This is a genomic window from Providencia sp. 2024EL-00732 (assembly GCF_044006275.1).
GTDB classification, from domain to species: domain Bacteria; phylum Pseudomonadota; class Gammaproteobacteria; order Enterobacterales; family Enterobacteriaceae; genus Providencia; species Providencia huashanensis.
Genome location: NZ_JBIPDG010000020.1, coordinates 1 through 49,183, shown reverse-complemented (window position 1 = coordinate 49,183; position 49,183 = coordinate 1). Strand labels below are relative to the sequence as shown.

General features: G+C 39.0%; 42 protein-coding genes, 1 tRNA gene and 1 pseudogene. 18 read left to right on the top strand and 26 right to left on the bottom strand.

Annotation, left to right across the window (positions count from 1 at the left end; all coding sequences use genetic code 11):
* Positions 1–347: 347 nt before the first annotated feature.
* Genes ACHB7C_RS20080 through ACHB7C_RS20050 form a run of 7 tightly spaced genes read right to left on the bottom strand, consistent with a single transcriptional unit; the run spans position 348 to position 10,115 of the window.
* A complete protein-coding gene (locus ACHB7C_RS20080) occupies positions 348–1,547 on the bottom strand; it encodes a hypothetical protein (RefSeq protein WP_166266189.1) in 1,200 nt (399 codons plus the stop codon).
* On the bottom strand, positions 1,540–2,331 hold the full coding sequence (locus ACHB7C_RS20075) for a M48 family metallopeptidase (RefSeq protein WP_144138630.1): 792 nt from the start codon (positions 2,329–2,331) through the stop codon (positions 1,540–1,542). The genes ACHB7C_RS20080 and ACHB7C_RS20075 overlap by 8 nt, the downstream gene beginning before the upstream one ends.
* 2 nt (positions 2,332–2,333) lie before the next feature.
* A complete protein-coding gene (locus tag ACHB7C_RS20070; RefSeq protein ID WP_166266186.1) occupies positions 2,334–5,606 on the bottom strand; it encodes a type I restriction endonuclease subunit R in 3,273 nt (1,090 codons plus the stop codon).
* On the bottom strand, positions 5,603–6,700 hold the full coding sequence (locus ACHB7C_RS20065; RefSeq protein ID WP_166266183.1) for a PD-(D/E)XK nuclease family protein: 1,098 nt from the start codon (positions 6,698–6,700) through the stop codon (positions 5,603–5,605). The genes ACHB7C_RS20070 and ACHB7C_RS20065 overlap by 4 nt, the downstream gene beginning before the upstream one ends.
* A 56-nt stretch (positions 6,701–6,756) precedes the next feature.
* Positions 6,757–8,001 carry a restriction endonuclease subunit S gene (locus tag ACHB7C_RS20060; protein WP_166266180.1) on the bottom strand — a complete coding sequence of 415 codons (1,245 nt, stop codon included), beginning with the start codon at positions 7,999–8,001 and terminating at the stop codon, positions 6,757–6,759.
* Positions 7,991–9,508 carry a type I restriction-modification system subunit M gene (locus tag ACHB7C_RS20055; protein WP_166266175.1) on the bottom strand — a complete coding sequence of 506 codons (1,518 nt, stop codon included), beginning with the start codon at positions 9,506–9,508 and terminating at the stop codon, positions 7,991–7,993. Before ACHB7C_RS20055 ends, ACHB7C_RS20060 begins: the two co-directional genes overlap by 11 nt.
* A 10-nt stretch (positions 9,509–9,518) precedes the next feature.
* Entirely contained in the window at positions 9,519–10,115 is a 597-nt protein-coding gene (locus ACHB7C_RS20050; RefSeq protein WP_226693557.1) for a restriction endonuclease subunit S, read from the bottom strand.
* 123 nt (positions 10,116–10,238) lie between these two features.
* On the opposite strand from ACHB7C_RS20050, the gene ACHB7C_RS20045 reads away from it, so the two are divergent.
* Positions 10,239–11,228: a nucleotidyltransferase gene (locus ACHB7C_RS20045; RefSeq protein ID WP_166266169.1), complete on the top strand. Its 990-nt coding sequence runs from the start codon at positions 10,239–10,241 to the stop codon at positions 11,226–11,228.
* Entirely contained in the window at positions 11,206–12,150 is a 945-nt protein-coding gene (locus tag ACHB7C_RS20040; protein ID WP_144138642.1) for an S-4TM family putative pore-forming effector, read from the top strand. Before ACHB7C_RS20045 ends, ACHB7C_RS20040 begins: the two co-directional genes overlap by 23 nt.
* A gap of 1 nt (position 12,151) precedes the next feature.
* Here ACHB7C_RS20040 and ACHB7C_RS20035 read toward each other — a convergent pair whose 3' ends face one another.
* The 5 genes from ACHB7C_RS20035 to ACHB7C_RS20015 form a co-directional block, all read right to left on the bottom strand.
* Positions 12,152–13,561 (bottom strand): TnsD family Tn7-like transposition protein, encoded by a 1,410-nt coding sequence (locus ACHB7C_RS20035; protein ID WP_166266166.1) that lies wholly within the window; start codon positions 13,559–13,561, stop codon positions 12,152–12,154.
* A 12-nt stretch (positions 13,562–13,573) separates the two neighbouring features.
* On the bottom strand, positions 13,574–15,034 hold the full coding sequence (locus ACHB7C_RS20030) for an ATP-binding protein (protein WP_166266163.1): 1,461 nt from the start codon (positions 15,032–15,034) through the stop codon (positions 13,574–13,576).
* On the bottom strand, positions 15,031–17,178 hold the full coding sequence (locus tag ACHB7C_RS20025; protein WP_395348388.1) for a transposase: 2,148 nt from the start codon (positions 17,176–17,178) through the stop codon (positions 15,031–15,033). Before ACHB7C_RS20025 ends, ACHB7C_RS20030 begins: the two co-directional genes overlap by 4 nt.
* Positions 17,168–17,923 (bottom strand): TnsA endonuclease N-terminal domain-containing protein, encoded by a 756-nt coding sequence (locus ACHB7C_RS20020; RefSeq protein WP_226616996.1) that lies wholly within the window; start codon positions 17,921–17,923, stop codon positions 17,168–17,170. The genes ACHB7C_RS20025 and ACHB7C_RS20020 overlap by 11 nt, the downstream gene beginning before the upstream one ends.
* Positions 17,924–18,118: 195 nt before the next feature.
* On the bottom strand, positions 18,119–19,306 hold the full coding sequence (locus ACHB7C_RS20015) for an NAD(P)/FAD-dependent oxidoreductase (protein ID WP_042848658.1): 1,188 nt from the start codon (positions 19,304–19,306) through the stop codon (positions 18,119–18,121).
* Positions 19,307–19,679: 373 nt separating this feature from the next.
* On the opposite strand from ACHB7C_RS20015, the gene pitA reads away from it, so the two are divergent.
* On the top strand, positions 19,680–21,170 hold the full coding sequence (pitA, locus tag ACHB7C_RS20010; protein ID WP_042848657.1) for an inorganic phosphate transporter PitA: 1,491 nt from the start codon (positions 19,680–19,682) through the stop codon (positions 21,168–21,170).
* Positions 21,171–21,303: 133 nt separating this feature from the next.
* Here pitA and uspB read toward each other — a convergent pair whose 3' ends face one another.
* Positions 21,304–21,639 (bottom strand): universal stress protein UspB, encoded by a 336-nt coding sequence (gene uspB, locus ACHB7C_RS20005; RefSeq protein ID WP_042848591.1) that lies wholly within the window; start codon positions 21,637–21,639, stop codon positions 21,304–21,306.
* Positions 21,640–22,202: 563 nt separating this feature from the next.
* Here uspB and uspA point away from each other — a divergent pair.
* Together uspA and gdhA are read left to right on the top strand one after the other, a co-directional pair.
* Positions 22,203–22,637: a universal stress protein UspA gene (uspA, locus tag ACHB7C_RS20000; RefSeq protein ID WP_042848590.1), complete on the top strand. Its 435-nt coding sequence runs from the start codon at positions 22,203–22,205 to the stop codon at positions 22,635–22,637.
* Between the two features lie 266 nt (positions 22,638–22,903).
* Entirely contained in the window at positions 22,904–24,238 is a 1,335-nt protein-coding gene (gene gdhA, locus ACHB7C_RS19995; RefSeq protein ID WP_042848589.1) for an NADP-specific glutamate dehydrogenase, read from the top strand.
* Positions 24,239–24,322: 84 nt separating this feature from the next.
* Here gdhA and rsmJ read toward each other — a convergent pair whose 3' ends face one another.
* Both rsmJ and prlC read right to left on the bottom strand, forming a co-directional pair.
* On the bottom strand, positions 24,323–25,093 hold the full coding sequence (rsmJ, locus tag ACHB7C_RS19990) for a 16S rRNA (guanine(1516)-N(2))-methyltransferase RsmJ (protein WP_048605560.1): 771 nt from the start codon (positions 25,091–25,093) through the stop codon (positions 24,323–24,325).
* Complete coding sequence (prlC, locus tag ACHB7C_RS19985) at positions 25,086–27,128, bottom strand: oligopeptidase A (protein WP_395348384.1); 2,043 nt, start codon at positions 27,126–27,128, stop codon at positions 25,086–25,088. Before prlC ends, rsmJ begins: the two co-directional genes overlap by 8 nt.
* A gap of 315 nt (positions 27,129–27,443) precedes the next feature.
* Here prlC and ACHB7C_RS19980 point away from each other — a divergent pair.
* Positions 27,444–27,538: transfer RNA gene (locus ACHB7C_RS19980), tRNA-Sec, on the top strand.
* 209 nt (positions 27,539–27,747) lie between these two features.
* Positions 27,748–27,996, top strand: a pseudogene (locus ACHB7C_RS19975) (Arm DNA-binding domain-containing protein); the annotation flags it as partial.
* A gap of 412 nt (positions 27,997–28,408) precedes the next feature.
* On the opposite strand, the gene ACHB7C_RS19970 reads toward ACHB7C_RS19975, so the two are convergent.
* From ACHB7C_RS19970 to ACHB7C_RS19925, 10 genes are all read right to left on the bottom strand, one after another.
* Entirely contained in the window at positions 28,409–29,434 is a 1,026-nt protein-coding gene (locus tag ACHB7C_RS19970; RefSeq protein ID WP_048605551.1) for a hypothetical protein, read from the bottom strand.
* A 15-nt stretch (positions 29,435–29,449) separates the two neighbouring features.
* The gene (locus ACHB7C_RS19965; RefSeq protein ID WP_208292060.1) at positions 29,450–29,980 is read right to left on the bottom strand and encodes a fimbrial protein; all 531 of its coding nucleotides are present in this window, start codon (positions 29,978–29,980) and stop codon (positions 29,450–29,452) included.
* Positions 29,981–29,997: 17 nt separating this feature from the next.
* Positions 29,998–30,498, bottom strand: coding sequence for a fimbrial protein (locus ACHB7C_RS19960; protein ID WP_042848575.1), 501 nt, complete (start codon positions 30,496–30,498; stop codon positions 29,998–30,000).
* The gene (locus ACHB7C_RS19955; RefSeq protein WP_166685559.1) at positions 30,491–30,901 is read right to left on the bottom strand and encodes a hypothetical protein; all 411 of its coding nucleotides are present in this window, start codon (positions 30,899–30,901) and stop codon (positions 30,491–30,493) included. The genes ACHB7C_RS19960 and ACHB7C_RS19955 overlap by 8 nt, the downstream gene beginning before the upstream one ends.
* Positions 30,902–30,923: 22 nt before the next feature.
* Positions 30,924–31,634 carry a molecular chaperone gene (locus ACHB7C_RS19950; RefSeq protein WP_166685558.1) on the bottom strand — a complete coding sequence of 237 codons (711 nt, stop codon included), beginning with the start codon at positions 31,632–31,634 and terminating at the stop codon, positions 30,924–30,926.
* Positions 31,635–31,642: 8 nt separating this feature from the next.
* Positions 31,643–34,114 (bottom strand): fimbria/pilus outer membrane usher protein, encoded by a 2,472-nt coding sequence (locus ACHB7C_RS19945; protein ID WP_233102480.1) that lies wholly within the window; start codon positions 34,112–34,114, stop codon positions 31,643–31,645.
* A 17-nt stretch (positions 34,115–34,131) separates the two neighbouring features.
* On the bottom strand, positions 34,132–34,674 hold the full coding sequence (locus tag ACHB7C_RS19940; RefSeq protein WP_048605548.1) for a fimbrial protein: 543 nt from the start codon (positions 34,672–34,674) through the stop codon (positions 34,132–34,134).
* A 60-nt stretch (positions 34,675–34,734) separates the two neighbouring features.
* A complete protein-coding gene (locus ACHB7C_RS19935; protein WP_042848569.1) occupies positions 34,735–35,277 on the bottom strand; it encodes a fimbrial protein in 543 nt (180 codons plus the stop codon).
* A gap of 203 nt (positions 35,278–35,480) precedes the next feature.
* The gene (locus tag ACHB7C_RS19930; protein WP_042848568.1) at positions 35,481–35,732 is read right to left on the bottom strand and encodes a helix-turn-helix transcriptional regulator; all 252 of its coding nucleotides are present in this window, start codon (positions 35,730–35,732) and stop codon (positions 35,481–35,483) included.
* Positions 35,733–36,661: 929 nt separating this feature from the next.
* Positions 36,662–37,024, bottom strand: coding sequence for a YibL family ribosome-associated protein (locus tag ACHB7C_RS19925; protein ID WP_042848564.1), 363 nt, complete (start codon positions 37,022–37,024; stop codon positions 36,662–36,664).
* A 339-nt stretch (positions 37,025–37,363) separates the two neighbouring features.
* On the opposite strand from ACHB7C_RS19925, the gene ACHB7C_RS19920 reads away from it, so the two are divergent.
* The 10 genes from ACHB7C_RS19920 to ACHB7C_RS19875 all read left to right on the top strand — a co-directional run bounded on the left by ACHB7C_RS19920 (position 37,364) and on the right by ACHB7C_RS19875 (position 46,900).
* Positions 37,364–37,921: a tyrosine-type DNA invertase gene (locus ACHB7C_RS19920; protein ID WP_042848563.1), complete on the top strand. Its 558-nt coding sequence runs from the start codon at positions 37,364–37,366 to the stop codon at positions 37,919–37,921.
* A 939-nt stretch (positions 37,922–38,860) separates the two neighbouring features.
* On the top strand, positions 38,861–39,250 hold the full coding sequence (locus ACHB7C_RS19915; protein WP_042848562.1) for a helix-turn-helix domain-containing protein: 390 nt from the start codon (positions 38,861–38,863) through the stop codon (positions 39,248–39,250).
* Positions 39,251–39,332: 82 nt separating this feature from the next.
* A complete protein-coding gene (locus ACHB7C_RS19910) occupies positions 39,333–39,896 on the top strand; it encodes a fimbrial protein (RefSeq protein ID WP_042848561.1) in 564 nt (187 codons plus the stop codon).
* Positions 39,897–39,962: 66 nt separating this feature from the next.
* On the top strand, positions 39,963–40,508 hold the full coding sequence (locus tag ACHB7C_RS19905) for a fimbrial protein (RefSeq protein WP_225833133.1): 546 nt from the start codon (positions 39,963–39,965) through the stop codon (positions 40,506–40,508).
* Positions 40,509–40,537: 29 nt separating this feature from the next.
* Complete coding sequence (locus ACHB7C_RS19900; protein ID WP_042848560.1) at positions 40,538–43,069, top strand: outer membrane usher protein; 2,532 nt, start codon at positions 40,538–40,540, stop codon at positions 43,067–43,069.
* A 13-nt stretch (positions 43,070–43,082) separates the two neighbouring features.
* Positions 43,083–43,832, top strand: a complete 750-nt coding sequence (locus ACHB7C_RS19895) for a fimbria/pilus periplasmic chaperone (protein ID WP_048605543.1) — start codon at positions 43,083–43,085, stop codon at positions 43,830–43,832.
* A gap of 8 nt (positions 43,833–43,840) precedes the next feature.
* Positions 43,841–44,458, top strand: coding sequence for a fimbrial protein (locus ACHB7C_RS19890; protein WP_048605542.1), 618 nt, complete (start codon positions 43,841–43,843; stop codon positions 44,456–44,458).
* A gap of 39 nt (positions 44,459–44,497) precedes the next feature.
* Entirely contained in the window at positions 44,498–45,064 is a 567-nt protein-coding gene (locus tag ACHB7C_RS19885; protein WP_129467243.1) for a fimbrial protein, read from the top strand.
* 13 nt (positions 45,065–45,077) lie between these two features.
* Positions 45,078–46,079 carry a fimbrial protein gene (locus ACHB7C_RS19880; protein ID WP_225833140.1) on the top strand — a complete coding sequence of 334 codons (1,002 nt, stop codon included), beginning with the start codon at positions 45,078–45,080 and terminating at the stop codon, positions 46,077–46,079.
* A gap of 281 nt (positions 46,080–46,360) precedes the next feature.
* Complete coding sequence (locus tag ACHB7C_RS19875; RefSeq protein WP_042848556.1) at positions 46,361–46,900, top strand: DUF2058 domain-containing protein; 540 nt, start codon at positions 46,361–46,363, stop codon at positions 46,898–46,900.
* Between the two features lie 48 nt (positions 46,901–46,948).
* Here the strand turns inward: ACHB7C_RS19875 and ACHB7C_RS19870 are convergent, their stop codons facing one another.
* Positions 46,949–47,647, bottom strand: a complete 699-nt coding sequence (locus ACHB7C_RS19870) for an RluA family pseudouridine synthase (RefSeq protein WP_166685557.1) — start codon at positions 47,645–47,647, stop codon at positions 46,949–46,951.
* A 183-nt stretch (positions 47,648–47,830) separates the two neighbouring features.
* Between ACHB7C_RS19870 and ACHB7C_RS19865 the strand changes: the two genes are divergently transcribed.
* On the top strand, positions 47,831–48,313 hold the full coding sequence (locus ACHB7C_RS19865; RefSeq protein WP_042848554.1) for a cold-shock protein: 483 nt from the start codon (positions 47,831–47,833) through the stop codon (positions 48,311–48,313).
* The last annotated feature ends 870 nt before the right edge of the window (positions 48,314–49,183 follow it).

Genomic DNA, 49,183 nt, shown 5'->3' with positions numbered 1-49,183 from the left:
GGTTTTAATTCCTTTTGCGAACTCAGCCGCAAGTGCTTTAAGTTTTTTCTCGTCCATAATCTGCCTACTTTTTAGTTGGAGTTAACATATCAAAAGTAGGCAAATACACAATTTAAATTACAGTCTCGATGGCTAAGATCTATTCTTACTACTGGCAACGTGGAGCATATTCGAGTTACTTTTCTTCTTGATAGCCAAGACCAATACAATCTTATATTCCAAGATTATTCAGCACCTCTTTACAAGTCCACTACTAAACTTATGACCAATTGACGCTATATATTTGGGTTGTTTACAACTTGTAATTACATAAAAAACATCGCTTACATTATCAAAAGAGGAAATATTCAAAACTTTAAATCTCTCAAAACCTTTGATACGTATTCATTATATGCTTTCTCTCCTCCATAAGAAGAGTGTAATTCATATTTTTCAATATTTTTCCTTACTAGAATCTCACCATCTCTAACACCTATATTCTCTTGATGTGAATAAACTTTATCAATCATCTCAGATAGTTTATCTTCACAAATATTTCTTGGTGGTATATGTACATCTAAAATAGAAACTGCTTTTTTGAAGTAAACTTGAGACTGCTCAGCCACTGGACACATTTCACCAAAGTTTATATTAATTTTACAGAGTGAGCAGTTAGATTTTCGATCTTTCCAAACTTTATATATTCTCTTATGAAGATTAGCTTTAGCTAAGGAGAATGACTGTAATTTTAATTGCTCTTTCAGAAACTCAATAATTGATTCATAATCAAATTCTAAATAGAAATCCAAGTACTCTTCCAATGAAAATTTTATTTCTTCAGATCGCTTATGTTTGATAGTAGCCTGACGCTCTTTATTCGTTAGATAACCATAATCCACCAATTCTGTATAACCATTATGATAGCAAGTGCTTTTTGACTTAAAGTGATTGATAAGTAATGGTTTAACGCATGGCGCAAACTTTATTTCGGATTTGCTCAGAGGCCAACTTGTATATGCATAAAAACCATCCAATGTTTTGCAAAGAAACCTATCGACGCAGTTTCCAGACAATATATATTGTACGACCTCAAATATTTCCTTCCTGCTTACTCTTGAGTCAATAGCATGAAGAATACTTTGATGGACTTTGCAAAAATCTTCATATAGCCACTCATATTTAAAGTATGAGAACCCAGATTCTTTTATTTGCACATCAATACACTTTCGGCAGAATTTAATTTGAATAGTATTCCCACAAGATTTCACATATTTTGTTGGAGAAAATGTCTTATTAAGATTATTCACATGACTGATTGGATTAGAAAAGATCGAAACTTGGTTCTTTTCCTGCCTAAACGTCCTCTCATATAGATCGAGTTTAAGATATCGGTCAAGGAACTTAAATTCATGCTTTGCTGATAAGGGTACACTTGGCTTATCCCCCCATCCTCCAGCCATTAGAATTGAGTGAAAACACCTATGGCCACTTCTCCGTAGAACTCTATAAATAAAACTATTTAACGATTCATCAGGCATAGGACCAAAACCATGATGAAAATCACTCATTCAAATACAACTCCGCCATTCCATCGAGCTTACTTTTCACTTCTTTCCAGTTCGGCATCACGCTGGTTAACAATCGCCAGAAGCGTTCACTATGGTTGTATTCCGCAATATGGCAGAGCTCATGCAATATTACGTAATCAATGCACTCTTTGGGTGCTTTGATCAGGTGAGGGTTGAGCATCAACGTACCTTTGGCTGAGCAGCTTCCCCATTGTTTTTGCATCGGCATAATGCGAAATGATGGGATGCCCTCTACCCACGTTGCTTGTGGCAGAAGCTCAGCTAAACGTTCATGGAATATGCGCTCTGCACGAACGCCATACCAACCAGATAGCAGCGCTTTAACTAGCTTTGGCTTATCTTCGTTAAAGCGGTTGAGTGTAACTAACAACTTGCCTCGTTCCATCTTCACGTTGGAAATGGCATCTCTGTCTTCTACCACCTTTAACACATAGCGACGGCCTAGATAGAACTGCATCTCACCACTCACATAGTGTTTGGTTTGCACATATTCTAAGTGAGATCGAAACTCGACCAGTGCATTCCAAATCCATTGAGCGCGTTGCATGACCGCCTCATGGATTGCTGATTTTTCAGCATCTTGAGGCGCAGTAACAGCCACTCGGCAATCTGGATGCACTCGAATGGTGATTTTCTTTTTCTTAGCTTCACCGTTTTTATCTAAAGCAAATACCTTGCGGATCACTTCATAGGTAACAGCTTCATCACCATAGATGAAGCTGTATTCCTCGACATTGCCTTCATTATGGTTAACAGAAGTCATACTTAGTGACCTGATAAGCCAAGGCGAGTGATTTGAATAACATCCGTAATAATGGCTTGCGCTTTGTCGATACCAACATCATTAAACAGCAGTGGCAGCAGTCCTAAACGAATTTGGTTTTCAATCTCCGATGGGTTAATTGAAAACTCAGCAACGGCTTTACGCACAATACCATCAATGTCTAACGCATACTGAAAGCATTGCTCTTCACTCAGAGGCAACGTCTCTCCCAACACTTTTAAGAACAGTCCATAGTAAGCTTGAACATGGCGTTTTATTTTAGGGTCAAGCTCTGCAAAGCGATCCGTTGGTAAACCTGCCACATCACGGTCTTTAACCTGCTGCTCAAAGTCCGCGAATAGAAGATACTGTTTAACTGGGCTATCAAACATCTCCTTGGTTTTCTCGATAGCTTGCTTTAACAAGTTTGAGAAATACTCTTGGGCATACGGATCATCTGCCAAATCTTGCTCAATCATCTTGGTTACACGACCTGTGATGACATCCTTTTTGTTTTTAGCCTCATCATCGGTCATTTGCTCTGGTTTGGCATCTTTACCCATGTTACCAACCAGATAAGCGCCTTCGGGTTCTTCAATCGAGACCCCCGCAATGTGCTTGTCTAACATGGCGCGAATATTTTCCGAATACTCGTCGTAGTCCACGGTTTCTTCTGCATCTGCGCGTACTTGTTGGCGCAGTTGACTCATGGATTTCAGCGTACTCTTATATAGTTCTCGCTTATTGTCGAAGCTCTTATCTTCAAAGTACGTCGCCGATTGCAGGGCAACCTTTAGGCAGTTAGCAAACGTGGTCAGCGCACCATAAAAATCATTACGCAGCTTTAAGTTGGTATCGGTTAATTGACCATCAATGGTATCAATTTTTGGTGCCAAAGCCTGACGAAGTGCTTGTCCGTCTTGCTTGTTCTTCACATCAGAAAAAATGGCCCAAAGGTCATCATACAAACCTGGCAACTTCTTGTACTCGGTATCCATGCGGTTATACAAGCCTTTGAGATCGTCGATATCAAAGCCGCCTTGGGTACGTTCAGCCAAGTCTTGGTACTTCTCAATGGTGATGTCCAGCTCTTTGAGGATGCCACGATAATCAATCAAATAACCGAACTGCTTTTTGCTGTGCAGGCGGTTAACCCGTGCAATAGCTTGAATCAGGTTGTGCTGCTTTAACGGCTTGTCGATATAGAGCACGGTGTTTTTAGGCTCATCAAAGCCCGTTAACAGCTTATCGACCACGATCATAATGTCGGGGCCTTCATCTTTTTCAAACTCTTGAATGATGTGTTTAGTGTAAGCTTTCTCGTCTGCCCAACCTTTTTGTGCGACGTTCTCTTTCCACCAGTTTTGCACCAGATCGGTACTTTCATTATCGACGTTATCGTGTCCCTCGCGGGTATCGGGTGGCGACATCGCAACCACTGAAGTGACTTTGCCGATTTGATCGAGTAGCTTCTTATAACGGATTGCAGAGGCTTTAGAATCACACGCCAGTTGACCTTTCAAACCTTGCTGCTTGAAGTTTTGGAAGTGATCCGAAATATCGTGCGCAATTAACTCTAAACGCCCTTCGGTTTGGTAAATCTGACCTTTTTGAGCGAATTTGCGTTTTAAGTCTGCGCGTTGCTTTTCTGATAGGATATCGGTAATGCGGTCAAACCATGCATCAATGGCTTTGTCGTTGGTGCTCAGATCGGGAATACGTTCTTCATAAAGCAAAGGGGTAACGGTGCCATCTTCGACGGCTTGCTGCATGGTGTAAGAGTGAATGATTTTACCGAACTTGTTCTCGGTTTTATCGTCTTGCAGCAGTGGTGTACCTGTGAAACCGATGTAAGCGGCTTTCGGCAAGGCTTGCTGCATTCGAATGTTGTTCTCACCGTTTTGGCTACGGTGCCCCTCGTCCACTAATACGATAATGTCTGGGCTATCGTTGTAGCATTCCGGTAGGTTAATCGCTGTACCAAACTTGTTGATGATCGAGAAGATGATACGCTCATTGCCTTTACCGATTTGCTCTGCAAGGCGTTTACCTGTGGTTGCCATTGCCTCTTTTTTGTCTTTATCTGACAGTGCGCCACCAGAAGCAAAGGTACGAGCAAGCTGATCTTCTAGATCCACACGGTCGGTCACAACCACAACGCGGCATTTCGCTAACGCTTTAAGCCAAATCAGGGCTTTTGACAAAAACACCATCGTGAAAGACTTACCCGAACCTGTGGTATGCCAGATCACACCGCCGTTACGTGCGCCTTTGTCATCAAAAGAGGTGATGCGTTCCACTAAAGCTTTAATGCCAAATACTTGCTGATAACGCGCAACGATCTTGCCTGCTTTTTTATCAAACAGAGTAAATAGACGGGTTAACTCTAGTAGGCGGTCATGGCGCAACAAGGATACCAATAAGCGGTCTTGGTCTGTCACCACCAAATCACCGCCTGCAATCAGTGATAGATATTCGTCTTTGATTGATAGCGTGCGATGGCTGAAAATCGCATTCAGTTGCGCGTCATTCAGTAAGGTGTTCTTAAGGCGCTCAAAGGTGTTTTCAGTAATTTCTTCTTCTTTCCATTTCGCCCAGAACTTTTCAGGTGTGCCGCACGTACCGTACAAGCCATCATGCCCATTGATGGACAACAACAGTTGGCTGTAAGCAAACAGATGAGGAATTTCATCCACTTTTTGGTTGCGAATGTTTTGCGAAATACCTTCTGTGATGGTGGGTTTGCCATTGATGCTACTATCAGGGCGTTTTGCTTCTATTACCACCCACGGCAAGCCATTGACGAAGCAGACCACATCAGGAATGCGTTTACCTGTACCACGGGCGTTATCAACTTCCATCTCTTCGGTGAAATGAAATTGGTTGTTTTCAGGCGTGTCCCAATCAATGATTTGAATGGTTGGGTTGGCTTTTTTACCATCGACAAACTCAGTCACACTGATGCCATAGGTTAGGGCGTTGTAGAGCTTTTCATTCGCGGCTCTTAAGCCTGCATTCATCGCTGGGGTCGCCAGCTCTTGAATGATTTTATCGATAGCCGAATCTGAAAGCGGATAGGCTTTACCCATAAAGGTATGGGTTTTGTGTTTCAGCACGCTGCGCAGCACATTGGGTAGAATCACTGATGATAAGCGGCCACGCATCGCCAAGCATTCAGCAGGCGGAATAAATTGGTAGCCAAGGTTGGTGAGCAGCGTTAGTGCGGGTATTTTGGCACTGTGCTCTTCGCGAAAATTAGGCAAAGGTGAACTCATGACTCATCTCCCCAATACTCACGTTCAAACGTATCCAGTTCTTGAAGGCGTTCACCAATAAATTGAATAATGTCATCTTCAGGCATGGTGGCAAGTTTGATTCTATACCCGCGATAAGTACCATTCCCTTCAATCCAACGTTCAACATTACAAGCAGTGAGAATCAACGAGTCTGCTTTACTTTCATCAGAATCTCCCTCTAGGTGGGCGTAAACATTAATTGAAGATTCACCTTTTTCACCAGAAAGAAATAGCACAACATCCGAATTGGTATCTTTCCAGCTCGCTAAAGCAAATCGCAAAGCAGGATATCCGCTCCAATGATGTAACCGAGTCGCAATCTCTTTTCCTAGTTTGGACTGAAGTGCCGTTTTCAGCCTTTGATGATAGTCGTTTATCGCTTGCTGTTTAGTTTCCTGAAGCTCTTTAATAGTAGAGAGGTTATCTAAGACAAAATCGAGGGTTTGTTGATTAACCGATGGCTGAGACATAAGGCTCTCCAAATGTAAGATGAATTCACGCAGCAATAGCGTCCATTTATGGATAGGTTGGGAAAGAAAGTGTTCCGCTAGCTGAGTTTTTAAAGCAGAAATTAACGAGGGATAGCTGATGCCATGCCAGCCACTTGGTAACGCTTCACCTGTTGGAGAAAGCACTACAAAAATAACCTGTTTACCTGCAAAGCGAGTTTGATTTTGCTCTTCTCGAACAAAACGTTCATAGTCATCAAACGGATTATTTTGCTGATGGTAGATTTTATTCTCTAACACCATCACCCAATCAGCACTTTCTAGCAGTAAATCAATACGTTTGCCTGCTTGAGTTTTGACTTCTCGCTCGGGCACTTCGGTTAATGCGCAATCTAGAGAACGATAGTCTTCAGGTAAACAAGTCAGTAGTGCCCTTAGTGCAGTATCACCGAGTTGATGTTGACCGTTGCTGTCACAAAAGAATGCCAAAATATCGGTAGTGGGATTTTCGTAATACCCCTTACTCCCAATACTAAAAATGGTGGGCTCTGCAACTTCAACTGGCTCTAGTTTTTTAAACTCCGCTAACAGTTGCTGCATTCGTTCCAATGCGTTTGTATCCATGCCTAGCCTTTATTTATTATTTGACCGCCCGTTATTCGGGCGGTATTTGCTAATTATTATGCGGCGACGTTTTCATCCACTTTGACTCTGCGCTTACCCGTCAACAACTGCTGCATTAACGCCTTTTTCTCATCTTTAAGGTGAGCGAGTTTGGCTTGTAAAAGCTCGATTTCTTTATCGGCAGCGGTAAGGACTGAGGCGATTTTTTGTTGCTCGTAATGAGTAGGAACTTTTATAGTGAAGTTACTTAATACTTGTTTCGTGATTGTCTTAATTGTACCGCCAGGTGCTTTCTCTTTCTCAATTTCAAAAAGCTCTTGAATTGCGTAAGCGAAATAAATGGTATCCATCTTTCGCTTAAATGATTGGAACAATAAAACTGTTCTATCAACGTAAGCATCATATTGTGTAATAGCGACACGCCCAATCGAGCCTTGCAAGGAAACGATCACTGTACCTGCTTCAATGAAAACACTTTTATCTATTGCAGCATCACTAATTTTGGTTTTAGTAGCCTTTTTCAGTTTCATATTTTTATCAATATCGAATACTTGAATAAAAGGATAACCATTAACCTCATCAACCCATTCAGGGTTGCCATATGGCTGCGGAAAGCTTCCTCGACGATATAAAGCAAGGTCGTCCAACTTAACCTCTTCCCATTTCCCCTCAAACACCTTCCCAGTATCAGGATCAACCAAACGTTTTTTACCCGTCAACAGCTGCTGCATCAGAGCTTTTTTCTGCTGCTGGCTGGTTGCAATGAGCTTTTCGGTGGTTGCAATCGCGTTATCCCAAGTGGAGAGGATTTTGGCGATTTTGCGTTGTTCTGGGAGGGGGGGGAGTAACACCTCAAAATTGCACACATCTTCGCGTGTGATATTGGGGTCTTTTCGGCTACTAGCTGCAAACTTCTTCCATTGTCGAACATTACCGTTAAGGTAATTCAAAATGTACTTAGAATCCGCTTTAGTACCATCCAGCATTAACCCCGAGAGTGCTTGGTTTATCGCAGATGGAACTGTTAACAATCCTGTTCGGCCAATTTGATTAAAACCACCGTACATAGCAACGAGAACGGTATTAACAGGAAAGATAGAACACGAAGTTTCCTTCAGTGCTAGCTCCGTTATGCGCTCATCGGTCTCAAAAATTTCAGCATTGTTTAAGTCTAAGGTTTTGACCCAAGGTGTACCATCTTGTGAATAATACAAATCCTGCTTAGCTCTAAGAGGTGTTGAACCTGACTTAATTCGAGCAATGTGTTTAAGGCGAGTTTCCTCCCAACCATTAGGCACCATAACCCAACTCCTCCAGATAACCCGCCATTTCCGCTTCCAGATCAGCCAGTTCATTTTGCAACGCCAAACGTTCACTGCGAACTGCCATCAAGTCGATCTCTTCTTCTTCCTCAAAGGTATCAACATAACGCGGAATATTAAGGTTAAAGTCGTTTTCAGCAATTTCTTCTAACGTCGCTAGGTAAGCATATTTATCCACGCTTTCACGCGCTTTGTAGGTATCGACAATCTTCTGGATATTTTCTTCAGTCAATACGTTCTGGTTTTTGCCCGATTTAAATTCACGAGACGCATCGATAAACAATACGTTTTTGTCGGTCTTGTGTTTTTTGAATATCAAGATAGCTGCTGGAATACCTGTGCCAAAGAACAATTTTTCTGGCAGGCCAATCACGGTATCTAGCAAGTTTTCTTCAATCAGTTGTTGGCGGATTTTCCCCTCGCTTGATGCACGGAATAGCACACCGTGAGGCACAACTACACCCATACGACCAGTTTCTGGTTTTAGGGTTTCAATCATGTGCGAGATGAACGCGTAATCACCTTTGGTTTTTGGTGGCACGCCACGGCGGAAACGACCAAAGTGATCGCTTTCTGCATCTTCATGCCCCCATTTATCTAGCGAGAATGGCGGGTTTGCGGTTACTACGTCAAAGTGCAGTAAGCCACCGTTGGTATCTTGCAGTTTAGGGTTACGAATAGTGTCGCCCCATTCAATGCGGTGGTTGTCTTCACCGTGTAGGAACATGTTCATTTTTGCCAATGACCATGTAGAGCCAATCGCTTCTTGGCCAAATAGCGCGTATTGCTTAGAGCCGCCAAAGTTCTTTTGAACTTGCTTACCACATTTCATCAATAGCGAGCCTGAACCACACGCTGGGTCGCAAATGCTGTCACCTTGTTGTGGCTCAAGGATGATAGAAAGCAGATCCGATACCTCTGGCGGGGTATAGAATTCACCTGCCGATTTTCCACTACCAGCCGCAAAGTGTTTGATCAGGTATTCGTAGGCGTTACCAATCACATCCAGCGAACCAACACGACTAGGTCGTAGGTTTAGGGTTGGCTTGCCAAAGTCTTCCAATAGGTGGCGTAGAATGTCGTTCTTTTGCTTTTCATCACCCAGTTTATCGGTGTTGAAGCTAATGTCTTGGAACACGCCTTTTAGCTTTGTGCCGTTGGCTTCTTCAATCGCGTGCAGCGCTTGGTCAATACGAGTACCGTTACCTGCGGTATTACGTACATCATACAAATCCCAAAAGGTTGAACCTGCTGGAATTTTGAATGATTGGCTGGCAAGCATGGCTTCAACCATATCTTTGTTGTCACCGAACTGAGTGGTGAGTTCTTCTACTTTGTCTTGGCGTACATCTGAGATGTATTTTAAGAACAGCATGGTCAAGATGAAGTCTTTGTAGATGGATGGATCTACGGTGCCACGGAAGGTATCGCACGCCGACCAGACGGCTTTGTTGATTTCATCTTGGTTGATTGGGGTATTTGGCATTGTTTATCTCTTATTTTATTTTTCCGGTTAAAACTTGATTCGCGATAGCCTGCATTTCTGCACGCCTTAGCTCGATTAATTGCTGATATATCTGCTCTTCTCTGGTCGCGCTTTGGCTAAGCGCAAGCACTCTGCGTTGCGTCTCAGGCGAGGGAATCATCACAGGTGTTTGCTCTAGAACAGTTCGTCGAATACTCACTTGTGCTGAACCTTCCGCAGACTGCTGAAAATGACGCTGTGCAGGCAACTGATTGAGTTGCCAAGCCAGAAACTCTGGCAGTAGTTTCACGTTCTGAGCGAGACGGATCTGAAAATAGTGTGGCGAACAAACGGCTGGTAGCTCAAGCTGGTCTAGCATTTCTCCAGATATCGCTGATGCAAGATTCTTGATACCTCGGGCAGCAAAAATTACGTCACCCGCTTTCAACCATTCCGGCTCTTTTCGTCCAGAGACGTTGGTCTGAACCAACTTTTCCCAGGCAATTTGGCCGTCATCAGCGAGATCACGTGTCTGGATAACATAGCCATTTCCGTTATCAACTTCCTGGATCGCTCCCCTAAAAGGATGACCCGCTCTGATTGTGGCGATTTCTTCTAACTTAACCATCATGGCAAATTGCATCACAGTGAATGATGCAACAAATAATGATTGACACCTTTCGAAAAGTCAACGTAATCTAGAAAAAAGAACGCATCATTATATTTGATGCATTAAAAATATGGAGGGAATATGCCAACAACTGTAAATTCTGCGTTTAACCAGTTTATGGCCGACAGCGTCAATCTTGATAGTAAGAAAACGATCACTGCGCGGTCTAGTCGAGATTATTTGAAAAGACAAGTAAAAGGATTAACTGATTTCTTTCCGCTATACAGCGACAAAGACGTCAATTTTGGTTCTTTTGCGAGAAGAACCAAAATTCGTCCCTTGGATGATATTGATATGATTTTCACTCTGTCAGCGAATGGATGTACTTGGGAAGAGAGCTTGGACGGCACTGTGTATATCAATACGCCGACTGAATCCCCTGAGTATAAGAACTTTCGCCATGACAGTTCATATCGACTCAATTCGCGTAAGATCATCAATCACTTTGTTAGCAAATTGGCTGATCTGAGCCAGTACGACAAGGCAGAGACACATCGCAACCAGAATGCAGCGACTCTCAAGCTCTCTAGCTATGACTGGAACTTTGATATTGTTCCGGCGTTTTTCACTTCCGAGGATGCCCAAGGAAAGACCTTCTATATCATTCCTGATGGGGCGGGAAACTGGATAAAAACAGACCCTAGACTAGATCGCCAACGCGTCTCCGACATCAATCAGCAATGTGGTGGCCATGTCCTTAACGCGATCCGAGCAATAAAGTATTGGCAACGCAGAGCTACGATGCCGTCAATGTCATCTTATCTTCTAGAGAATTTAGTGCTTAATTACTTTGAGGAAAAAGGTGAAGCAAGCCCGTTCGTCGATCTCAATGTCATTGACATTCTTCAGTACATAAAAAGCAACATTTGGTGGGACGTCAATGACCCTAAAGAAATCCAGGGAAACCTGAATACACTCTCTTGGGACGAAAAGACGAAAATTTCGCAAAAAGCGGAATCAGATTTCAATACAGCACTAGCAGCTCGAGAGTTTGAGGTCACAGGCGATCACAAAAAAGCAATTGGAGAGTGGCGTAAGGTATTTGGTAATGACTTCCCACAATATGGATAACCCTATGAGTTGTGTTGTAGCAAATCAAAAAACAATCCCTGCTGTTGAGGCAGGATTGGCATTCCGATACGCCTACGATCGTGCAAAGTTCTGGAAGGCTTGTATTTGGGCTTTAGCACTGCTACTGGCAGTTGTTCAGACTGGCGTTTCTATCTATGTTTTTTCTGGTCACAAAACACCATTTGACCCCTCATATTTGACGGCTGCGCCTCTACTGGCATTCGTTCTGATAAGCACCTTTGGCAAGTACATTGTCTCAAAATGGCAATCTCTTGGATGCACTATCCAACGTTTGCATGATCATCTAACCATGGAGGTAGGTACAAAGCCATCACTCTTAGAGCTTCCGAAAAGTCGAGTTGCTGAATTAAGTACGAATCGAGAGAGACAAGCCCCTCAAGATCGAGGGCAACTGGAGACTTGGTGGTCATCAAACTTGAGCAGTGTGCCATATCCTGTGGCTAAGTTAGTAGCGACCTACTCAACCTTTGCTTGGGAAAGTGAGCTTCGAAAACGCTACCAGTATTTGCTATGGGTTTGTTTATTCACTTGTGTCCTAGCTCCTTTTAGCGTTTCGATCTTTCTAGAACAAACCATACCGGAGTCCGTTGTCTTTGTAATTGGGCCTTTCACACCCATCATTGCGGTTGTTATCGACGAATTGCTTATGAACAAACAGAGTATGAAAATTGCCGAGCAGTTAACAAATGACAGTCATAACACATGGTTAAACCTTCTATCTGACAAGCTAAACTTCACAGAGGTGGAGCTATTCACCGAGCAGCACATGAGGTACTGGCAAAATTTCAGACAGTCAGCAACGCCAATCTTTGAATGGCTTTACAAGGCATCCAGAGAGCGCATGGAAGGGAATATGCTGGTCGATACGGATGCGCTTATAGCCGAATTCAAAAAGCAGTAGTCTATACCAACCTACTGGGCCCACAAGGTCTGGTAGGTCTGGGAAGCGAATTCTCTAACCATTCCCTGTCATTTGCATAAAGCCAGAAAAACGCCGCATTACAGTCAGCCTTAATATCACTACGTAGAGCATCAGGATATCTTTGCCTGTATCGTTGAATCTGAACTCGACAGCAACGCCTTTTCGACTCCCAATGACATTGTTTTCGCCATTCAACTAACCCAGAAACACTGGCGATCACTTGTTCAATTGAACCAATTCCGATCCGGCAAACTTGAGAGATTTTCCGTCGGTGCACACCTAATCGAGCGAGCCTGATGATTCTCTGTTTGAGCTTCTCATTTAACTGTTTTGGTCTCAAATTTAGTTTGATTCCATGCATTGTTGCCAAACGCTTTAAATAGCATCGGCTTTTACCTGTCTTTCTGTAAACCGCAGCAAGAGAGTCACCTTCTCTGAGTAGACTCAAGCAACGCTGCTCAACCGCTCCCTTCGTTGAACCTTTTGGTTGATGTAGGCTAACCTCTTCAATCGGTGCAGTGTGTTGAAACATCTTATTCGCAGAGTTAAACAACCATGCTCCGAGTAAGAGATGCCTAAACGGGTGGCAGTTTTTTCCTGCTGCTAGCAATTCTGAAATGTAGTGATAATCAGTTTGGTGACGAGGAAACAGAGACCCCTTCATGGGGTACATAGCCAAATCAGATGAAAACACCTTCATTAGTGCCTTCCTTCGAACGCTCCCATTGGGAGTGATAAACCCAAGCTCATTGAGTCGTGAGCGGTATCTCTCCTCCAAATCAAAGCCAGGTTTCGTTCTCTCTAGTTGGGCTAGAAGGCCGAAACCGAATATCGCAACCTCGATCTCCATCGCAGACGCTGCTTGAGCATCACAATGCACCACTGTCGGCAACCCTTCATTTAACCGCTGCCTTGCTTTTAACTCAGTAGACATAAGTCGTATTTGGTGCAACCAACATGCTGTTACACCGGGAACTTGATGTGCTCGATGCCAATAGGCAACACCTCGTTCATGGATGTCTAGCTCAACGCAACGTGGGCACCATTTTAAGTGTAAAGATCCGCCACAGCCAAAAGAAGGTAACTGACTATGGCGAAGGGCTTTGGCGCCATCTCCTCGGAGCAAGTTCTCTTTGAGTGCGTTCGCATGTTTAGGTAAGTAAAAGAAGAACAGAGGTGCAAGGGTTTGTCTGACCAACAGGTTATCCGCATTTTCACCGGACATTTCAGCGATTCGCGATATGCCTGCTGTCAGGAAAGGATGCATAGACAAACGACTGGAGCCGAATACCCGTGAACTAAACGAACACGCCGGCTCGCCTGTCAATATGATGTGGCGCATCAAGCGCCCTAGAAGGAGCTCATCTGGAAAAGCCGATGGCAGTTTCATATTCCACGAAACTTACTTGAATATCTCCAGAGGGTCATCACATAGAACGCCTGCTTTTTTCAGTATTTCAAGCGGGTTCTTCGCATCCGATGCTCTCTGGAAAAGGTCAAAGTCTTTAATCTCCTCATAAAGGTTATCCAGATTCTTTAGCTCAATTACTCGCTCAGAAAATTCAGGGTGATGTGCTTTGGTTAAATCGCCTGGAATGGTGACTAGTTTTCCTTTTGAGGTTGTCAACTGAGGCTTAGGTTTACCTGCACTTTCGTTAGCTGACGTTACAGGAGCCTTTGGTTTTGAAGACTCACTGCGCCGTTTGAGCACCGAAATTTTGCTGTCTCGTTTGATTTTATCTACTGCTGGTTTCGATAAGCGGATAACAATACTTGCGCCATATCTCAAAGCACTTGGAGTCAACACCTCATCATCACTGCCTATTAGCGCCCGTTGCGTCGCCTGATATATCCTTACCGCTAAATCCATATTGCCGACTGACAAATCAAACAATGTATCGCTTAGCTCATCAGTCAAAGGTGTGGGAACATTTGTCCATTGCAACTGCCAAAGCTCCTCGATAAACAGCTCCCATTCTTCATCATTTTTCATCAACTCGACATCAAAGTATCCACTGCTTTCTGCACGACGCGCTGCTTTGAGTGTTTTGCTTAGCAGGTTGTTGAACGGAGGGTTGGCACAGAACAGAAGGGGAATACCGAGGTTATTGACGAGATTGTGCAAAAAACCAATTAATCTATCTGCGCCTCCCGCTTTTGCTAGATTGAGGTTTTGCATCTCATCAATGACGAGAATACCCAAAAAGCTCGATTTCATCTTTGCTTCAATTTGACTGATCAAAGCTGCGATGGTGCTTGCTGGTTTCGTCTGTGGTATGCCCAGTTTTCGGTCAAGTTCTTCAAGTATCCGATAGCAAAGTCCCTTTACACTTGAGTCATCAGGACAGTCGACCTTTATCCATACAACTTGACGCAGGGGAAGCAGTTTGTTTTCGTAATATGAATGCTCCACTGTATCTGGAAAGCACCCCAGAACTTGCTCCAGCATACAGGTTTTTCCCACTCCACTTTCTCCAATCACGGTAATGCCAGAGCCTTTTGGCTTAAAGTATCCCGTGACAGGTTCTATGTCTGGACGTTCCTCTCCCGAATAATGTAGAAAGTTCATCGTGGTTGGCGACAAAGGATTCTTCGCTGAATAACCCTCCTTTATCGCCATTTCAACAGCCCGAAAAACCTCTAAGTAAACAGGCAATGGCTGTCTTAATTCTCTGAGGCGAGATACATATTCAACCCTTTCTAACGGATCCAACTGTGTCTCTTCATAGTGACAAGAGGGGTAGTAGCTCAGTTTTTCTGCCAACTCGCTATCACATAATTTAGGAGGAAGAGCCTCGATTAGAGGGTTACCACAATGCTCAGGCAGAATTGCTCTTTGATAAACGGCAGCTGCTCTATTCATTTAGACTCACCTTTCTTGCGCTTTAACAGAGAGACGACATTCTTTCTTTTTTCGTCATTGCGTTTGTCAAACTCAGGCATATCGGGGGCATGACCCATATCATCCGCCGGTTTTGCCGTTACTCGTGCCTCAAGGACAGACTGCCTGCGGCGCTCTTTCATGCCCTTTATCTTTTCAGCTTTTGATTCTAAAGGGGGCGCTTTAGCTGATTCATTTTGAGCATTTTGAGTGATTTCTTTTCGGCGTTGATGGCGCTCAACAGACTTGGCGGTAGGCTTGGCACGATGCTTTTCCAGTTTTTTCCAGTCCTCAAAAAATAAAATATCTGCGTGATGACGCTCATCAAATGATTTTGATGCTTTACGGAGCCAACATTGGGAGAAACCCTCATCTGGCTTAAATCGAACGAAGATAAAGGAAGAGTTGTCCTGATCTATTCTTGCTTCTAAACGCCAACTACTGCCACTGCGAGCAATGACTTTCCAGTCTTCAAAATCGGGGCGATCAGACTCATAGTACATATCGTCATTTAACCTCACCCCTTTGCTTGTCATCGAAACCCAATCTGCAGGTAGGAGGCGCGCTCTAATGGTTGCCTCGTCCAGTGTACTCAAGGCATGTTGATGCTTTTGAAGATGGATATTCCAATAATTAATAGGAGTGGGTGCTAACTCTTTCTCGATGAGTAGACTGCATTGACCCGCTAAGCTCTCAAAAACTTGACTGTTGTGTTCAAGAACCGCATCAATCAACAACGCATTAACCTCATCAAGAGTTAATACCGCTTCCATTCTTGGATCTTTATCACCGCGAATATAGTGACGGCCTCGGGTTGTCCCCATCAAATCATGGATAAGCTTTTCGTTTAATATGTTAAAACGATGCTCCACTATGCCTTTGAGTTCAGCTCGATAAGGTGGAGCTATGCTCAGGTGTCCAATCAAAGGAACTGCAAGATTTTCTGCATCCTGACAAATAAATTCACCACGATCGCATAGAAGTCTCTGAGGTATGTGATGACATGGCCATTCGCTGTCCTTAATCTCAATACCATATCGAGCACAGTATTCCTTTTTAGATGTGAACGCGTTGACCAACGCCTGACGGCCAGCTCGCCAAGATGCATACTCGAGAGACACATGAATGCCGACAATCATTCGGCTTTCTTTATCAACTACACAGTAAACAGTTGGCCTACCAAGCACATGATTACGACGGAACTCAGAAACCACATGTACATCCAAAACAGTCGCATCTAGTTCAAAACAGCTGCCAGGAACAGCCGTATGATCAGTAGCTGCACCGCGAAGACCACGGCGATTACGATCAAAATCACCAGGTGATGTTTGCTTCCGAATCAACTCCTGCTGAGGAATAAGCCTTTTAATCCAATATAAAAATGCTCGATATTGAGGAACGAGCGCTACCCTACTTTCCAAATCAGCGGCAATTAGTTCCTTTGCATAGAACTCCGTTAACATCTGGTCATAAACCTTCCGGAATGTCACTTTCTTACCCTTCATTCCGAACCGCTTCATAGCCTTTAGGAATATGGTTTTATCTTTCTCGCTAGTGTTAACACTTGGCGGGGCGGCAAGGCTTGGTGTAGATAGTCTTATTGGTGCTCCGCGCTTTACTTTACCCGCGACTCGCGTTTTTCCAGCTCCTCCAGAGTTAGTATAAGCCGGTAGAAGCGCATTGTATTCCTGACCATATTTCCAGTAGAGGTTGAGAGAACGGTATAACGCCTGAACATAAACACCCTGTTTTTTGGCATGTTCAGCTACTATTCTTGAACGTGAGTCCGTAACAAGCTTCAAAAGAAACCAAGGATCCAATATCAAACCTTTGATTTGCTCTAGGCGGTTATCACGTTTTTGCAGATGATCAGACGGTACGTTTCTATCATCAGACAATTGGTAATGCGGCTTCGGGTATTTTTCAGGGCTGATCGCCCCTTCTTCAGCCTGTCTTAGAAAAAATGGCAAATCGACAGCAGCTGGTCTTTGTAGTTTTGAGCCTTCCACAATTTGAAAGAGGACCACCGTGGCATAATCAGGATAGCAAGCCAATACTCGGTAAAGGCCATCATCAAAACCATCTATACCTGCTAATCTCCAAACGCTATTGATCTCAACCTGCATAGTTCTGCTCCGAATCACCCATATCTACCCGTGTGACTTTGATTAAGCCTGTTTCCTCAATCGAATTGTTAAGGTCAACGGTTACTAGTTTTGTGGCTAAAAGGCTCTTCAACAACATCAATGATTCGTCTGAATCGATATCTAGCGCCTCAATAAACCCCTCACAAACGTCCTCTACTAAATATGTGCCTGTACCAACTAACGACTTTGCTTTATGCATCAGTGCTCTTGGATGTATACACCCTTGCCGAATAGGAGAGGTGAACCACTGGATGTTTTTTGACTGAATCTGATTATCTTCAGACATGACATAAACATGAAAGGGGATACCGAGCAATTGCCACCAGACTCTCTCGATATCGAGCTTTTGAGCCGTTCTCTTGTTGACGAGATTAGCAGTTGGTTTAACGCTTACAGCCTCATACCATTGTTTAGCACCATCCGATCGGGTCAATAAGAAGTCTGTTGTCACCACGTTCCACTCATTTTGCTTTGAGTAAGGGATGACAGGATGGTCGACACCCAGTGCCTGAGCAATTTTGGTAGATAGATCTAAAGGAATTAGAGGGAACTGTTCTCGGATATCAATGATGGTGTCGCAAAATTCAGCGAGATAAAAAAACGAAGATTCATGTTCAGAAAGGGTGTGATGAATACGCCCAGTTTTTATGCCTTGAATCTTGGCACTGTGACCATATGAACTTACATCTTGGACGCGAAGCCATGGCTTGTAGGCCTCTCGCACTCCCAATCCATACCTCTGTTTCAATGCTCGCTGGAAATCTGATAGCGAATCTAGTTTTCTGCGCCCAGCCAAAATGACCTCGATCCATCACATGTTTTAAAGGTCATTATAGCTTAGTGTCAAACTTTATTATTCCAAAATCGCCTTTATGTACAAACTCTCCGGCTTGTGTACAAACTTTATTGTTCCTAAACATTAAGGTAAATTTTCAGCGCATGCTGCTGCTGAACTCCATGCCCACTGGAAATTATAGCCGCCTAACCAACCCGTCACATCCATGACTTCACCAATAAAATACAAGCCAGATACTTTAAGCGATTCCATCGTTTTAGATGAAATTTCATGTGTGTCCACTCCACCAAGTGTAACTTCAGCGGTACGATAGCCTTCAGTTCCATTAGGTTGTACCTGCCATTGATGTAAGGTGTTATGTAGTGCTTCAACCTGAGGGTGATTAAGTTGCTTTAGTGGACACTCAGGGATTTGCCCTAGCGCCTGTAATACCTCGATTAACCGTTTTGGTAATAATTTAGCCAGTGTATTTTTAAGTGATTGGTTAGGGTGTTTTTGTTTTTCTACCATAATAAAGTCTGTTAATGAAAGGTTAGGAAGTAAGTTAATACTTACATACTCGCCAGGAAGCCAGTAACTAGAAATTTGCAAAATTGCAGGCCCAGAGAGACCACGGTGGGTAAACAAGATATTTTCTTTAAATACGGTCCCATCCATTGCTGTAACCTCAGCAGGAACGGATATACCTGAAAGTACTTGTAATGCTTCTAACAGTGGCTTGTGTAAAGTAAAAGGCACTAATGCTGCACGTGTAGGAATAATGGTATGCCCAAACTGTTCTGCGAGACGATAACCAAAGGGTGTTGCACCGAGACCGGGCATAGATAACCCTCCGGTTGCAACAACGAGTGAGTGGGCACTCACATTTTCCCCGTTGATAGTAACTAAGAAACCATTATCTGTTTTTTCGACGGCGGTGACTTCACTGCGTAGCTTGATAGCCACATTTGGTAAATCACATTCAGTTTTTAGCATATCGACGATATCTTGTGCGCTATTATCACAAAAAAGCTGCCCTAATGTTTTTTCATGGTAAGCAATATTATATTTTGCGACCAAGGCAATAAAATCCCATTGTGTGTAGCGAGCAAGTGCTGACTTACAAAAGTGAGGGTTACTTGAAAGGTAATTGCTATGTTCTGTGTACATGTTTGTAAAATTGCACCTGCCACCCCCGGACATCAATATTTTTCTGCCGAGTTTTTTTCCGTTATCAAGCACCAGCGTATTTAAGCCTCGTTTGCCAGCGAGTGAGGCACAAAATAAACCTGCTGCACCTGCACCTAAAATAATAACGTCAATATTTTTCACAATAAGGTTCTCTATATATTTGATTTTAAGCATAATTACATTATGAACATAGATATTTTACGTCATCTTGTCATGATTGTAATGTAAAGCTTTGAGGTAGAACTGATGAAAAGTATGTAGGACGTATTATAATTAGAGAAATTCGGCAAAAAATAGCAAATGATGATTATTTTCTGGAAACATCGTTAAAAAGTTGCAAAAATTCAGAATAAATTTGTTTAAGCCAATCTATTGAAATATATGGGGTAATTACTATGAGGTACTTTTTTGATGGGTAGTTAAATCAAAAAAAGGTTAGATTTTGCTTCCACCGCCAGCGTTTGTCACTGATAATGCGCCGCGTTCATGTCCAACATATAATGGCTTAACGTCTATGCTACATCTTTTTACAGGTTTAGAATTTCATACAGGTCTATTATTAGTTCTAGCACTGTTATTTGTGCTGTTCTATGAGGCTATAAATGGCTTCCATGACACCGCTAACGCGGTAGCAACGGTTATTTATACCAGAGCAATGCGGGCTCAGTTCGCAGTTGTCATGGCAGGGGTTTTTAACTTTTTCGGTGTCTTGCTGGGAGGGTTGAGCGTTGCGTATGCAATTGTCCACCTCTTACCAACAGACCTCTTGCTTAATGTGAGCTCAGCTCACGGCCTTGCAATGGTTTTTTCATTGCTTCTGGCTGCAATCATTTGGAACCTTGGAACGTGGTACTTAGGTATCCCTGCTTCAAGTTCACATACGCTGATCGGGGCGATTATCGGGGTGGGTTTAACCAACGCGATTGTAACTGATTCATCTGTAGTTGATGCCTTGAACGTACCGAAAATGATCAGTATTTTCATGTCATTGATTTTATCTCCCGCAATTGGTTTTGTGATAGCTGGTTTGATGATTTTCTTTTTGCGCCGTTATTGGAGTGGCACAAAGAAACGTCGTCGAATTCACTTAACCCCAGCAGAACGTGAGAAAAAAGATGGGAAGCGTAAGCCACCATTTTGGACGCGTACTGCATTGATTTTATCTGCGGTTGGTGTCAGTTTCTCCCATGGTGCGAACGATGGCCAAAAAGGCATCGGTCTTATCATGCTGGTGCTAATTGGTGTTGCGCCAGCGGGCTTCGTGATGAATATGAATTCAAACGGCTATGATATCGCTAAAACGCATGATGCGGTTGTCCACCTGCAACAATACTATGAAACACATAAACCAGCGTTAAACCATGCGATAGAAAATGCCCCTGTGGTGGCTGAAAGCAGCGATGAGCCCGGTGGTGAATTCCACTGTGATAGTTCCCGTACTGGTGCGATTTTAAATCAAGCGCAAACCATGCTGGATGGCATTCAAAGCTATGAAGAGCTAACGCCTGATCAACGTAATCATGCACGTCGTTTATTGATGTGTATCTCTGATACCGCAAATGCTGTTGCTAAGTTACCAGAAACGAGTTCGAAAGATGCGAGTTTACTGAAAAAATTGAGTAATGACTTGCTGTATACCGTTGAGTATGCGCCACTTTGGATCATCATTGCTGTTGCCTTAGCGTTATCGTTAGGTACCATGTTTGGTTGGCAGCGCGTTGCTGTTACCATTGGTGAGAAAATTGGTAAGAAAGGCATGACTTATGCGCAAGGTGTTTCCGCGCAAGTCACGGCGGCGGTTTCCATCGGTGTTGCAAGTTACACTGGGATGCCTGTTTCAACGACGCAAGTTTTATCTTCAGCAGTCGCTGGTACCATGGTTGTCGACGGTGGTGGTGTGCAAACTAAAACCATCAAGAGCATTGCTTTAGCGTGGCTACTGACTCTGCCTGTCTCAATTGTGTTATCTGGCGGTTTGTACTGGCTATCATTGCTGTTTATCTAACAGCGCTTAACTTGGCTTCATATCGTTTGTATGGGGCCTTTAAACGTTACATGAACATAGTAATATAAATATACGAAAGAGTGATGGCCTTACGGCCATCACTCTTTTTTTATCGTTAGGTGGGTGAATATTATTAACCTGTCACTAATAAGTAGATTAGGCTTACAGCAACAAGAATGCTAAGTCTACTTATCATCATAAATTGCTTACGAATTCGCTCACAGCGTAAAATGACTTCTGGGTCGTAGTGGTCAATATATTGTTTATTATTGATGTACCTAACCAATCGCAGCTGTTTGTTCAGTTGACCATGGGTGGTAAAAAACCCATTACCATCAACGGATTGGTAGAGCAGAGGGTCTGAATCCCTTAAAATGGACAATAAAACACGAATTGAAGAAAAATACCGCATCATATTCAAGATACATAAAATACATAATGCCCAAAACAATGCAATCATACTGAACATAATCCCCTCCTTAGAACCTAGGGGCTATTGACCTTTTGATTGGTTCTCTCAGCAGCAAAGCTATCGCTTTACCGTAATGCTATTGATTTTCATGCCTTGTATTAATGAGAAGTGACCAGCAAAGTTCAACTGCGCCTAGCTCACTGCAATTGTCACAAAGGAAATACAGCAAAACGTTGCACTTAAACTAAGTTTTTTTATTGTAGGATATATTCTTGCTTAAAAAAAGTGCAGCGGGCACAAAATTATGATGACTATTTGTTTATATTGAGAAAATTGTCAGTAGTTTCTATGTATGTTCGTCTAAAATATAAAAGAGCATGGGAGAATGTTTTACGCAATTTTAGTGTATCCTTAGCTCAAATTGTTTAGGCAAATATATTAATATTGAATGAATGATGTTATTGTTTTATAAAATGTTATATGAACTGATGATTTAAAGGTTAATCTGCTTAGATGTGATCAAAGCAACACTTAATAATCACAATTTGCAGGTATAGTATTCATAAAGATGTGGTGAAGGCATAACCACTGGATAATCAGCATTTGGAAGGAGTTTACTTATGGCTTACAAACATATTCTTGTGGCGGTAGATTTATCACCTGAAAGTAAAGTATTACTGGATAAGGCTGTCTCTATGGCAAAACCTTACGGGGCCAAAGTATCCATGATCCATGTTGATGTGAACTATTCGGACCTCTACACAGGTCTTATTGATGTCAACCTTGGTGACATGCAACAGCGTATTACGGATGAAACTCGTAACGCTCTGAAGGACTTGTCTGCAGGTGCAGATTATGAAATCCAAGAAACTCTTAGCGGTAGTGGTGATTTAGGCCAAGTACTGGTTGATGCGATTAAAAAATATAATATGGATTTAGTCGTCTGTGGTCATCACCAAGATTTCTGGAGCAAGTTAATGTCATCTGCTCGTCAGCTAATCAATACAGTTCATGTGGATATGTTGATTGTGCCATTAAATGACGATGAAGAATAAGTCACATCGCTAAATTAGAAAAATTATTCACTAAAAACGCTTGCTTATGCAGGCGTTTTTTTTGTTACAAAATATGTACTTCGAGGTGGTTATTGGCAGGTCAAGCGATTTATTTTGCATTACAGTGAAAAAAAACCTTGAATTTAGAATACAAACTAATGATATATTCAATAGGCAAACACAAATCAACCTCACATTTCCTAAAAATAATGACAAGAAAGAGTGAGGCACATCACAACAACTACATGTTAAAAAGGAAGACATAGATGACACAATCACTATCTTCGTTCTTGGAGTCTGTCCAAAAAAGAGATCCTTCACAGCCTGAGTTTTTACAAGCTGTGCGGGAAGTATTCACTTCTCTTTGGCCTTTTTTAGAACAAAATGCAAAGTATCGTGACCAAGCATTACTTGAACGCTTCGTTGAACCTGAGCGCGTTATTCAGTTCCGCGTATGTTGGGTTGATGACCACGGCAAAGTGCAAGTGAACCGTGCTTGGCGTGTTCAATTCAGTTCAGCCATTGGGCCATTCAAAGGTGGAATGCGCTTTCACCCATCCGTTAACTTATCAATTCTGAAGTTCTTAGGCTTTGAGCAAACACTGAAGAATGCGTTAACAACATTACCGATGGGCGGAGGCAAAGGGGGGTCTGACTTCGATCCTAAAGGGAAAAGCCATGGTGAAGTGATGCGTTTTTGCCAAGCCTTGATGACTGAATTATATCGCCATATTGGCTCAAACACTGACGTACCTGCTGGGGACATTGGTGTGGGTGGACGTGAAGTCGGTTTCATGACCGGTATGATGAAAAAACTGTCTAACGACACCTCTTGTGTATTTACGGGTAAAGGTCTGTCTTTCGGTGGGAGTTTGATCCGCCCAGAAGCGACTGGCTATGGTTTAGTTTACTTTACTAATGCGATGTTAAAACGCCATGGCTTAGGTTTTGATGGTATGCGAGTTGCTGTTTCTGGTTCAGGTAACGTAGCACAGTATACGATTGATAAATGCATGGAACTGGGTGCTAAAGTTGTCACAGCTTCTGATTCAGGCGGTACTGTGGTGGATGAAGATGGTTTTACAACAGAAAAACTGGCTCGTTTAGAAGAAATCAAAAATAACTATGGTCGCATTGAAGAGTATGCCAAAGAGTTTGGTTTAACTTACTTAGCGGGTCAGCAACCGTGGAATGTGCCAGTGGATATTGCGTTACCTTGTGCAACACAAAATGAGCTAGATATTGATGCTGCAAAAGTGTTGATTAAAAATGGGGTCAAAGCAGTCGCAGAAGGGGCGAATATGCCAACAACTATTCCGGCAACGGAGTTGTTCCTAGAAGCGGGTGTTTTGTTTGCGCCAGGTAAAGCCGCGAATGCGGGTGGGGTGGCAACGTCAGGTTTAGAAATGGCGCAAAATGCGGCTCGTCTCAGTTGGAAAGCTGAAAAAGTAGATGCTCGCTTACATCACATCATGCTGGATATTCACCAACACTGTGTTGAATTTGGGGGTGAGGAGAAACAAACAAACTATGTTCAAGGCGCTAACATCGCAGGCTTCGTGAAAGTCGCAGATGCAATGCTTGGGCAGGGTGTGTTGTAATTCTCTGACCTGTAAACGTACGCGAAAGGGCGGCTGTATTATATTGATAATTTCACCTGTACATACGCCCTTCGCCGTTACGTTTTAATCACTATTTTTAATGCACGGATATATATCAAATCGATGGCTTTTTGTCGTAATTGCTGAAGGCGCTTTTTGTCCCGCTAGGGGCTCTGCGTAATCAGGGCGTTTAACAACCACTCTTCGTTTTGCTAAGGCGATAGCTGGTGCGAGTAAGGAATCCGCATCATCATCAGCCCCTACCAATGACTGAAACACTCGCATTTCTTTCTTAACTAAAGCGCTTTTTTGCCGATGTGGATACATTGGATCAAGGTAAATAACATCGGGTGCGTGAGTCACTTCTTTTAAAGCGGTAATGCTAGAAGCATGGATCAAAGACATACGCTCTTTTAACCACTCTCCAATTTCAGCGTCTTGATAGCCCCGCTGTAGGCCATCATCTAATAATGCAGCCACAACAGGGTGGCGTTCTAACATACGGACACGGCAGCCTAGAGAGGCTAAAACAAAGGCATCACGGCCAAGGCCAGCCGTCGCATCTATCACGTCAGGAAGATAATCTTTTTTAATTCCAACAGCTTTGGCGACAGCTTCACCACGACCACCACCAAACTTTCGTCGATGAGCCATGGCTCCTGACACAAAATCCACAAAAATCCCCCCGAGTTTGGGTTCATCCAGTTTACGTAGTTGTAAGTTTTCAGGGGTTAGTACCAGAGCCATCACCGCGTTAGGGGTATGAGAAAGCTGCCATTTTTCAGAAAGTTGGGAAAGGGCGCCGCGATCGGCACCCTCTTCACAGATCAATTGGATCGCAGTGCTATTAGCCATGAATACCATAGCTCTTTAACATCGCGTCTAGTTCTGGTTTACGGCCACGGAAGCGCTCAAATAGCGCCATTGGTTCTTCAGAGCCGCCGAGGCTTAAAATATTGTCAAGGAATGACTGACCAGTTTGGCGATTAAAAATACCTTCTTCACTGAAACGCGAATATGCATCTGCGGCTAAAACATCTGCCCATAAATAGCTGTAATAACCCGCAGCATAACCCCCTGCGAAGATATGGCTGAAGGCATGCGGGAAGCGTGCCCATTTAGGTGAAGGCACTACCGCGACTTTATCTTTAATGGCGTATAAGGTTGGCATAACTTGAGCCCCTTTAGCTGGGTCATATTCAGCATGCAAGGTGAAATCAAATAAACCAAACTCTAATTGGCGTAGCACAAACATTGCAGATTGGTAGTTTTTCGCAGCCAGCATGCTACTTAGCATTTCTGCAGGTAATGGTTCGCCTGTTTCATAATGCCCTGAAATAAACTCGAGTGCTTCAGGTTCCCAGCACCAGTTTTCCATAAACTGACTTGGTAGTTCTACCGCATCCCATGGTACCCCATTGATCCCTGCTACATCAGCAACATCAATCTTCGTTAACATATGATGTAAGCCATGACCAAACTCGTGGAATAGTGTGATCACCTCATCATGGGTAAAGAGTGCTGGCTTATCACCTAATGGTTTGTTGAAGTTACAGGTTAGATAAGCAACTGGGTTTTGTAATGAACCATCTTTATGCACCATACGGCCCATGCAGTCGTCCATCCAAGCTCCACCACGTTTGTGTTCACGTGCATAGAGGTCTAGGTAGAAGCTACCGCGTAAAGTATTGGTATCATCGTATAACTCAAAGAAACGCACATCTTTATGCCATGTTTCTACATCATTGCGTTCTTTTGCCGTTAACCCATAAATACGGTGAACGACTTCAAATAAGCCATTAAGGACACGTTGCTCCGGGAAATAAGGGCGTAGTTGCTCATCACTTAATGAGAATTTATGCTGTTTCTGCTTTTCGCTATAATACGCTAAGTCCCAAGACTCTAGGGTATCGACACCATAATGCTGTTTTGCAAAGGCGGTTAATTCAGCAAGTTCATCTTTACCTTGCTGGTGGGCGCGTTGTGCTAAGTCATTTAAGAAGCCTAATACTTGCTCTGGTGATTCTGCCATTTTTGTTGCCAGAGATTTATCAGCGTAGTTTTTAAAACCTAATAATTGTGCAAGTTCATGGCGTAATGCCATTAACTCATCAATGAGTTCGCTGTTATCCCATTTACCGGCATTTGGCCCTTGGTCTGAAGCACGAGTGCTATATGCATGGCTCATTTCACGGCGCAATTCTGCGTTGTCGGCGTAAGTCATGACAGGTAGGTAGCTTGGCATATCGAGGGTTAATAGATAACCTTCTTCACCTTTGGCTTCTGCCATGGCTTTAGCTGCCGCGATGGCGCTTTCTGGCATACCCGCTAATTCTTTTTCATCTTTAATGAGTTTCGTCCACCCCATGGTGGCATCAAGCACATTATTGCTAAATTTAGAGGCAATCTCTGACAAACGCGCAACAATTTCACCATAACGTTGCTGTTTTTCAGGGGGTAAGCCAATTCCAGATAGCTCGAAATCACGTAAAGTATTCTCGATAGATTTCCGCTGTGATTGGCTGAGTGAGTTAAATTCAGCGCCTTCTTTTAATGATTTATAGGCTTGATATAAAGGTTCGTGCTGACCCATCCACGTACTGAATTCAGACAGCAGCGGTAAACATTGTTCATAGGCTTCACGCAATTCAGGGCTATTTTTTACCGAATGCAGGTGGCTCACTGGCGACCAAACTCTGGATAGTTTATCGCTGGCTTCTTCTAACGGTTGGCACAGGTTATCCCAAGTATATTGGTCTGTGGCATCAAGGAGGTTTTCAACTGTTTGACGGTACTCGGTGAGTACGTGCTCGACAGCAGGAAAAACATGTGCAGGCTCTATAGTAGAAAAGCGAGGTAGGGCAGAATCGGTTAATAATGCATTTGTCATAAAACATCCTGTGATTGCAGGCTTGTGCTCGTAGGCCAAGGCTTACTGTGTTGACAATAAAAGTTAAATGGTGAATTTATACCCAAATACGATTGGTGTATGGGACATAAAATTAGCGCACCATTATGAATATAAGAAAGTATATGGGGGCAGAAATGTAAACCTCAATATCAAGATAACGTTTTTTCTTATCAGCGCTTATCAATAAGTGGGGTTTTTATTAGCTTTTATCAATAAAGGTGATAGTTGCAGTTTCAATGCTTTAGAAAATAATGGATTCAGTCTATAATCATGCTCCAATCTATAGGTTATAGAGGAAGATCGTCGTCTCCGGTGAGGCGGCTGGATTTCAAATCCAGTTGGGGCTGCCAGCAGTCCCGGGCAGGTTCGACTCCTGTGATCTTCCGCCACTCAAGTTCAATACATCTCCACTGAAGTCAATTAAACCCTTTAAATTCAACATATAAAAGCAATTCATAGTCAACCCAGTTCAACTGGAGTTACCCCACATCAACCCCCAGTTGGGGGTGTTAATCGGGGGTGCATTTATGTATGGTATATCTTGCACCCCCAAATTCTCATTTTCTTTGTAACAGATAGGGCTTACGGAGGTTTTGTTATGGCTCTGAGTGATATGAAAATTAAAACGGCAAAGCCGCTAGATAAGCCCTACAAACTTTCTGATTCAGGTGGGTTATATCTGATCGTTAATCGCAATGGTTCTAAATATTGGAGAATGAAGTACCGCTTCGCAGGTAAAGAAAAAATGCTTTCTATTGGTGTTTACCCGAAAGTGACATTAGCGGAAGCAAGAAATCAACGTGATGATGCGAAAAAACTGTTGGCTCAAAATAAAGATCCAAGTGAATAAAAAGGTCACTTCCGGTTAAAAAGCAGTCTATCAATCACCGTCGTAGGAATAAGTCCTTGCAGTTTTAGATAAATTTGATAAATAATTTAAATATAAATACCCGCAATAGAGGGGCTTATAACTAACACCGCCCTAATTTAAGAACCCTGTTTTATTAACTTATCGATATACGTAAAGAAATTTATACTACGAACACGATAGAATTATTAAATAGTGTTGTTCGTTACCCGATTAAAAAATCATCGGGTAATTTTTTTTGGGTATTTAACAGGCATGAATTTACCATAAAAGTGAACTATGCTGATATAAAATTATCTACAGGTTCGATTTTTATCTAAAAACACTTGTATTATATACTTCTGCATATTTTTAATTATTTAAAAATTAAAGTATCTTAAATAAGTTAATATTAAATATACTCAAAAATTAAGACCCCACCACCACTGATGTTGCCAAAAGATACATTGGATCTACTTTTTCCTAATGTAATTCCTATATCTAGTGTTTTATTAGTAATACTTTGAAGTGTCGTGATTAATTGCTTTTTACCATCAACTGCCAACTCACCGTACCAACCAGATGACACATTTCCTAAATCTAAACTTGTACGAGTTGGATTTGCACTATCAATAGGTTTTGAGGGCTGGTAAGTTACTTTAATATTTCCAGGATAAGTACAGCTAACGGTTACACTTTTAGTTAGATTTACTCCATCAGCTATTGATTGTGGTAAAGATCCAAAATTAAAATCTAGTTGAGTCTTATCTACACGACAAGTATTAATAACGGTTACATTAAAAGTAAGTACAGCTGAATTTTTAGGTTGGATAAGCGCAACAGAACTTAACCATTTAGCTGGTATATTTGGGTTTCTGACACCAAATAAAGTCGTGTTTACTTTAATAATATGCGGTGTATTTCTAATTGGGAGATTCGTATTACTGATTAATGTAATAGGAGTTTCTCCACTAAATGATTGTGGCGTATAAGGGGTTCGCGAACAGGTTGCACGGCCAACATTACCTGAGCTTTGCCCTATCTGTGCATATTGTGTATTTGGATATCCATTGATTGTACCTAATGATTGGGGTAATAAAATTCTAAAAGTAAATTTTTCATTGGTAATAGGATCTACATAATCCACTGTATTTGGTGCAATCACATATTGCATATTAGTTGAATTAGGTGAATTCCCGTATGGAGGACATGCACGAGATCCCCATGCATACTCAGTCATTTTTCCTCCCATACTACTTAGCTTAGCTCTTAACGTTAAATTGACACCATTAAAGTTAGCGCCCGTCCAAGTTGTATCAGCTGTAAATTGAGTACCACTATACCCCATGACTGTCCAGTCATCTGGATCACCAGCATTGCTAATACTAGAAATAGCCAGTAGTGAAGCAGGTAACAAATAAAAAACGGTTTTCATCATAAAATATAATCCAAATTATAAATAACTCATTAGGATAGCAACAGTACTATCGAAGCTACCTTCCGTTAATAGTAATTTATTGGGGGTAATTAACGAAGCTCGAAGGATAAATGAGCCTTGTAGCTCATTACTACCAAAAGGAATCCATTTATTTAAATCAAGATTAGCATTACTCCTGGTTAAAGAGATTCCCAGCCCATTCTTTGATGTTCGTAATACGTTGTTACCAACTTGTGTATAGACACCATATTTAGTTGGATATAGATACAAGTTCATAACTTTATTAGCTGGAACTGAACTTCCTGTACAGTTATATTTTAACTGAATATCCTTATAGGCTGTTCCATTTTCAACTTCAGAGAAGTCAACATTATCAAAATTTATAAATAATGGTGATTCATTATTTTCACCTAAAATAGTACAAACAGGAGCAACTATAGTTGCTGTAATATTAATTTTTACATCAGCACGGCCATTATTAAAATCAGCAGCAGTTACTACTCTAGAAAAAAGTAATAATAATAAGAGCGACTTTCTTATTTTCATTATATAACTTCCTATTATTAGTTATAATTAACCATAATGCTTGCAGTTCCATGTACGGTTCCTGGTCTAGCAAAGTCACCTTTTTTTAGATATGTATTCAGTACTAACTCTGCTTTATTTTCTGAACTCACTCTAACCTCAAGTGGTTGATTAAACGAAATTAGTTCGCCATCAAGGCTCTCAAGACCAACGATTAGACCTGTTCCTCCTTGTGTTGTTAAATAATCAATTCCATTTTGTTTATATATATTTGTAGAAGATAATGAAATTTTTATTATTTTATCCATCATAGTAGGCGTACAGTTTTCAAATTCAATTTTTAATGGTTTTTTATCTGAAATATTGCCATTAACCTCAATATAACCTAGTGAATAAGGAATGAATTGAATGGTTATCTCTGACTGTTTAATTTCACATTTTTTATCAATGAGATTTCCATTGAAATTAATAAGCAAATCACTCGAAAAAGCAATAGGAGTCATAGTAATAATTAATATGGAAAATATGAATTTAATCATAATTTAACTCCATGATAGCTGAGCTGCCTTTAGTATTTTTATTTTGTATATAAAGTATGTTTTTACCAGAATAAAGTGGATGATAAATATCATATACTGTAGTTGTTATGTTGTTTTTTTCGATCAATTTAGCCTTGGCTTGTAAAGGTATTTTAATATTTTGATTATTTACTAAACATTGTTCTAGTTCAATAAAAAAAATATCGTTATTATATTCATCACCCAAAATAACGCACGGAGAGTACATTAATCCTACTTTAAAATGCAGTTTTCCACTTAAACTATCCATTTTAATAGCCGATGTTACATCATGTGATGGAAAAGAACGATTTTCATCATATTGACTAGCTACACTGCTTAATGAAATAAAAAGTGAGAAAATTACTACAGAAAAATATTTCATTGTACCCTCATTTTATAACTGGCTATTGTTGACTATCAGCTTTGCATACTGATGATTTGCAGTTAAAGGAAACAGTTGGTCTACCACCGTAATCATTTATGTAGGTTAAGTACGGTTTCTGGAAATGTGTACTTTTAACTTGATGACTTCCAAAAGGGTCAATCATAAATGAATCAAATGCGCCATTTTCAGATTTGTTTTTGTCACCCGCTAACCCAATGACCGTTAAATAAAATGGAGAGGTATTTTTAATAATATACCCATCATTTACTGTATTCAGCTCTAGATCTAAGGCCCAATCAGTTTTTGCTTTATCTAAAATAGGCTCTGGACGATAAAATAATTTAATTCTTGATTGTAATGCAACTTGCATTACGTTTGGCTTATCGCTTTTCGGTGGTATCTCTCTTAAATTAAAATAATAAATAGACTCTCTATCTTTAGGTAATTTAGATACATCCGTAGTTGAAATTCTAATCATACTTTTTATATTTGGTTCTAAGCGCTGAACTAACGGTGTCGCAATTAATGGTCCTGTTGTAATTTTATTTCCACCTTTATCGTCAATCCAAGCTTGAGCTAAATACGGCAAGGTGTCACTCTGGTTTTCGATATTAATAATTACAGGGGTAGAATCACCTTCTACTATTGCTCTAGTTCTATCAAGAGATACTGCCGCTATGCTATTTTGTGCTACCAATAATAGCGGAAGTAATAAAAATTTATTTTTCATAAAATTCTCTACTTTTTGCAAATTAAAATAATTTGGTTTGCATTATCTAAATTGGGTAATGTTGTATTACACTGATTTTTATTAGACCAATTGATATTTAGCTTTTCTTCAGATTGAACAGCTGTTAACCATACTAATCCGTTATCGCTAATTATCCCGACTTCTCTACCTTTTTCATTTAGTACTTGAGCACCAAATGGAGGAGAACCTGAATTATCTGCCATTTTAATAGTTGCAAATAATTTAAATCCCTTATCTGCACTTATTTTTCTGTATCCAATTGCACCTTCTGTTAATGCAATATCATATATCGTATTTGATGACTCAATATTATCTGGTAATTTACTCATATCAACATTATAGCTATTTTTGTAATAGCTGGTCATATTCGGAATAACTCCGATCCCTATTCCATTTGTTACTGTTGAACCATTATTTAAAGGAACATCAGCGATATTATTTGTATCTATCATTAACCTAGCTGCAGATGAATATGATGAGCTATGTAAAGCAATACCATGCTGTGTTAATGTTATACCACCATTTAACCCCATACCTAAGCTAGAATCACCTTTATCTGAGATTGAAATATTACTATTTAAAGACGCATAACGAGTTGATAAATCATACATACCAGCTAGCGTACTTTGTTTTTTAGCATCCTTACCATAACTTGTTGATGCACTTAAGTTATAGTAATCATTATCCTCAGTTAAGGTAGATACAGAAACACGCGAATTATAGGTGTCATTATATTTCATTGTGTCAAAAGTGTAGAACTGCTTGCCAAATGGAACTGAAAGCATCAAGCTAATTTGGTCATCATATTTATTTTGGTAATAACTTCTATTTGCTGATAGCGTTATACTTCCTCCTTGTAAATTTAAATAAGGAATATTAACGCTTTTACCTATATTTAGGCCGTATTGATGAGTTTGACCTCGATCCCAATACTGTTGTAATTGATAATTTAAATTTATATTAAATTCACCTAGACGCTTTGAAAGACTTATTTGATAGCGTTCTTTTTCATTATCAATAAATTTATTATTTCTTAAATCTAAATATTGAGACATAGTATAAAATTTTCTATCAGTAAAACGATACCCCGCAAAAGTTAGATCCATATCGTAATCATCAAAAGTTTTAGAGTAATTAATACTATATGAGTTACCTGATGGACTATCATGATCTAACTGCGAAAAAGAGCGAGCTATATTTACAGATAAAGCACCAAACTGATTCATAAATCGGCCAAAGCCTAATGAAACTTGTTGATAACCTTGGCTTATATCTGAGGCTGCATTTAATGACCAATTATTATTTAAACCATGTGAGACTTCTCCTCTGAAGAAAAAAACGCCTCTATATACTGAATGGTCTCGTTTAATTGGTTGCCCTGCAGTTACATTATATCGAGTAGTTCCAGGACGAGTTAAATAAGGCACATTGGAACTATTAACAATAAACTGTTGTTCAGATCCATCTTGCTCAATAATTTTTACGTGTAATTCACCACGAGTACCACTATTCAATGATTGAATTTTAAATGGACCAGCAGGTACATTGCCATCATATATTACCCTTCCTAATTGAGTAATAACAACGCGAGAATTAGTTTTAGCTATTCCTGTAATTTCAGGAGCATATCCTCTTAGTCTAGGAGGTAACATTGAATCGTTTGTAAATAAAGATAATCCTGTAAATCTAAAAGGTTCTAGTATCTGTGATGGTGTTGTACTTTCACCCACGACTAATTTAGCATCTAATGCTTTAATATTTCTATATAAATAAATTGCATTAAATAAAAAATTACGAATTGTTGATGTTTGGCTATTTGACTCTTGTCTTTGATAATTACCATAATATTCACTTCGTAAACGCCAAGCACCCATATTAGCACCAAGATATCCACTGATCGATGCAATTTGATTTTTTAAACTGTCATTATCGCTATATTGATAGTTGGCATTGTAATCTAATAATAACCCGCTGATCCCTTCATCCCAAAGGGTTTTGGGTAACCAGTTTACATCCATATACTCTAAATATAATTGAGGTATATTTATGATTACCGTTCCCTCAGGTAAATTAGGAGTAACACTAACACCCTTCAAAGCCAAGAAATTAATACATTCCCCGTTATTCCAATAGGTCAGTTCTTTCACATATTTTTCTTTAAGGCCTAAACTATTAATATAGTCTTTATCAATACATATATCACTCACAGAATCATCATTATCATTAGCTATAATTTTAATAGGAGAGGCCGATTGAGTTAATTGAGTACTATTAATAATTATATTAAAAAAATAAGTTCCAGGAAGAATAAAATTTGGATTTTGAAACCTTGATACGTCAATATTCGCTTTATCTGTGCTATCAAGTATATCTGTATTGAACTCTACAGAATAGGATACTTTGTTAAAAAAAAGCATCGACACCATTAAAATGGTCATTTTTTCTTTTATTGATAACATCGTAAATACTCATTAAATTAATAGTAATCAATATCAAATGTAATGATACTTGAAAATTCTCCTACTTGTGGCCTAAGCCCATCATCAACAACAATTTCAGATAAAAAGTTTAATTGTTGTTCATTGACTGATTTCGTTTTGCCTGCAACTCTTTTTAAATCATAAATGGGATAATATTCATTAGGCTTGACAATGTTATTTCCGTTTAATATATAAATAGCCAAACCATCGGCATCATTAAATTTAAATCCATTAAAGTTGCTTGTTACTGAACCTGAAAATTTTATTCTTATAGGTGATTTCTCATCCTCAAAATAAGAATTTGATAGCTGACAGTTTTTTAATATTATTTTAAATGGTTTGATTATCTTTTTATCTTTAATTCTACTTAAAGGGTAATCACCAAATTGAATAATTTGATCTTTACTTGTTAGTTGCATTGAACAACCCGAGGCTAATATTTCACCTTTAACTGTTGCTTGTCCCCAATTCATTGCTGCAAATGCTGGAATGCTAAAAAAATGAGCAAAAAAAGTGGCAATAATTAACAAGTTTTTCATAATAATATTCTTTTTCAGGTAATATACTCCTCCACATAATAGTGAAGGAGTGTATATAACTTACTGGTATGCGATTTCGAAAGTAGAAATAGTTGTGAAATCGCCCGCTGTTACAGCAGCAGCACCTGCTTTTTTAACAAAAGCAGAGTAAGTTAATGTATTGTCACCATCGCGCAAATTTAAGTTAGCAGGAGTACCAAAAGTAATATCTTTAATACCTACAGCAACGTTTGCAGCACTGCCTGTAGTTGCTAAAAGATTTTGACCTGCAATTTTACTTACACCATCAAAAGTAATAGTTGCTGTTTTAGTTACTGTAGTTGGATTTTGTGGATCGCTGTTATCAATTGATGTTAATTTACAGCCTTTCAGATTTAAATCGAAGTTTTTATACTTTGAATCTCCATCATTTAATTGACTTAATGATAGTTGGCCAAAATCAACAATTGTAGCAGTACCACCTTGTCCTGCATCTAAGTTACAAGGCGTATCGCGAACTTCACCTTTGAAAGTAACAGTACCAGTATTAGTATCTGCAATTGAAGCAAATGACGTTGTTAACATTGCTGCTACTAATACAGACATATATTTGTTATGTTTCATACTATTTCCTAATATCATTGTTAAGATGTTAATATTTATGTTTTTGAGAATGGAATTATATTAATTTCATTGACTAACACAGATAAGTATATCTGTATAAGAAAGAGTTTTTGCTATATAAATTTCTTGATTATACAGGAATATGAATAATGTATTATTATTTGATAATGTAGTGTTTACTCATTACTAAAATTTTATTTCTCTCATTTCAAATAGGATGAGTATGAAACAAAATCTGAAAATGATGCATTCATAATTGATAAAATAAATATCAAATCTGGTAATGATAGGCCATTTGAACCTCGTTCATATCGTGATATTTGCTGTTGACTTACTCCTACTAATTTACCTAATTGTGCACCAGTTAATCCATTTTTAAGTCTGGTTTTTCTTATAAAATCACCAATTTCTAGGTTTATATTTTTTACAATGAAATTTTTTTGGGTGCTAATCATAATAAATTCCTCAATAATTTATTTAATTAAACTAGTGAAGTTATAATTTCTTACTGATTTAATTTTCATTTAATCTAGCTTTTATTTTTATTTATTTAAAGATGTTTATATCGATCGATTAGTTAACTTTGATAGGTTTTCCCTATCAAAGTGCTGTTATTGATCGGTTGTTCGGATCAAAATGTGACTTTAACTACTATTTAAAGAACATAACAATATGATTTTATGGTTTTTTTTTGATTCGATATTATGTTGTTAATTTCGAGCAGGACTATAATTTATTTATTTACATTACAACTTACGTATTAAATAAAAAACATTTTGTTACATATAAGTACGTATTTATTATATTTTGTTTCATAATAATATTGTTACATTTTAAATTAATTACAGTAAAAACTATAACGTTAGGGTTATTTTGATTTTATATTAGGATAAGATTATTCTTAGTATCGTCTGTCTTTTTAATTAATATAATAGTATATACATTCTACATTTTAGAGTGTTAAATAGAATGAAAGAGTTATAGATGTTTTTAGAATTAATGTAGTCCTCTATAACATAAAGCTTAGATTTTATATGAGTTTTATTCGGGTTTAATAGTTTCTCTATTTAAATCCTCTTCTTTTCATTTTTCGTAGAGTATGATAATTGCCGTTACTACTAGCTATGATGAATTTTGCTATAGCGGTTAACTATTGGAGTTTACATTGTTTACTCGATTATCAATGAAGTTACATGACATGTATATTCGCCCAATGATAATACTTAAGCTTATTGAGGGTGATTTTAACGACTGAGTCATTGACTTCAATTGATATCTTTAGCATGAAAATGGAGTTTATCTACTGCTGTATTACGTTCAGAGTTAGAGCGCTTAGGCAGTAAATCATAAATTGGCAAAGTATGTTAAAGAGGGGCTTCTCTCACTAGAAGTCAGTCTTAGAAAAGCCAGTCATACCATCCAGCCCCATTTCACGACCTAATGCCGTCATGGGGTGGACAATGACCAGCCCTCGCACGGTTTTTTTCAGCTTACCAAGATCAGCTTGTTCTTTCTTCGTAATAGGGCGTTTGAATGGCATATCTACCAATTTTTGCGCTTCTTTACTTAATTTTTTGTTACGTACCTCTTTTAGACGAGCGATTTCAATTTCCAGCGTCGCTTTTTCTTTCTCTAGCTCGGCGTATTTTTCTGCTTCATTCGTCAATTGCATACTGGTCATTTGGTGACGAATAAGGTCTAAACGGTCGCTAAGAAGCTTAATTTGTGTTTTTTCGATTTCTTTCATTATTTATTAACCGTGGATAAATTTTATTGTGGGCAAGTATACACTATTGCGGGAAAGAGAGGGAAAAGAGATGCTGGCTAATGCCCCTTTGAAGTTACCTTTATCGTTCACATCCATGTGATGAAAACAACATAACTACCTTATAAATCAACTTATCACTCAACTATCCATCGTATTTTATTCTTTTATGTCTTAGTGACATCATGATTAAGTGCTTGCATTGCGGTATCATCACTGCCCTTTCTGACATATTATATTTAATTTTCTAAAAAATTATTATTTTTAGTTAATTTATCGTTGGTATATAGCGAAATATAACGAGGTATAGATGAGATCATAATGACTAAACGTAAATTTATTACACGTACAGAAGTTAATTCTTTATTGGAGGCTACAAAGCAAGGTCGCTATCCTAATCGCGACTATTGTTTGTTATTAATGAGCTTTTTGCATGGGCTAAGAGTGAGTGAGCTCACTCATATCACAATGTCTGATATTGATTTGGTGCAGAAAGTGATATTTATTAGGAGACTAAAAGGAGGGTTGTCTACCGTACAGCCTATAATTCCCGAAGAGTTTACTGTGATTGAAAAATGGCTAGTTGAACGAAATTCTTGGAAAACAGCAGGATCAGATTGTTTATTCATTTCACAGAAAGGAAGCCAAATTTCTCGTTATCAAATTTATCGTTTATTTGAACAGTATGGAAAAATAGCAGGGCTTCCTGTAAAGCTTCATCCTCATATGCTAAGGCACGCATGTGGTTATGCATTAGCTGATTTAGGTAGGGATACACGATTAATCCAAGACTATTTAGGGCATCGAAATATCGCTCATACTGTCATTTATACTGCTAGTAATGAAAAAAGATTTAGCGGTATTTGGTCGAATAAATAAGCAATTTAATGACTTGTGTCAACATAAAGCTAACATTAAACATAATAATATGAACTAAACACCAAGAATACCTCAGTTATTTAGGCAATTGATATGATAAAGCTGAGGTATTCTTATGCATATTAAGGGCAAGAATTATTTTTAAAGCCATAAATAACATGTTCAAATGACTTATTTTCCAACCTCTAAAAATAAAATTAGTTAATAATTTTATCTATTCTTTTTTTTTGAATTATCATAACTTAATTACTCCAATTAAGGGTATCAGTAACCCGCTTGCGTTGTTAACTAATTGTTATCATATTTTAATCATTTCTTTTACAGTGATAGTCTATTTTGGATTATCTAATAAAGTTTCTCTGTTAAATGGCGTGTTATAAGCGAGGTTTTTTAGATGATAAATTCATATTTTTTGTTTTTGTAAGATTAAAAATCTATATTTTGTGGTTTTTGATGTATTAACGCAGTATGTAATAAAAAAATTAATCAATTATCGATGATAATCAACTGAATGAATAAAATGCCTATAAAAATCAAGCTACAACGCAACATAATAAATCAAAATGTTTAAATTACCTAATAAGTATAATTATCAGGCTAACCAAAATCAAATAGCATAAAATTCTGTTACTGTAATGCATTTTAGAGGTAATTATTAATTAATGTAAAAAATTGTCATTAACAACAAAAAGTTATCATTCATGATTTTTATATGCAATAAAACCAACCAGTCAAATAATCTAAATCTACCAGTTTAGTAGATATATTAAAGATTTTAATTCTGACGATTCTTATATAAAAAACAATTTGTCTAAAACTTATTTAACGCAACATTTTGATTTATTTTGTTGCGTTTTTTTTCATGTAAAAAATGAATTGTTTGTTTTATGAGCAGCTCTGATTGTTTTGCCACATTACACAAGGCTTTATTGGTGAGATATGAAAAGTAATAAATTAAAGACCAGTATAGATAGCTTTCAGAAAATACTAACCGAACAAATTGGCATGGAATTATCCTATCTTAGAAAGGAGAAAGGGCTTAGTGGTAGTGAGTTAGCTAAAAAATTAAAGATATCACAACAACAAATATCTCGTTATGAAAGAGGAATATGTAGCATTAACTGTGGAATGCTATTTTCAATTTTATTCTATCTAGAAATCAGCCCGAGTGCATTTTTTGAAAGTGTATCATTGAAAATAAATGAAAAACATCCTAGTGCTAATTCATTTATTCATAATAGTGAGTGTTTGTCCGATGGAAAGGATAACTACCATTATATTTTTAATCGACAAACAGAAGTTATTTTAAATTCTTTATACAGCAAATAGTTATTTTAAAAATAATAAATTCTAACTATGCCCTACATCATGTCGGGTAATCATCACGTTGTTATATATAAATGAGGTTCAAATGAAAAAAGTATTTTTAGCCGCACTAGTTTCTGCCGCTATTGCATCTCCAGCACTGGCTGACCAAGGACATGGTAAAGTCACCTTTAAAGGTGAAATTATCGATGCACCTTGCTCAATTAGTTCAGATTCTATTGACCAAACAGTATGGTTAGGCCAAATCGCTAACTCTATTTTAGCGAATGGTGGTACTTCTAGCGCTAAACAATTCAATATTGAATTGGAAGACTGTGTATTCCCGAAAGATGCAGATGACAAAGTGTACAACGATAAAGTGAGTATCACATTCTCTGGTTCTAGCGCTGCTTTCAACTCTAAATTATTGGGTGTAACAGGTTTAGATGCAACAGACCCAACTATTGCTGGCAACGTAGGTATTCAATTAACGGATACTAATGGTGCAGCATTAGATATGGGAGTTGCAACAGCTCAAGAACACCAATTACAAGCGGGTGATAATACATTGCGTTATAGCGCTTATGTACAAGGTGCGAATGTTGCGGTTGATAAAATTCCATTAGGTAAATTTGAAGGCGTAACTAACTTTACCTTAACTTATAACTAATTGATTAGTTTAAGAGGAATACCTTTGTGTTCCTCTATTAATCACCAAACTAAGTCAGAGGTTAAAGTGAAAGGATTTATCTATTTGCGAAGAAAAGCATCTTCTCTATTTCTTCTAACATTATTTCTTTCGCCACAAATGGCAGCATCATCTCATGGATGGGGAAAAGTCACGATGAATGGCGAAATAGTCGATACTGCCTGCGCAATAGATATTGGGTCTAGGGATCAGACCATTAATATGGGGGTGCTTCCAACAAGCTATATTCGTGAAGTTGGGAAAGGCCCCATAAAAGAATTCAATATTAAGCTCATTGATTGTCGTTGGGAAAAATATTCGAAAGATAATAACGAATGGAATTCACTCGAAGTCACTTTTGATGGCCCATCTGAAGGTGATTTTTTCACACTCTCGGGTGAAGCAAAAGGAGTGCAATTGGCATTGCATGATATATCTGGATATTCCATTACACCAGGAAAACCATTACCTGTATTAGGAATTACGCCAGGGACAATGATCCTGAAATATCAAATGCAATTAGTCACCAATTATCATCCTGTTAAAGCGGGTAATTACCAAACCTTATTAAGGTTCAAGGTCGATTATTATTAATTCTAAGAAATTATATTGGTGTTTTAGGGATGTTTTTTATGTTTTTTAAACAACACAAAATAAATATAATAACGACAACGATAATGATTACATTTGGAACATTATCCGCTCAGTTATATGCTGCTGATACTATACAATTTAATACGGCGTTATTTGATTTAGAAGACAAAAAAAACATTGATATTAAGCAATTTTCACGTGCAGGCTATATTATGCCTGGCACCTATCCCCTCAAAGTACAAGTCAATAAAGAAACTTTACCTGAGCAACGGTTTTCATTCTATGCGCCAGAGAATGACCCTGAAGATAGCCTCGTTTGTATCACACCAGAACAAGTCCAACAGCTAGGGTTAACAGCCAGTTCGTTGAAGCAAATTACGTGGTGGCATAATAATGAGTGTCTTGATTTATCCAGCTTACCCGGCTTTCAAGCTCGAGGGGATTTATCTGACTCAACATTGTATCTGAGTATACCTCAAGCCTACCTTGAATATAGAACAGCTAATTGGGACCCGCCCTCTCTGTGGGATGAAGGGGTTTCAGGGGCTATTTTAGACTACAATATAAACGCAAGAGCGAATAAGCCTCATGATAACAATAGCAACTATAATGTGACAGCAAATGGTGTCGCAGGTGTGAACCTTGGTGCATGGCGTTTCAGGGGAGATTGGCAGGGACGTGCTCAACGAGAAAATGGCTCGAACAGTAAAAATGAGCATGATTTTCAATGGAGCCGACTATACGCCTATAAAGCGTTAACCAGTATTAAAGCGAAATTGACCTTAGGTGAGGACTATTTTAACACGGATTTATTCGACAGTTTTCGATTTACAGGTATTGGCTTACGCTCTGATATCTTAATGTTGCCGCCTAATTTACGTGGCTATGCACCTGAAATAACGGGTGTTGCGACGACAAATGCGACGGTGATTGTTAGCCAACAAGGGCGGATTATTTATCAAGAACAAGTCGCTGCGGGTCCTTTCCGTATCCAAAATTTAAGTGATGCGACGACGGGAAAACTGGATGTTCGAATCGAAGAGCAGGATGGTTCGGTTCAAGAATATCAGGTTGAAACAGCCAATATCCCTTATTTAACTCGACCAGGCAGTATTCGATATAAATTAGCGATGGGTCGTCCAACGGATATGGATCATCATGTCAATGGAGATACATTTGCGAGTGGTGAAATGTCGTGGGGTGTCACTAATGGTTGGTCATTGCTTGCAGGCTCATTAAATAGCCAAGACTATAATGCATTCAACGTGGGTGTAGGCCGAGACTTACTGGCATTTGGTGCCTTATCTTTCGATATTACGCATTCAATTGCAAATATTCCTAATGATAAAAAACTCACGGGTAATTCTTATCGAATAAACTATTCAAAACGTTTTGATGACTATGATAGCCAAGTTCAATTCGCGGGTTACCGATTCTCAGAACGCAGCTTTATGACTGTAACCGATTTTTTAACGGCTAAAGATTCAGGTGAGCGTCAAGGTAGTAATAAAGAAATGTATGTGATTTCTTTAAATAAAAACTTTAGGGAATCGAGAATTACAGCTTATTTAAACTACTCGCACCAGACTTATTGGGATAAGCCAGAAAGTAATCGCTACAATTTAATGGTGACAAAAACCTTAGATTGGGGAAGCCTGAAGAACATTAATATTTCGTTATCGGCTTATCGCAATAAATATAATGAAACAAATGATGATGGCCTGTATATCTCAGCGTCAATGCCTTGGGGAAATGGTGCAAATATTGGTTATTCATTGCAAGCAACACGTGATGATACCGTTAATCGAGCAACCTATTATGACAAATTGTCCGATAGAACCAATTATCAAGTCAGTGCAGGTTCGACCAACAAAGGTGGAACCGCAAGCACCTATATTACCCATTATGGTGATAATACTAAGTTAACTGCAAATGCCAGCTATATTCACAATAATTACACGTCATTTGGGGTAGGGGCACAAGGCGGGTTTACCATGACTTTAAATGGTGCGGATGCTCACCGAGTCTCAAATATTGGCGGAACTCGTTTACTGATTGACACCGATGGTGTGGCTAAGATCCCTGTATCAGACCGAGGTATCCCTATTGCATCAAATGCATTTGGTAAAGTGGTTGTTCCTGACTTAAATAGTTACTACCGCAGTAAAGTTAAAGTTGATTTAAACGCATTACCGAATAATGCCGAAGTAACGGATTCTATTGTTCAAGCGACATTAACAGAAGGTGCGATTGGCTATCGCAAATTTAATGTACTGTCTGGTGAAAAGATGATGCTTTCAATGCGTATGTCTGACGGTTCTGCACCACCATTTGGTGCTCAGATTACGAATTTGAAAGGAAAAGAAACGGGAATAGTCACCGATAATGGATATGCCTATGTTAGTGGTATCAACCCAAATGAAGTCATGATTATTCATTGGGGTGGCGAAGCACAATGTGAAATTAATTTTCCAGAAAATTTAGAAACAATTCATCAAGGATTATTTATTCCTTGTAAACCATTATCAAATAAACGTAATGAAGCAGATAATAATCTGTAGATGAGTGATTGCTATGAAAAAATTAACTAATTTATATATCAGTACTATTTTACTAAGTTGTTTAGTTAGCGGAAGCGCATTCTCGGCAATTGCTTTAGATAGAACCCGAGTTATTTTTAATGGCGATCAAAAAAGCGTTTCAATTACTATTACTAATAAAAATAATCAACTGCCTTATTTGGCTCAAGGGTGGGTTGAAAATATTCAAGGGGTAAAAATTACTTCACCGTTTGCAGTATTACCTCCGGTGCAAAGAGTTGAACCCGAAAAATCAAGCCAAGTCCGTATTGAAGCGCTCCCTGAAATTAGTCAGTTACCTCAGGACAGAGAAAGTGTTTATTACTTTAATTTAAGGGAGATCCCACCAAAAAGTGATAAGCCGAATGTTTTGCAATTGGCGTTACAAAGCAAAATTAAATTATTTTATCGCCCTAAAAGTATCATGCTAAGTGAAACAGAAATGCTGAATAACCCTTGGCAAGAAAAAACACAGCTTATTAAGCAAGGTGACCAATATATCATTAAAAATCCAACTCCCTTTTATATCACGATTATTGGTGCAGCTGAACGTAAAGATTCACCAGTAAATCAGAATTTTAAGGCAGTTATGGTTGCACCATTTAGTGAAGAAAAATTAGGGGTTCCAAGTTCTACTGTGGGATCAAACCCAGTATTGACCTATATAAATGATTATGGTGGCCGACCAAAACTTCAATTTAAATGCCAAGCAAACACATGTCAGGTTGTTCCTGAAAATAAATAGAGAGGAAAATGATGATTAATCAAAAAAGCTTTTCCCTACTCTTTGGATTATCTCTCATATTTCATTCATCTGTTATATATGCGGCATCAAATAATGCCTTTTATAACACGACAGGAAATTGGGATGTTGAAGGTGCAAATGGCAAAATTTTCGTTTATGGCTCGTTAACGGAAAGCGCCTGCCATTTATCGATGGATTCTGCATTTCAATCTGTTGATTTAGGTAACATTGAAACGGCATCATTAAAAACAATTGGGGCTCAAGGCCACAAGACACCGATAAACATCGAATTATTGGATTGTATCGAAACCCCAACTGTTTTGCGAAACAATAAATCAGGTAATGTTACATGGAGTATTTCTCAGCCTGGCATGAAAATTAGGTTTATCACGCCAGTTGTTCCTTTTAGGCCGAACATAGCGAAAGTTGAAGGTGTGAATGGACTTGGATTACAGATAACTAATCCTAAAGGGAAAGAAATTGCTTTTGGTGAGTATAGTGAACCTGAGCTTATTTCTACGGGGCAAAATATTTTAACTTATTATGTAGCACCCGTAAGAATTGCAGAGAAATTACAAGCAGGGGCTTATCGAAGTGTTATTTCTTTTCAAATAACGTATGAATAATCTTAATAGATTGTCTGATATAGCATTGAAGGTATTTATATGAATAACTTAAATTTCAATTTTTATAAATTTAAAAAAATAATACTCTCCATGCTATTTAGTTTGTTATTTTTTTCGTTACCGAGCCATGCCAAAAATGGCCAAATAGGTGAAATTAAAATACGAGGGCAGCTTGTCGCTGAAGCTTGTACAGTAAGGCCTGGTGATGAAAATATCATTGTGGACTTTGGTACTATCGTTAATAAGTACCTCTATATTAACCAAAAAACGCCACTTGAAAATTTTAATATTCATTTAGATGATTGTGATAATAGTATTTTTAAAACGGTGACCGTTAAATTTACAGGAAGCGAAAATACTCATTTACCTGGCCTTCTTGCATTAGACTCTGGCAGCATGGCTTCGGGGATCGGAATTGAAATCTTAGAATATAGTGGTAAAAAAATTCCCATTAATAGTACGACATCTGCATACAATCTAGAGAATGGTACGAATATTTTAAGTTTTAATGCAAATGTACAAGGGGAACCTGACGCAATAAAAAATAAAAGTATTGCGTTTGGCCATTTTACTGCAACCGCTGTTTTTAGTTTAATTTATGATTAAGGTATCAGTAACAATGAAGATATTAATATTACTTCTCGCAACCTTATTATTTTCTCCGGCCATTTTTGCATTCCAGTGTAAAACTAATGGGGGACAAGAAGTTGGTGGGGGAACGCAAAGCATTTATGATGTTCCTCTCGATAATGATATTTTTGCTGTACCTAATCGTATAAATGAATTCGCGGATGTGAGTGATTTTATGACCTGCCGTAATGAAGCCCCCAATGCTTATGTCGATTATTTAAATGTGACTGGTGCTGACCTTGGCCCTGTATTTAAGAATAACCCTGAATTAAAAGCGGGTGTCGTAGTGCGCGGTGCTTATTATTTAGCACCATTTAGCGGTAAAGAAATTCAAGTATTTCGTTTAACTACAGCAAGTGAACCTTTACAAATTAAATTATATTTACAGGTAAATGTTAAACCAACGCCATCAGTATTGGTTAGAAAAGGCGATTTGCTGATGACATTAGATCTCCATAAATATGCGACATTTGTAAATAGTAATCAGCATATTGACCACGCCTATTTTAAATGGAATTTTTATGCAGGTAACGACGTGGTTGTTGGAACAGGTACATGTGATATTAATGATAACCAAATCATCATTGTTGATTTTGAAACAGTAAATGCATCGGGTATTTCAACGGTGGGGAGTGCAAGCCGTTTTCAACGTAACGCAGAAATCACTTATAGTTGCGAAGATAATAATCTGACAGCGCCAATAAAGATGATTATTAGCGGAGAAACGTCGACTTTTTCATCTGATGCTTTACTTGTTAGAACTGGAGATATTGGTAGCCAAGGTCCTATTATGCCTGGATTGGGTGTTGAGATTTATCATCAAGGACAAAGAGTTTCCCCTATGAATGGGCACTTCGATTCAAAAATAGAAAATGGGCATGGTAGAGATACATTAATGTTTACGCTAGTTAAAAAACCTAATTTATCTCCAAATGAATTGATAGAAGGCCAGTTTAGTTCAGCAGCGACCATTATTATGTCCACTCCGTAGCAATTAAAGTAGAGAGGTTTTTATGTTGATGAAAGCCTCTAACTTTTCTCGTCAACTCCCTATGGTTACTGAGTAAATTGTGTGTATAAGAAAATAATTTTTTATAGACACATTTTGGATTAGACAAAATAAGTTAAATACACCAAATTTTGAATTGTCATCGTTATTATATTTTCTTAAATATCATCACATAATTTCTCTATCAATGAAGCTCAAAACCTATCAGGTCTCAGCAGCTACAGGTATAATCACATAATTATCTGATAGATTTAGAGGCAAAGATGGCAAAACTTACCTTACAAGAGCAAATGTTAAAAGCGGGATTGGTGACAAGCAAGAAAATGGCCAAAGTCCAAAGAACAACAAAAAAGTCACGGGTCCAAGCTCGCGAAGCCAGAGAGGCTGTTGAGGAAAATAAAAAGGCACAACTAGAGCGTGATAAACAGCTAAATGAGCAACAGAAACAAGCGTTGTTAGCAAAAGAATATAAGGCGCAAGTGAAACAATTGATTGAAATGAATAGGATTAATATTGCAAAGGGCGATATTAACTTTAATTTCACAGATAATAATGTAATAAAACAAATCGTTGTAGATAAAACCACTCAGACTCAGCTGATTAATGGTCGTCTCGCAATTGCACGCTTACTAATTGATAACACGGATGTATGTGAATATGCCATTATTCCTGCGAGTGTAGCCGATAAAATCATACAAAGAGAGGCAGATTGCATTGTATTAAACAATGCATTAAGCCAAGAGCAGCAAGATGAAGACGACCCATATGCTGACTTTAAGGTGCCCGATGATTTGATGTGGTAATACTTTTCCATGTTTTAAGTTGCCACATTAGTATGATTTAACTGCTTTTTAAAAGGGGCTCGTGTTGTATGCTTTGACCCGTTCCTTGCTAATTGGGTGGATAAAATGCAGTTCACTCGCATGCAACATTAAGCGCAGAGCATGTTCTGTATTGGCAAGTAGGCAGCCACCATATAAGTCACACCCTAAAATAGGGTGGCCTAATAGTTGGCAGTGAATACGGAGTTGATGGGTTCGGCCCGTTTCGGGGGTTAATAGTACTCGAGTTAATGGCAATGTTGCTCCATTGTCGAGTGTGTGAGTCAAGCGTTCGATAACTTGATAAGCCGACCGCGCGGGCTTGCCTTGGTGTTCACAAATGGACATTCGAGGGAAAAGCTCAGGCTTTTTGGCGATTGCGGCGTCTATTACTCCATGGTTATTATTCAAGTGCCCACAAAGGAGTGCATGGTATTTTTTCGTCACGGATCTTTGGCTAAATTGCTGGTTAAGTGCCGCGTTTATCTGTTTATTTCGCGCTACAACCATTAACCCCGAGGTGCCAAAATCGAGGCGGTGCACTAAGGTGCAATTTGGAAATATTTGCGCTAAGCGGTAGTGCACAGAATCTAAGTTTTGTGGGTTTTTTCCTGAAAGGCTTAGCAAACCACTTGGTTTATTAATAAGAACAAGGTACTCATCCTGATAGACAATTTCTATCTTATCGTGACAGGGCGGCGCAATAAAGGTGTCGATGATTTCAGTCATTAGCCTTTCCAACAAAAAATAGCGGTTGATAATAACCAATTTTTAGTCGGCAGGCGAATGCTTGCCACTTGCATCACGTAAATTTATCACTCAGACTAAAAGCAAAGCCGTAGTTTACACATGTATTGTGCTCTATACTGCGCATTGTAAAAACTGAGTCAATAAATGATTAACTAGGTGGTAATGGCAATGAATGGAACAATCACAACATGGTTTGAAGATAAAGGTTTTGGATTTATCAAAGATGAAAATGGCGATAACCGTTATTTTCATGTGGTTAAAGTTGCCAATCCTGACTTAATTAAGAAAGATGCTTTAGTGACTTTTGAACCTACCACGAATACAAAAGGGTTATCTGCTTATTCGGTAAAAGTTATACCTGAGAGCAAATATGTATATATTGCGGGTGAGCGCATTAAAATAACCTCCATCAAGTCTTATCGAGTTTATAGCGAGGAAGTCCCTGCGGATACCCGTATTGATAAAGAAAATACTGTGTTATCTGTCGGTGCATTGATGAATAGTATCAAGCCAAAATCTGCTACTCAGCCGGGTGAAATGCGTTCACTAAAAAAATTGGATATTCATACGTTACATGGTACGACGTTAACTTTCTCTGAAGATGAAATTGACATTGATGACGCAGTAAAACTACTCAAGTTTTAATTATTCGGTTAACTCTATATTTAAAAATTGATTTTATCATCAAAGAGCCGTGAATGACGGCTCTTTTGTTTAAGCATCATCAACTGACCTTCCACCTTCTATATAGTATGTCATATCTCACCTCCTCCTTCTTTTAGTTAAATAGCTAAAATTGTCTTTATTTAGTACGTCGGAGGGTATCGGCCGAAAGTTCGAAGAGCGCTAAAAAACTTATCAACCTGAGAAGCCAGTTAAGCAGGTGGGTTCTTAAGGAGTAGGCTTGTTTGGATCACCGATAAAATAGGTGGCAAAGCTATCAGAGTGCTTATCTAGTATGAATATCTTTAGATTGAATGACAGAATAAAGAATTTATACGTTGAATCTTAAATGCATCAGAGTATTCTTAAGTGATTAAATGATGCTTGATTTAATAACAAGCGGATGGATGAGTATTAAAAATGATCAAGATTAATTTAAGTGTTAATAGAAAATCAATAAAAGGTATTTTTATCACACCTCGTAGTTATTCGTAACATTTAGCCCGCATACGCATCTTGTGTGTTATTTTTAGCGACAAATTATGTATAAATATTAATTTCGGTATTTATGTCTGAATAAACTCAACAATGAACGCATTCTTGGTATATAACACTGAAATACCTCTCTAAATATCAGTTAAGTTACACATAAAACACATAACTTATTGATATCAAATGAAAATAACAATTTGAAAACTATTTGAAAACCATAAAAATGGATTTCTCACCGGTTTGACAACCTATATGAGTAGAATTAATATTATCCACGAACTCTGGTAGACAAGAGTTAATTAAATAGACATAAAGATATTTTAAAATTAAGTTTTTAACCCTAAGCTAATTTAATTTTTT

Bases quoted from the DNA above. Each gene is read 5' to 3' on its own strand.
- pitA (WP_042848657.1), top strand. From the start codon at position 19,680: ATGCTACATCTTTTTACAGGTTTAGAATTTCATACAGGTCTATTATTA.
- ACHB7C_RS19935 (WP_042848569.1), bottom strand. From the start codon at position 35,277: ATGAAACATAACAAATATATGTCTGTATTAGTAGCAGCAATGTTAACA.
- ACHB7C_RS19885 (WP_129467243.1), top strand. From the start codon at position 44,498: ATGAATAACTTAAATTTCAATTTTTATAAATTTAAAAAAATAATACTC.
- ACHB7C_RS19920 (WP_042848563.1), top strand. From the start codon at position 37,364: ATGACTAAACGTAAATTTATTACACGTACAGAAGTTAATTCTTTATTG.
- uspB (WP_042848591.1), bottom strand. From the start codon at position 21,639: ATGTTCAGTATGATTGCATTGTTTTGGGCATTATGTATTTTATGTATC.
- ACHB7C_RS19965 (WP_208292060.1), bottom strand. From the start codon at position 29,980: ATGAAAATAAGAAAGTCGCTCTTATTATTATTACTTTTTTCTAGAGTA.
- ACHB7C_RS19945 (WP_233102480.1), bottom strand. From the start codon at position 34,114: ATGTTATCAATAAAAGAAAAAATGACCATTTTAATGGTGTCGATGCTT.
- ACHB7C_RS20030 (WP_166266163.1), bottom strand. From the start codon at position 15,034: ATGAATAGAGCAGCTGCCGTTTATCAAAGAGCAATTCTGCCTGAGCAT.
- ACHB7C_RS20050 (WP_226693557.1), bottom strand. From the start codon at position 10,115: ATGGTTAAGTTAGAAGAAATCGCCACAATCAGAGCGGGTCATCCTTTT.
- ACHB7C_RS20060 (WP_166266180.1), bottom strand. From the start codon at position 8,001: ATGGTGCCTAATGGTTGGGAGGAAACTCGCCTTAAACACATTGCTCGA.
- ACHB7C_RS19925 (WP_042848564.1), bottom strand. From the start codon at position 37,024: ATGAAAGAAATCGAAAAAACACAAATTAAGCTTCTTAGCGACCGTTTA.
- ACHB7C_RS19915 (WP_042848562.1), top strand. From the start codon at position 38,861: ATGAAAAGTAATAAATTAAAGACCAGTATAGATAGCTTTCAGAAAATA.
- gdhA (WP_042848589.1), top strand. From the start codon at position 22,904: ATGACACAATCACTATCTTCGTTCTTGGAGTCTGTCCAAAAAAGAGAT.
- ACHB7C_RS19930 (WP_042848568.1), bottom strand. From the start codon at position 35,732: ATGATTAGCACCCAAAAAAATTTCATTGTAAAAAATATAAACCTAGAA.
- ACHB7C_RS20080 (WP_166266189.1), bottom strand. From the start codon at position 1,547: ATGAGTGATTTTCATCATGGTTTTGGTCCTATGCCTGATGAATCGTTA.
- ACHB7C_RS19875 (WP_042848556.1), top strand. From the start codon at position 46,361: ATGGCAAAACTTACCTTACAAGAGCAAATGTTAAAAGCGGGATTGGTG.
- ACHB7C_RS20075 (WP_144138630.1), bottom strand. From the start codon at position 2,331: ATGACTTCTGTTAACCATAATGAAGGCAATGTCGAGGAATACAGCTTC.
- ACHB7C_RS20045 (WP_166266169.1), top strand. From the start codon at position 10,239: ATGCCAACAACTGTAAATTCTGCGTTTAACCAGTTTATGGCCGACAGC.
- ACHB7C_RS19955 (WP_166685559.1), bottom strand. From the start codon at position 30,901: ATGAAATATTTTTCTGTAGTAATTTTCTCACTTTTTATTTCATTAAGC.
- ACHB7C_RS20065 (WP_166266183.1), bottom strand. From the start codon at position 6,700: ATGGATACAAACGCATTGGAACGAATGCAGCAACTGTTAGCGGAGTTT.
- ACHB7C_RS20055 (WP_166266175.1), bottom strand. From the start codon at position 9,508: ATGCCAAATACCCCAATCAACCAAGATGAAATCAACAAAGCCGTCTGG.
- ACHB7C_RS19940 (WP_048605548.1), bottom strand. From the start codon at position 34,674: ATGAAAAACTTGTTAATTATTGCCACTTTTTTTGCTCATTTTTTTAGC.
- ACHB7C_RS20040 (WP_144138642.1), top strand. From the start codon at position 11,206: ATGACTTCCCACAATATGGATAACCCTATGAGTTGTGTTGTAGCAAAT.
- ACHB7C_RS19970 (WP_048605551.1), bottom strand. From the start codon at position 29,434: ATGATGAAAACCGTTTTTTATTTGTTACCTGCTTCACTACTGGCTATT.
- ACHB7C_RS19910 (WP_042848561.1), top strand. From the start codon at position 39,333: ATGAAAAAAGTATTTTTAGCCGCACTAGTTTCTGCCGCTATTGCATCT.
- uspA (WP_042848590.1), top strand. From the start codon at position 22,203: ATGGCTTACAAACATATTCTTGTGGCGGTAGATTTATCACCTGAAAGT.
- ACHB7C_RS19890 (WP_048605542.1), top strand. From the start codon at position 43,841: ATGATGATTAATCAAAAAAGCTTTTCCCTACTCTTTGGATTATCTCTC.
- ACHB7C_RS19880 (WP_225833140.1), top strand. From the start codon at position 45,078: ATGAAGATATTAATATTACTTCTCGCAACCTTATTATTTTCTCCGGCC.
- ACHB7C_RS19960 (WP_042848575.1), bottom strand. From the start codon at position 30,498: ATGATTAAATTCATATTTTCCATATTAATTATTACTATGACTCCTATT.
- ACHB7C_RS19865 (WP_042848554.1), top strand. From the start codon at position 47,831: ATGGCAATGAATGGAACAATCACAACATGGTTTGAAGATAAAGGTTTT.
- ACHB7C_RS20025 (WP_395348388.1), bottom strand. From the start codon at position 17,178: ATGCAGGTTGAGATCAATAGCGTTTGGAGATTAGCAGGTATAGATGGT.
- prlC (WP_395348384.1), bottom strand. From the start codon at position 27,128: ATGACAAATGCATTATTAACCGATTCTGCCCTACCTCGCTTTTCTACT.
- ACHB7C_RS19895 (WP_048605543.1), top strand. From the start codon at position 43,083: ATGAAAAAATTAACTAATTTATATATCAGTACTATTTTACTAAGTTGT.
- ACHB7C_RS20035 (WP_166266166.1), bottom strand. From the start codon at position 13,561: ATGAAACTGCCATCGGCTTTTCCAGATGAGCTCCTTCTAGGGCGCTTG.
- ACHB7C_RS19900 (WP_042848560.1), top strand. From the start codon at position 40,538: ATGTTTTTTATGTTTTTTAAACAACACAAAATAAATATAATAACGACA.
- rsmJ (WP_048605560.1), bottom strand. From the start codon at position 25,093: ATGGCTAATAGCACTGCGATCCAATTGATCTGTGAAGAGGGTGCCGAT.
- ACHB7C_RS20070 (WP_166266186.1), bottom strand. From the start codon at position 5,606: ATGAGTTCACCTTTGCCTAATTTTCGCGAAGAGCACAGTGCCAAAATA.
- ACHB7C_RS19950 (WP_166685558.1), bottom strand. From the start codon at position 31,634: ATGAAAAATAAATTTTTATTACTTCCGCTATTATTGGTAGCACAAAAT.
- ACHB7C_RS19870 (WP_166685557.1), bottom strand. From the start codon at position 47,647: ATGACTGAAATCATCGACACCTTTATTGCGCCGCCCTGTCACGATAAG.